Below are 55,822 nucleotides of genomic sequence, written 5' to 3'. Positions count from 1 at the left end.
TCGCGCTTCAGCTCGCGGCCGAACTTCCGCTGAAGGGCGGGCTCGGACAAATAGGTGATATGCGCGGCCATCCGCGCCACCGCCAGGCCCTTGCCGGGCTGCACGCCATGTTCGGCATAGGCGCCGCCGCGCCAGTCCGGATCGGCCATGATCGCCTGGCGGCCAACTTCGTGAAACGCGATGTTCTGGGCCGAGTGACGCGAGGCCGAGGCCAGCACCACGGCGCTGAACACCCGCTCGGGATAGTCCACGGCCCACTGCTGGGCCTGCATCCCGCCCATCGAGCCGCCGATCACCGCGAACAGGGTCTCGATGCCCAACGCGCTGACCAGCATCGCCTGGGCGCGGACCATGTCGGGAATGGTGATGACCGGGAACGCCAGGCCGTAGACCTTGCCGGTGGCCGGGTTGATCGAGGCCGGCCCCGTCGAGCCCATGCAGCCGCCGATCACGTTCGTGCAGATGATGAAGTGCCGTTCGGGGTCCAGCGGCTTGCCGGGGCCGATCATCCGCAGCCACCAGCCGGGCTTGCCCGTGGTCGGGTGCGGCGAGGCGACGTACTGGTCGCCGGTCAGGGCGTGGCAGATCAGGATGGCGTTGGACTTGTCGGCGTTGAGTTCGCCATAGGTCCGGTAGCCGATCTCCAGGCCCTCGAGCATGGCCCCGGAATCGAGCCGCAGGGGTTCGTTCGCGGGAAACCGCCAGGTTCCCCCGCCGGCATGTGTAACCAGATCGAGCGCAGCCATGGTCCGCCTTGGACCCCTTGGCGAAGAAGGTGTCAACCGCCGGCTTCCTGACAAGGCTGGGGACGGCTATGGAGGTCGCATGGAGCGACTGATCCTGATGCGCCACGGCAAGGCCGAGCGGCACGCCCAGAGCGGCGGTGATTTCGAACGCGCCCTGGCCGAAAGCGGCCGGGCCGATGCGGCCGTCATGGGCCAGGTGCTGGCCGGAGCGGGCGTCGCGCCCGACCTGCTGCTGGTCTCGTCGGCCCGCCGCACGCGCGAGACGGCCGAGCGCGTCGCGCCGAACTTTCCCAAGGCGCGGGTCGAGCAGCTCCGCGACCTCTATCACGCCGATCCGGAAGATGTCGTTCAGGTGATCGAGGCGCACGCCGAGGGCGCGGCCACGATCATGGTGGTCGGGCACAATCCGGGCCTGCACGAGCTGGCGCTGCGCCTGGCCCAGCAGGGCGAGGCCTCGCCGATCCAGACCAACAAGCTGCGCGGTCGCTTCCCGACCTCGACCACGGTGGTGTTCGGCTGGACCGACAGGGGTCCCGTGCTGGAGCACCTCCTTTACGCGCACGAAAACGGCGGAGCCGGCGGCGAATGACCCTGATCTACAAGATCCTGTTCCGCGCCGAGTGGGACGCCGCCAAGGCCGCCGGCCGCTTCGAAGGCTCGGCCGTCGATCTTCAGGACGGGTTCATCCACCTCTCCGCCGCCGACCAGGCCCAGGAGACCGCCGCCAGATACTTCAAGGATCAGCCGGACCTCGTCCTGCTGGGCGTCGAAGCCGAGGGCCTGGGTGCGGACCTGAAGTGGGAAACTTCGCGTGGTGGCGCGCTGTTCCCGCATCTCTATCGCCCGTTGCTGACCAGCGAAGTGGTCACCGAGGCCGATCTTGGTCTCGACGCCGATGGCGTTCCCCCGGCTGGGAGATCATCTCGCATGAGCCCGCATGACCTCGCCGCCCGCGCGCTGCGCGCCCTCGATCCCGAGGACGCCCACGGCTGGGCCATCCGGGGCCTCAAGATGGGGCTGGGCCCGCGCGAGACCGGCCCGGACGACCCGATCCTGGCGGTGAAGATCGCCGGCCTCGAACTACCCAACTGCGTGGGCCTGGCCGCCGGCTTCGACAAGAACGCCGAGGTTCCGGATCCCATGCTGGCCGCCGGCTTCGGTTTCGTGGAGGCCGGCACCGTCACGCCGCTGGCCCAGGCCGGCAATCCGCGTCCGCGGCTCTTCCGTCTCACGGAGGATCGAGCGGTCATCAATCGCATGGGCTTCAACAACGGCGGCCTCGACCCGTTCGTCCGACGCCTGAAGGCGCGCCAGGGCAAGGGCGGGATTGTTGGCGCGAACATCGGCGCCAACAAGGACGCCAGCGACCGCATCGAGGACTACGTCACCGGCCTGACCCGCCTCTGGGGCCTGTCGGACTATTTCACCGCCAACATCTCCTCGCCCAACACGCCGGGCCTGCGCGCCCTGCAGACCAAGGCGGCGCTGGAGGACCTGCTGGGCCGGGTCTCCGAGGCCCGCGAGGCGATGAAGGTCGCCTCGGGCGCGGACTATCCGATCTTCCTGAAGGTCGCGCCTGACCTTGAGGACGGCGAGGTCGAGGCCATCGTCGAGGCGGTGGTCGATGCGGGCCTGGACGCCATCATCGTCAGCAACACCACCATCGCTCGCCCCGCCAGCCTCAAGTCGGCCCACGCCAGGGAGAGTGGCGGCCTTTCCGGCGCGCCGCTGCTGGAGCCCTCGACCCAGGTGTTGAAGCGCTTCCACGCCGCCGCGGCTGGCCGTGTGGCCCTGATCGGCGCGGGCGGGATCGCCGACGGCGCCGGGGCCTACGCCAAGATCCGGGCCGGCGCGCGGGCCGTGCAGCTCTATTCGGCCCTCGTCTACGGCGGCCCGGGCCTGGTCACCCGCATCAAGCGCGAGCTCGCGGCCCGCCTACGGGCCGATGGCTTCGCCGCCGTCGAGGACGCGGTCGGCGCCGCATGACGCGAGACCGCGCTCTGATGCTGTTGCGCCGCTTTGGCCCGCTGGTGGTCATCGTGATCCTGTTCGTGGCCGCCTTCGCCAGCGGCGTCGCCGATCACATCTCGCTGGAGGAGCTGCGCGCGCGCGGCGCCGGGCTCCAGGCCTTCGCGCACGAAAAGCCGCTGCTGTGCGCGGCCATCTATCTGGCGATCTATATCGCCTCCGTCGCCGTATCCTTGCCCGGCGCCCTGATCCTGTCGCTGACGGGCGGCTTCCTGTTCGGACCCATAGGCGGCGGATTCGCGGCGGTGACCGGCGCCGACGGGCGGGTCGACCATCATCTATCTCGTGTTCCGCACCGCGTTCGGCGACATGCTGCGCCGCAGACCCGGCGCGTTCCTGGCGCGGGTCGAGGAGGGCTTCAGGCACGACGCCTTCAACTACCTGCTGACCCTGCGCCTGATCCCGGCCTTTCCGCTGCTGATCGTCAATGTCGCGGCCGGGCTGATGAACATTCCGGCCCGCACCTTCGTCCTGGCCTCGGTGCTGGGCATGATCCCGAGCTCCTTCGTCTATGCCGGCATCGGCGCGGGACTTGGCCATCTCTTCGCGCGGGGCGGCCCCGTGACGCTGGAGACCCTCTTCTCGCCACGGATTTATCTTCCCATTGTCGGCATGGGCGTTCTGGCCTTTCTGCCGCCGTTGTGGCGCCATTGGCGCAATCGGCGCGGAGCAGCGCCCCTGCCAAAGCCCTTGGACGAGAAGTAGCCGCCCCGGATGGTCGAAACGGTTTCGCCGTCAGAGACTGAGCCCGCCCCGCCCCGGAAGCGATTTCCGTGGCCCGGCGGCCTGTCGGCGCGCCTGCTGCTGTTCACCGCCATCGTCGTCACCTTCGGCGGCCTGCTGATCCTGCCGCCGACCTTGGCGGCCTACGAGGAGCAGTGGCTGCTGGATCGCGTGCGGGCCGGGGAACTGGCCTCGACCATCGCCGAGTCGGATCCGGACCTGCGGGTCAGCGACGCGGTCGCCAACCAGATGTTCGACCAGGCCGGGGCTGTTACCGTCGCCGTCCAGGCCGAGGGCGCCCGCCGCCTGGTCCTGCCGCCCAAGGAGCCGTTCAAGACGCCGTATCTGGTGGACCTGCGCCGCCAGAACCCCGGCTCATGGCTGGCCGCGCCGTTCTTCACCCTGACCAGCCCCAAGGGCAGCATGGTCCGCGTGATGGCCGAGCCGCGCTTCCGCAAGGCCGAGTTCGTCGAGGTCGTGGTTCCCGACGCCCCGCTGAAGGCGGCGCTGGTCGAGTATTTCTGGCGGCTGGCCGGCGTGACCATCTTCGTCGCCGCTCTGGCCGGTCTGTTCGTCTACGCCTTCCTGAATGTCTTCCTGGTCCGGCCCATGCAGCGGATCACCCGCGCCATGGAAGCCTTTCGCGTCGATCCCGGCGACCCGGAGGCGCGCATCGCCGTCTCCAAGCGCCGCGACGAGATCGGCCGCGCGGAGGCCGAGCTGGACCGCATGCAGGTCGACCTGCTGGCGGCGTTGGCCTCCAAGGCCCGCCTGGCCGCCCTGGGCGAGGCGGTGGCCAAGATCAATCACGACCTGCGCAACATGCTGACCAGCGCCCAGATGGCGTCCGATCGCCTGGCCGCCCTCGGCGATCCCAAGGTGGCTCAGGCCCTGCCCCGCCTGGAACGAGCCCTGGACCGCGCCATCACCCTGGCCTCCGACGTCATGGCCTATGGCAAGTCCAAGGAGCCCGAGCCGGTGACGCGGATCATCCCGCTGCGTCCGGCCTTGGACATGGCCGCCGAGGACGCCGGCCTGACCCCGCAGGGCGTCGCCCTGGAGACCGTCATCGGTCCGCGCGAACAGGTGGTCGCCGACCCGGACCAGCTGCACCGCATCCTCACCAACCTGTTCCGCAACGCCCGCGAGGCGATCGAGGGCGCGACCGACCGGGGCGGCAAGGGCAAGGTTTTCGTCGAGCTGCGCCGCGACGCCGGCCACAGCATCCTACGCCTGTCGGACGACGGCCCCGGCGTGCCCGAGCGCGCCCGCGCCAATCTCTTCCAGCCCTTCGTCGGCTCGGTGCGCCGCGGCGGCACCGGATTGGGCCTGGCCATCGCGCGCGAGCTGGCCCAGGGTCATGGCGGCGACCTGGCGCTGGTCGAGACCGGGCCCGGCGGCTCGGTGTTCGACCTTACCCTGGCGGGCGCGCCCGAACCGCTGCCAGAGCCGGACGACAAGGCTGACGCTTCAGCGTCCTAGAGCGTGGCAGCCGAAGTGTGAGCGGTTTCGGCGCCTGCCACGCTCTAAGTGTTTGAGATAGAGCCTGTCCGTTTCTGGTGTTTTGATCAGAACGGACAGGCTCTAGGAGAGTCCGATGACGACCACCTGGACCATCGCGGTGATGATCGGCGCCTCGGCGGACAGCGCGCCGATCCACGAGATCACCGTCGAGGCGCCCGACGTTCCGACCGCCCTGCGCCGCGTGGCGGCCATGGTGACGGTGCAGGAGGCGTCCGACACCGAACTGCTGCTGGACGGCCAGGAGGAGGTCTTCTCTCGCGCCGAGGTCGAGGCGGGCCTGGAGCCCTGATCGTTCGATCAGGGAAGAACACCAAGCTCACGCCTAGTCCTTGGGAAGAGGCTCAGAGCCCCTTGGCCACGCCCTCGCGACGCGGGTCCGCGCCGCCTTCCAGCACGTCGCCCGGCCGCACGATCACGCCGTGCAGGCCAGAGCCCTCGACCTGGCCGACCTTGATGTTGACGCCGCGCGCGTTCAGCGCCGACAGCATCGCGGGTCCGAACCACTGAGCGTCGCCGGAATAGGTGTCGCCCCGCGCCACGACGTTCGGCAGCGACACGGCCTCCTGCATGTTCAGGTTCCAGTAGAACAGCCCGACCATGGCCTTCAGGTTATAGGACAGGATGGCGTTGCCGCCCGGCGAGCCGACGGCCGCCAGGAACTTGCCCTTCTTGTCCAGCACGATGATCGGGGACATCGACGAGCGCGGGCGCTTGCCCGGCGCGATGGCGTTGGCGGCCGGCGCGCCGTCCTTCTCCTTCGGCGAGAACGAGAAGTCGGTCAGCTGGTTGTTGAGGAAGAAGCCGTTCACCATCCGGCCGTTGCCGAAGATGCTCTCGACCGTGGTGGTCATCGACACGACATTGCCGGCCGGGTCGACCACGACCAGATGGGTGGTGCCGCCCGGCTCCTTGGTCATGTCGATCCCGACCTTGGGCGCGCCCTTCGGCTTGCCGAACGGGGGGGGCGCGCCGGCCGTGTCGGTGATCAGCTTGGCGCGCTCGGCGACATATTTCGGATCCAGCAGACCGTCGACCGGCACGGTCACGAAGGCGGGGTCGCCGACATAGCGGTCGCGGTCGGCGTACATGACCCGCTCGGCCTGGGCCAGCTGGGTCCAGGCCACCGGATCCGTCGGGCCGCGCTTGCCGATGTCGGTGTGCTCCAGCATCCGCAGCGCCTGGATCACGGCCAGGCCCGACGACTGCGGGTTGGGCACGCAGACGGTGTAGACTTTCCACGGCCGGCACAGGGCAGGCGCCGCGCGCGGCTTGTAGGCCTTGAGGTCGGCCAGGGTGATGCTGCTGGGAAGGTCTCCCTCGTGCAGGCGGTCGACGATCGCCTGGGCGATCGGACCGTCCAGCAGGGCCGCGGGGCCCTCGGCGGCGATCTTGCGCACCGTCTCGGCATAGGCCGGGTTCTTCAGCAGGTCGCCGGCCTGGTAGCGGGTTCCGTCCGGCTTGGTGAAGTACTTCACCGCGTCCGGCTGCGAGGCTTGCGGCGCGCGGCTGACGATCATGCCAGCCAGGCGCGGGCTGACCACGAAGCCGTCGTCGGCCAGCTTTTCGGCGTCCTTGAACAGGGTGTTCCAGGCGACCTTGCCGTGTTCCTTCTGCGCGAGGGACAACATGGCCACCGCGCCGGGCACGCCCGACGAGCGGCCCGACAGCACCGCCGTGACGAAGGGCAGGGGCTTGCCGTCCGATCCCATGAACATGTCCGGCGAAGCGCCGGCGGGCGCGGTCTCGCGGCCGTCATAGGCCGTCACCTTGCCGGTCTTGGCGTCGTAGAAGACCATGAACGCCCCGCCGCCCAGGCCCGAGCTCTGTGGTTCGACCAGGCCCAGCACGGCCTGGATGGCCACGGCGGCGTCGACGGCCGAGCCGCCGTCGCGCAGCACCCGCAGGCCCGCCTCCACCGCCAGCGGATTGGCCGCGGCGACCATGCCCTTGGCGGGGGGTCGAGATGGAGGCCGGCTTCGCCGCTGGCATGCCCAGCGGGATCGACTCGGCGTGGGCGGCGGAGACCGGAGCCAGCGCCAGCTGGAGCGACGCGGCGAGGGCGAGCAGGGAAACGAAACGACGCATACGGATCCTCTATGGCGGACGAGGGGCGAACATTGGGGAGGGCCTGCCCGCCGTCCCGAGGCCACCCATGGACACCAATCAAGCGACGCTGTCACGTCCAGATAGTCTGCAAGCCGCTTCAATCCCCCGCCCTGAACCGTTGCGCGGCAAGGGTGTTCCGCTGAGCGAACACCGGCCTGCGAAACTTTTCGAATTTTCCTGCAAACCGGGCTTGCGTTCCCGAAAGGGACGGGGCTACTTCCCCCGCCTCGCCGAAAGGCAATGCGCGCCCGTAGCTCAGCTGGATAGAGCATCAGACTACGAATCTGAGGGTCGGACGTTCGAATCGTTCCGGGCGCGCCATCTTTCCAATCACTTAGCCGGATTCGGCTTCGTCGATTTCCGTTCTAGGACGGTGATTAGGACGGTGGTTGTGATTTGGTGCGGCGGTCGCTGCGCCTTCCTCGATCAGAAAAAATCGAATAGGCCCCGCTTTATTGCTGCGGGGCTAGATCCGGGCGCCGGCACTGGCGAGAGCGTTGGTTCGAATCGTGCCGGGCGCACCTACGCCCAAGTACGCCACGGCACCAGGAAGCTACCTTTTAGCCGCAGGCAGTACGCCGTGAGCGGCGCGTTTTCGGTCTGACGCCTACTCCGAAACCCACCCTTCACGACCTTTCGAAACTTCGGCTAGCCGATCCGTCGATCGGGACCCCTTCGCACAAAACTCCCGATCCCTATGCGTTTCAGCTTCACTCCGTACTGGGCAACGTGCGGGGAAAACTCTTCCATAAGCGCCCGCTCAAAATCCTCACGCATCGCCTTTGCCTCGGCGTAGGTATGGCGCTCCATCATCTGCGTCAGTCGGATGTGAACGTCGGGCGTCAGGCGGGTGAAAAACTCCTGCCAAGTTTTGAAGCGCGCCGCGAAGTCGAAAAATCGCTCAATCTCCGCCTCAATCGACAGCGCAACTTCCGCGACGACACCGTCGGCGAATTCCAATCGCGGAGCCTTGTCATACCCGCGCGGCAGGTGCGGGTGCTCAGATTTGCCGGCGCCAGTGAGGCGGTTTGCTTTGGTGGGCGTCGATGATCGGCGCTTGCGAATGAGCAAGATCACGCCACCGAACACAGCCGAAACGGCGGCTAGGCCTGCGCCGTCGAATAGCCATTCCTTATTGGCCCAGAGATAACTCCACAGAGCATTGATTTCTGACATTATGTCTCCGGGTGTCGAGCGGATAGATACGCGTGAACTGGGACAATCTGGAAACGACAGCCTCGGCGATCGCTGCAATCGGCAGCATTATCACTGCCGCGTGTCTGCTTGCCCTCTGGCTTCACAAGCAGCGCAAAGAAGCGACAAGCCGCCTTTCAGTGCGCTTGTTACGACCCGAGAACGAAATCTTTCAAGTCGAAGTTGCCTATGCACCCAAATCTTGGAACGAGGCCCTATTCGCCGAGCTAGGTTCCTTAGGCGACAACCCCATTCATCTGTTGCCCAAACTCCATTTAGGTCTACCCCAGAAAATGGAGGAGGAATGGGTTGCAGCGGTGAAGTGGCCCAAGGAGGAGGGTCAGTGGGAAAGTAGACGCATGTCACGCATCGAAAATAGCAATCTAGCGCTAGCCACGTTTCGGATCGTCCCGCAAACAACGGATGGCGGCGGTTGGCTGTATGTCAGAATCCACACTGGCACGCCACGAAGACACACGCTCGTGAGCTGCCGCGTCCCCGTGAGCGTACTCTAATGAGGTTAGGCGCTTAGGCGTCGCCATGGGCCTCTGGCGCTTGGTGCCCGGTCGGCTGAGCCTCTGGGCGGCTAAGGCGGCTCACCACCCTTCACGCACCTTCACGGTGTCCGCCCTGGGGTGCCGGCACCTAGAGAGCCATGGCGTCGGCATAGTTCTCAGTTCCGACCGCCTCTGCGCCGCAGTTTCTGGACGTCCCCAGAGTTTCCTAAGGATTCTCTTTGGTGCCCGCTGATGGTCGTCAACGGAGCCCGTGTTGCGGATCAGATCGCCAGCGTCAGCTTTCGACTCGTTCCTATGCCACTCGGCTGGCCATAGGCCGCCAACTCAAAAATGTCGCCTGCATGATTTTCCGATCTATTTTTACCGACGTATCCTCAACTGGGTATCGGCCCATAGGGCTTCCGCGTAGCTGTCAGCGATCTCCTTCGACATGCTGTACGCCGTCGATACGCTGTTGATCATTCCGTTCAGCAGATTGGCCATCCACCACGTCGTTCGCAGTAGTCGCGTTTCCTCGCCGTAACGCGGATTTTCGGCTCCCGGCGCCGGCGCCAAGTTGTGGGCGATGTGATTGTTCCGGTGGTTCCGCAGTTTCTTCAGCCGCTTTGATTTCTCGACTGCGGGTATGAGCCGGTCGGCTTCAGCCAACATAGAATCGAAGCGCTCTGCCATGTCGGCAATGTATTCCGCCGACTGGCCTTCCCATGACAACAGCCAGCGCCGCTTAAGTTCGGTTCGAACATCGGCCGGCTTTATCAGATTGTAGATGGCCAACAGGCTTGTCCGGTCGGGCTGACCATCATCCCAGAGAGCTGCTAGACGGATCAGCTCGAAGGCGTGACTCGCCCGCGCAAGACTGTTGTACGCGTTCGCCGCGTAAGACGTGCCGACCTGATCGACCAGCGTCCGGCGCCGGCTGATCCAATCGTTATTGGCGTGGGTCACCATAATCTCGGTGACGAGGTCAAACAGTTCGTGGGCCTTGGCGGAGGCGAGTTCAAGCGCCTCATCGACCGTGAAGACTTCTCGGCTTCTTCTTCGCCATAGCTACTTCGCAGCCGCTTCATCATCGAGCGCAAAAATCGTCTCGGGCACGCCGTCCAAGTTCGTCAGCTCAATCCGATTTTGCTTTTTCAGGTAGCGACCAGTTCCCTTGTGCAGGTCGATGATCGCCTTGTGCGCGATAGGCCGATCCCTTTCAGACGCCTCGATGATGCTGACGATAAGTCGGTCAAGAGCTTCGAATTTCGGGACATCCTGTTTGAATTCCGCTCTGTTCCAGTCGATTTGAAAGCCGCCTGCGATCGGCGTTCCAACCGCCGCGACCTTCTCGACCAGCGCCGTTCGCTCGCGCTCGTAACGCTCAAGCATACTGATCAAGCCATTGAAGTGTTCGTCCAGAAGGGTGACGCCGTTGATGAACGCAAGGTCGGCAATTCGCCCGGCCCGCCACAACTCGTCAGGCCCAAAATGAACCCGTTCGAATGAATTGGCCGCTGGCATCGCATTGATGAACACGTATGGCTGGCTTTCGGCCGCGCTCTTCATTGACGCGTCGACGAACGTCTCGTTGATGACGGTGAGACACGAATATATTCGGCCGATTTTCTGACCCATCACGAATGATGCGAAGGCAGCCTTGTCGCGCTCATCGCGCTCCCTCGCTGCGTCTTGGGTTTTCTTAGTGAGGTGATAGCCCAACACAGCACCGATGACGGCACCCATGAGACCGACGCCGCCGGAAACTGCCATGTTCAGGTAGTCAAACCCGTGGTCGTCAGCGGGCATTTGCTTATTGACGATTTCTACCGGCTTGCCGGGTGCCAGCGTAACGGGCGAAGCGACTGGCCTTGCGACAGGTAAATGTGTTTTCGGCTTGCAAAAATGACCCCCATCTCGGGGATATCGGCGTCCAAAAATGACCCCCTGTCCTTGAGGCTTTGATGGCCAGATCGGCGGCTTGTGTAGCCGCGGATCGAGACGGGGATGTTGGTAGTGGAGACGGTGGCGAAGATCCGGCGCGAGCACTTCGCGCGGGGCAAGGGCGTCAAGACGATCGCGCGGGAGATGGGCCTGGCGCGCAACACGGTGCGCAAGATCCTGCGGTCGGGTGATACGGCGCCGGAGTACGAGCGGCGCGAGCAGCCGCACCCGAAGCTAGGTCCGTTCATCGAGCGGCTGGAGGCGCTGCTGGAGGCCAATGCGTCAGGGGCGCGCAAGGATCGGCTGACGCTGATGCGGATCACCGATCTGCTCAGCCGGGAGGGCTATGACGGCGGTTACGACGCGGTGCGGCGCTATGCAGGACGCTGGTCGGTCCAACGCCGGGGCGTGAGCTCTCCGGTTGAGGCCTTCGTGCCGTTGAGCTTTGCGCCGGGCGACGCCTACCAGTTCGACTGGAGCCACGAGCAGGTCGAGATCGGCGGCACGCCGCTGACGGTGAAGGTGGCGCACGTGCGGCTCTGCCATAGCCGCCGGTTCTACATCCGAGCCTATCCGCGCGAGACCCAGGAGATGGTGTTCGATGCTCACGCCCGGGCCTTCCAGGCGTTCGGGGGCGTCACGCGGCGAGGCATCTACGACAACATGAAGACCGCCGTTGAAGCGGTGTTCACCGGCAAGACCCGCCGCTTCAACCGGCGCTTCGAGCAGATGTGCTCGCACTACCTGATCGAGCCGGTGGCCTGCACGCCGGCCTCGGGCTGGGAGAAGGGCCAGGTGGAGAACCAGGTCGGCTACGCCCGTGACAACATCTTCAAGCCGCGCCTGCGCTTCCATAGCCTGGAGGAGCTCAACGGCTGGCTGGAGGCCGAGTGCGTGCGCCGGGCGCGCAATGATCGCCATCCCGAGCACCGAGACCGCGTTGTCTGGGACGTCTACGAGGCTGAGCGGCCGTTCCTAGCGCCCTTCGCCGGCCCTTTTGACGGCTTCCACCAGATCGAGGCCGTCGCCCAGGCCACCTGCCTGATCACCTTCGACCGCAACCGCTACTCGGTGCAGGCCAAGGCCGCGCGTCGGGCCGTCCAGATCCGCGCCTACGCCGACCGGATCCTGGTGCTGTGCGACGGCGAGGTGGTGGCCGATCACCCGCGCGGCTTTGGCCGTGACCACACCGTCTATGATCCCTGGCACTATCTGCCCGTCCTGGCCCGCAAGCCCGGAGCGCTGCGCAACGGCGCGCCTTTCCAGGAATGGGCGCTGCCGCCCGCCTTCAATCGGCTGCGCAAGCGGCTGGGCTCGGGCGACGAGGCCGATCGGCGCTTCGTACGGGTGCTGGCGGCGGTGCTGGACGATGGGCTCGACGCTGTCGACCAGGCCGTCCAGGAGGCGCTCGACGCCGGCGTCGCCAGCGACGAGGTAATCCTCAACATCCTGGCCCGCCGGCGCGAACCGCCCCGCCCCGAGGCGATCACCACTTCCCAGGCTCTGGCCCTGAGCCATCCGCCCATCGCCGACTGCGCGCGCTACGACCTGCTGCGAGGCTCCCGTGCAGCGGCATGAGATGATCCAGGCCCTGGGCGAGCTGGGCCTCAAGGGCATGGCCGGCGCCTTCGACGACGCCGTCACCACGGGCCTGCAGCGCAAGCGCACCGCCATGGAGATCCTGGCCGATCTGGTGAAGGCCGAGGCTGCCCATCGTCAGGCCGCCTCCATCCGATATCGGATCACCGCCGCCAAGCTGCCGGCGATGAAGGACCTGGCGCGCTTCAACTTCGAGGGCTCGCCCATCAACGAGAGCCTCGTGCGCGCCCTGCATGGCGGCTCATTCCTGGCCGATCACCGCAACATCGTCCTGATCGGCGGAACGGGCACCGGCAAGACCCACCTGGCCATCGCCATCACCGCCAATGTGGTGCGGGCCGGGGCGCGCGGGCGCTACTTCAACACCGTCGATCTGGTGAACCGGCTCGAGGAGGAAGCCCGCCAGGGCCGCTCCGGCGCTCTGGCCGCCCAGCTCTCGCGCCTGGATCTCGTCGTCCTCGACGAGCTGGGCTATCTGCCCTTCGCCCAGTCCGGCGGCCAGCGCCTTTTCCATCTGATCAGCAAGCTCTACGAGCGCACCTCGGTGATCATCACCACCAACCTGACCTTCGGCGAATGGCCCACCGTCTTCGGCGACGCCAAGATGACCACGGCGCTCCTCGACCGCCTGACCCATCACTGCGACATCGTCGAGACCGGAAACGACAGCTGGCGTCTCAAGACCAGGGCTTGATCCACAATCTATTCAACCTCCCCCAGACCCCCTCCGGGCAGCTGAATCTCACGCGGCTCACCCGGCGGCGACGCGCTGCGCTAGCTGATGGCTACGCGCCTCGCCGCCAGCCCAGGACAACCAACAGAGGGGTCAATTTTGGACGCCGATAGGGGGTCAATTTTCAACGCCGTTTGACAGTCAAAAGGGACTGCGAAGCTAGTTTACGAAGCTCGTGGACGATCCGCTTCTGCGCGTAGGGCGGGATCGCCGTTTCGACCTCCTCCATCGCGAAAATAACGTTCTGCTTGTCCTCAGCGATTTGAGACAACATCGCGAGCACCAACATGTTGATCGTGCCCGTTCCCTGTCGGAAGAATGGTGCAGCGTGATCGCCATTACCTGTAGCGATAAAAGCGGTTACGACCTTGCGAAGATGCTCGCGGGTGAGCGTCGATACCTTGAGGTGCGGCTTAACTCCCCATTCGCGGGGAACGTATTTCTTCAGCGACTTGTCGATGCTGTCGAGAACGCCGGAGATGCCGATTGTGGGATCGCTTGCGACGTCGAATGCCGCCAGCGTGCCAATAGTCCCTTCCCACATTTGCGGCCGGATCTCTTTCAGACGCAAAATGATGTCGAGGAGGCTGCCATGTTCAAGACTGAGTGCGCGGGAACCAGTTCGAATAGACCGCAGGAAAAGAAAGCCGCAGTGCTGTTTGTCCTTCTTCGAAAACGGCACGGGCGTGTCGGCTTCACTTAAGCTACGCGAGAAGTAGGTATTGCCGGTGAAGTCGTCCTCATCGGGGTCATAGGCACCCACGAAAGTGACGCGGATTGCTGATTTGATATTCGCCGCGTCAACTCCGGTCGGTTGCGGTGCCTCGTAAAAATTTCCGGTGCTGATGTCCAACCACTCAACGCTTTCACCAAAGCGTGCTTCCTGCTCAGGTGATAGATCGCTGATCGTAACCTCGATCACGATCTTCGGCGCCTCAGGCAGCTCCTCGCCCTCGGCGAGGTCCGCGCCGGATGTTGATAAGTACAGGCCTTGGTAGAAGTCGTGCTCGTCAACGGGAGGTCGTCGGCTCAATCTGTCAGGTCCGAGTGCGAGATCGATCGCCTCCAAGACCGTCGATTTGCCGGTATTATTGTCGCCAGTGAGAACGGCGTGATCTGGCAGATATATCTTTGCTGAGCGGATGCCGCGAAAATTCTCGATGGCGACGGATGTTACTTTCACGGTGCCCCCCAGCGTAATGCGCGTATTTCTAGCAGAGAGCTAAGCGCACGACCACTGCTTGCATCGCCTCTGCTGCGTCGCCTGTCTTTGCGTCAGCCGATCGTCCTGCGGGTCGTCGTCAGTTCCAGGAGCCCGTCGGGCTCTGACGCAAACCAAGCGTAGCTGCCCCAGGCCAGCGTATTGACGTTCTTTTTAAAGGGTGCGGCGCTACGGTCGAGATAGGCCGTGATGAAGGCGACGTGTTCTTTCGGAAAGCCGGCGTCGTCGACCAGCTTAAGGAGATCGGCTTTTCGCCGCTCACTGACCGGGCCATCGCTCGCGACGACTTCGACGAAGATCAGCAGGGGGTGCGCCGGCCCGAGGTCCGCCAAAATGGCGTCCGGCAAATTCTTGTCGACCTGAATGTTGAGTCCGATCGACTTGGCTAGGGCATCGTCCCGCGCGATGACCTTGGTGGCGCTCTCGCTGATCGACAACACGGCGGGCTCAGCAAGGAAGCGCGGCGCGAAAACCTCCACGACGGCCTTTGTCAGCTCCGAGCTGGGGCCGGGCTTCAAAAGCCGTGTTTCGCCATTCGGGAACGTGACGATCACCTTGTCGCCGGACTTGCCGGCCCCTTGGAGGTTGATGGCCAGGCGCGCCAGAGCGCCTTTGCTGAGCGAGGCGGCCTGCCAGTCGGCGATTGCTTGCGAAAGAGCATCGCCGGCGAGGGCCGGATCGAAGAGCGCCGCAAAAGAGGCGGTCAGCGCGTAGCGAGGTTTGCTCGATGTGGTTGGGATGTCACCGCGGGCGACGACGGCGCCGATCGCAACCAGCCCCTCGCGCAGAGTGTCATCGCGGATGCCTTCGCGCGTATTGTCGGCATACCAGCGGGAGCCTTTGATTTCGCCCTTCGGACTACGGATCGCCGCGATGTAGGCCGTGCGCGCGTCCGGGTCGGTGAGCGCGGCCTGTTCCTCGGTCATGCGGTAGACGTGCTTAGGGCCGAGCAACTGATCCCCACCTTCGATCGCGCCGATGTAAAGCGCTACGAACACGGTCGAGGCCGCTGTCAGGTTGGTGGTGTCAATGCGATAGGCCGTGCCAACGGGGAAGATCTCCAGCAACCGCTCACGGACTTGGTCACGGTTCAGGAGTGCAGGCAGGTCAGTCACGTTCGGGCCTAACTGTAGAGGGCGGCGATAGCCGCATCGATCTTGGGTTTGGCCGCGCCCTGCACCACCAGCTTTTCAATCTCTCCCAGGGATGCAGCCGATGGCAACGGCAAAGCTTCGAGCTCGAAGGCCGAGACGGCGACACTTCCGCTGATGCAACGGAAGACTTGGTCAACGATCGGGCTGCTCAGCAAGGCTGCGATGACGCCCGCCGAAACGCGAGGGCGGCCTACGGGCAAGATCATATTGAGATGGTTCTCGACGACTACGCCGCCATGTTCGGCGATAAAGGCCGAAGGCAATTCAGCGCAGATCAGGCGACGCGACTGTTCCTTGGCGGTCGTGCGCTGGAGCAGGACGCAAGGCTTATCCACGCGCAGCCACCCGTCACGAGGCTCAAGCTTGAAGTAGGGCTCGTGATTGCGCCGATCTGCGCGGAAAACGAAGCGACCATCCGACGTCACCGCTTCAGCCCAAATAAGCGGAAGAGCGCCCTTGATCTTGTGGCGGCGCAACTGATCCTTGAAGCGGTTCCAGACCAGAGGACCGGTCGAGACCTGATAGCCGAGGTCGCTCAGGCGCGAGCTCATGGCTTCGACATGCGCAATCAACGCGCTGTGCTCAGGCTCGCGCGGCGCCATCCAAGGCGAGCGCGGATTTTTAGGAAGGCCCACGGTGCCGTTGCGGCGAACCTCGGCCTCGCGCTCGTTGGAGACAGTAAGATAGTGGACCTGTGCGCGGCCAGGTTCTGCCCCGCGCTGGTAGACCGCCAGTAGCGTCTCCTGCAGAACGTCCTCGAAGACACCGCTGCGGGCATGAACGAAATCGAAGGCGATAGGGGGAGCTTCATCCGCCAGCAGACCACGAAGCGCGGAGAAGTATTGGCCCGCTAGGAAGCTCGTCGGTGTCAGATAGGCGATCAATCCGCCGGGACGCGTCCACCGCAAGGCGATGTCGGTGAAGACGCCATAGAGATTGGCGTGACCATAGAGGCTGCGGGCGAAGCGCTGGCGTTGCTCGGGTGTCAGGCCGATACGACCATAAGGCGGATTGCCGATCACGAGATCGAACTTCGCTTTTGGTGGCTCCTCAAGTGTGTCGACGATGCGGACCAGCCTGGGGATTGGCTTGCCTGCGCGCTGGGCGAGGCCTGCGAGGAGGACTTCGAGCGCGGTTTGAGCAAGGTCGGCCGCATAGGGGTCAAGCTCAAGGCCCAGAAGCCGGGAGCCGATCTGCTTGAGGGCCAGGGCGGGCGCACAGTTGCCCAACGCATCGATGACGCGCTTGGCAGCCGGTAGAAGGAAGGCACCGCCGCCGCAGGCCGGATCGAGTATCTTGACGGTGCGCCAATCAACGCCCGCCTCGCTCGCCATATCGAGCAAACGCTCGGCCAAGGCCGGCGGTGTGTAGAACGCGCCCAACGCTCCACGCTGATGATCGGGGAGCAGGGTGGTGTAGAGGCCGGTTATCGAGTGCGCCCCTTCCAGCAGCGGCAAACTGGCGGCGAGTGCCCCGATGCTTACTGCTAGCCCCTTGGCGGCGGCATCCAGCGAGCCATGCGGCGTCGCCAGCGGGGCGCTGGGCTCAAGGCCGGGCTCGGTTTGGTTGGCGAAGGCGACCATCGCGGCGCGCGCGAAGAGCGCGGCGTGGTCGATGCGGCGGGCTTCCGGAACCGTTTTCGGCCCAGGCGCGTGCGAGCTGGCGAGCGCGTCCCAGCTCCAATCGCACAGCGTCAAGGTCGGCGAGGACGGGGCCTTCGCTAACGATCGCTATGGGTTTCGCACGCGCCAAAAGCACCCCTCACACTCCGTCGTAGCCGGCGAAACGATAACCCGTTCTCCGACCGTTCTTCGCTTGTTGCAAGATGCCGACGTCAAACACGGACGCGAGTAGGGAGGATGCCGCTAACAAGACGGATTTGGGATTGGGCAATCCTCAGTAAGCGTCCGGCCGCTGCACGTCGGTCAGGTGTTGACGTGATTTCCGCTCTTCCAGGCCCAGGGCAGCAGCTCGTCGAGGCGGTTGACGGGGTGGCCGTCGACCATGCGCTCGAGCACATCGCGCAGGTAGGCGAAGGGCTCGACGCCGTTCATCTTGGCGGTCTCGATCAGCGATCCGACCACGGCCCAGCGGTCGCCGCCGCCGTCCGAGCCGGCGAACAGGTGGTTCTTGCGGCCCAGGGCGATAGGCCGGATCGCGCGCTCGACGGGGTTGTTGTCGAGGTCGATGCGGCCATCGGTGAGGAACAGGCTGAGGGCGTCCCAGCGGCCCAGGGCGTAGCGAATGGCCTCGGCCAGGGCGCCGCGCGGCGGCACGCGGGTGAGCTGACGTTCGAACCAGGCGTGCAGGGCATCGACCAACGGACGGGAAGACTCCTGACGCGCCGCCCGTCGCAGCGCCGCCGACTGGCCGCGCACCTGGGCTTCGATGGCGTAGAGCTCGCCGATCCGGCGCAACGCCTCGACGGCCACGGGCGCCTTGGTGGACTCGGCGATCTCATAGAACTTGCGCCGAGTGTGCGCCCAACAGGCCGCCAGCTTGACGTCCCCGGACGCCGTCAGCGGTTCGAAGCCGGCATAGCCATCGACCTGGAGAACGCCCTTGAACCGGCCCAGATGGGCGGCCGGGCGCTCGCCCTTTCGGTCCGGCGCATAGACATAGACCGTGCCCGGCGGCTCGGGTCCGCCCCAGGGTCGATCATCACGGGTGTAGGCCCAGAGGCGCCCGGTTTTGGTCCGGCCCCGGCCAGGATCCAGCACCGGGATCGGCGTATCGTCGGCGAACAGATGGCCGCTGGCGAACAGGTTTTCGGCCAGCCTGTCGTGCAGGGCTTGCAGCCACCAACAGGCTCCGCCGACCCAGCCGGCCAGTGTCGAGCGTTCCAGATCCACGCCATGCCGAGCAAAGATCTTGGACTGCCGATAGAGCGGGGTGTGGTCGCAGTATTTGCTGACCAGCACCTGGGCCAGCAACGCTGGCGTGGCCAGGCCGCCGTCGATCGGTCGCTCCGGCGCCGGCGCCTGGACCACCGTGGCGCAGGCCCGGCAGGCATACTTGGGGCGCACGATCCGGATCACCCGCATCTGCGCGGGGACCCAGTCCAGCATCTCGCTGACGCTCTCGCCGATGCTGTGCAGCGCGCCACCGCAGGCGCAGACCGGGCTGGCGATATCGATCAACCGGTCTTCGCGCGGCAGGTGGTCGGGGAGCGATTTGCGCTTGGGCTGAGCCCTCGCGGGCGCCGGCAGGATGTCGGGCCGGCGCGCTTCGGCGGCGGCCAGATCGGTCTCGACATCCTCCAGGGCCAGCGCCAGTTGATCGGCGTCCAGGCGCTCGGACCGGCGGCCAAACTGGGCGCGCTGGAGCTGCTTGATGATGGCTTTGAGCCGCTCGATCTCGCCGTCCCGCTCACCGACGAAGCCAGCCATTTCGCGCACCAACTGATGCAGCAAGGCCGTGTCGGTAGGCAGGTTTTCGAGATCCAGCCGCATGCCCGATTCTACTATTTTCGGAGTCCGCGACCAAGCACTTTCCCCTTATTTGACAGGGGTTTTGGCGTGGTTTCAGCCGGCGATGGCGGGCCTCCAGGTGCGCTCTGGGAACCGCCAGTCGATGCCTTCGATCAGCATGGCCAGTTGTGCGGGCGTGAGCACGACGCAGCCGCCTGGCGTGGTGATATGGGGCCAGATGAAGCGCCCGCGTTGCAGTCGCTTGGTGAACAGGCACAGCCCCGTTCCGTCCCAGTAGAGCAGCTTGATGGTGTCGGCCTTTCGTCCCCGGAAGGCGAACAAGTGGCCCGAGAACGGGTCTTCCTTCAGCAGGTCTTGCACCAGCATCGACAGGCCGTCGAAGCCCTTGCGCATATCGGTTTGACCCAGCGCCAGATGCACCTTCACGCCGGAGGGGATGATCATCATCGCGCCGCCTCCCGCTGGGCCACGTACCGTCGGACCTCGTCCGGATCGCTCCCGGGCGGCGCGAAGACCCGGCGTCCGTCGCCAAGATCGACCGCCACCGCGCCTTCGGGAATGGGCAAGGGGATGCCCGCCGTGGGCGCCTGGCCCGCTGCCTTGAGGCCTTCGCCAACCAGGCGAACGCGAGCCAGCCGGGCGCGCTGGTCCTGGCCAAGGCCCATCTGGGCGCGCCACCGGAACACCATGCTGGTGACCACGCCGTGCTTCCTGGCCACCGCGCTGACCGTGGCGCCGGGCGCCTGTGTCTCGGCGACGATGGCGCGCCTTTGCTCGTCGTTGAACGTCCGGCGGCTACTCCGACCATCACCGTCGCGGACGGTCCTGGTCGCGCCCGTCAAGCCGGATTCCGGCGTCCGGGCCTTAGCACTAGTGCTTCGTCTGGGGCCCACATACGGGCGGGCGCTGGGATGAACGAGCTCTCGCCAATCGATCCCAAGGGGGTCTTCGTCCAGGCGTTGACGCCACTGACGCAGCGACGACGGTGTCAGTCGATGGGCGCTGGCGTACTCTGCGGCGCTCAGTCCGCTCCACAGTTGGGCCTCGACGTGCATGGCCCAGAACGCCTGCACGGCCCTGTTGCGGACCTCGCTGGCGGAGCGTCGCGGCGGAGGCTTTCGCTTGCTCGAAGGCTTGTGCTGCAAGGCGTCGGCGTCACCGATCTTCTTCAGCCAACTGCTGAAGACGCCGGGTTTGAGCTGGTGCTCGCCGCAGTACGCCGCGCGCGACAGACCGCTCAGCCGCCAGGCCTCGATGTGGACCGCCCAGTAGGTCCGCAGTCCTCGGTTTTGGTAGCGCTTCGACGCCACGGCCGACCTCCCTCGATCATCAGGAGCCCGACATGGTTCGTCTCATGGAAGGAGAACAAGAGTGCAACAACCGAACGCAAACAATCCTCAAAAACCTAGGGCTAGATAAAAGGACAGGGACCTGGCGGTCCCATGTCATTGATGGTGTTGGGCTTTTACAGGAACCTGCCTGAACCCCGAGGTTCCTCACCAACAGGCTTCGTCCATAATTTCAATGCCTTGACGGGGACCTTCGTCCTTTTTGGGCGTCTTCTCACTCGCCGGTTCCCGCCCTGGAGCGCTTGGCGGAGCAAGGGCCGGACGGGCTGATGAGCGTCAAGGGTGGCGCCTCCGGCGCCATCGCGGAGCGACGGCGAAGCCGCCCTTGACCCTCACCAGCCCGCCCGGCAAGAGGCTCTCCAAGCGCTCCAGGGCGAGCCCCGACCGTGTCCGGTCCTGGCTCCCGCCAGCCTCGGCTGGCCTCTACTTTCTGAGGCGTATACCTGGGCCTGCGGTGTCGTCGGCGTAGATGAAAATGATCCCGCTCTCCTCCAGCACCTTCTGAAGGCCGTCTAGCGTCCGGGTCTGCATTCCGCCTATGCCGGACTCAAAACGCTGTACCGTGGACGGCGAAATACCTGCCGCCGCCGCTAGTTCACGAACACCCAGACCGAGCGCCGTCCGAGCCAATCGGATCTGCATTGGCGTCAGCATTTGGGTCTCCGTAACAAGAATTTCATACGTGGTATTGACTCCGTGGAGTCTGTGTGCGAAGTATTGCGTACACTGTTCTCAAACTCCACCGATCTGCGTGCGGATCGGACCGAGCGCTTGCGCCGGGAGCCCCATCATGTCCGAAGACAAAGCCGATCCGACCGCCATTTCCCGCCGCACCCTGCTAGGCGCGACGTCAGCCGCTCCACTGGTCTGTACGGCGCTAGAGAGCGCGCCGCCGGCTAAGGACAGCCTGGTCGGCCGCTGCGCCCAATGGCTCGCCGCTGAGTTCGAGGCCGATGCGCTAGCGCGCCGCTGGGCCGCGTTGGAGATCGTGGCGGCCTCTGACTACGACTATTTCCGCTTGAGCGATCACCAGCGCCGAGGCCTGCCCATGGGGCCGGAGATGGCCGCCATTGAGGTGCAGCTCAACGACCTCTGGAACGACCAGAAGGGTCACTTCAACGCCGTCGCGAAGATGGCGCCCAAGAACATCCATGAGGTCGCCAGCCTCTTGGTCGTCGCGGCCACGATCGATGCACGCGACACCGGCCCCACAGGCCCGCTCTTGCGCCGGGTCATGAAGTTCTTCGACAAGGCGATCTGCCCAGGTTGCGGAGCGCCGTATGTGCCGCTCAGCCTCCCCGAAAAGCTGACGAAGTCACCCGGCGTCTACCGCCGGGTTCTTCTGACTTCGCGACCTTCCGGGCTTCTTGCCGTGCGCGGATCGCATCGCCAGGCTGGGCGGTCCCCCTCCACGCTGACGAAATCGCCGGCTTACCGCAAACCCGCCGCCGACAGTCGCCGCCGAATATCAATGTCCCAATCGTCCTCGAACGCGGAGCGCGGGCGAGGCGGGCGCCGGCGGGCGCGGACCTCCGCCGCCCTTTGGGCGACCGCCATAGCTTTTGCCAACACGCGGATCGGGCGGGGTGGGGTCAAGGACGGGATCGCCAATCTTTCGGCTAGGGAGAAGCGGCCAGGCCCGCTCGGGCGGCAGCTCGTTACGCCGACGCACTCGCCCCATGTCGATGATGAACCGTGAGAGGTTCTCCTGCGCGGTCAGCAGGTGGTCGCCCAGCAGCTTGGCGCGGGTGATGTAGCCGGCGTTCACGCCCGGGATCGAGTGGTTCATCATCAGGTGCATGTCGATCTCGGAGAGGCCGCAAGCCTGCCCGAGGGTCCGATAGCTCTGGCGCAGATCGTTTCCCCACTTGAAGAGGGTCTCGCGCTTCTCGTCGTGCTCGACCAGGTGGCCCACACCGCTGTTGGCCGCGAAGATCCAGGTCCGGGCTTCCTTGGGGTGCATCAGCCGGCTGGCGCGCATGGCCCGCACCAGGCACCGCATCATCGGACGAGACAGCGGAATGTCGAAGGCCCTGGAAGGCCCGCCCTTCGGGTTGGGAATCCGCAGCAGCCGCTTGCCGAAGTTCACGTGCTCGACCTTGGCTTCCAGCAGGGCGCCGGGCCGGCTTCCCGACAGCAACAGGAAGAGGTGGAACTCGCGGCGGATCGGGTGACGCAGCCGGCCGGCTTCCGTGAACCAGCGCGGCAGATCGCTGGCGCCGCATTGCGGTGTCGCGACGCCGCTCGACATTCCAGTCGACGCCGAAGGTCGGATTGTCGGCGGACAGGGCGCGGCAGGTTTTGCGGGCGTGGTTGTAAACCGCGCGCAAGGTCCGCATCGCGCCGTTGGCGGCGTAGGGGCCGTGCGCCTGGCTCATCTTGTCGTGCCGGTCGGCGACCATTCTGGGGTTCTCGCCCAGGGTCATCAACGGCAGGTCCAGCCAGTCGCGGAGCATCCGCTCCACGTGGTCCTTGTAGCTGGCGATGGTGGCCGCGCTCCGGCCGCGCCGTTCCATATGGACATCCCGATAGCGCGCCCAGGCTTCCCGGAGCGTCGGGCCGGTGTCGGGCTTGGGCGCGGCGACCGAGCCCTCGGGCGGCTTGCCCTTGGCGATGGCGGCCAGCTGGGCCTTGGCCTCGGCGCGGGCTTCGCGCGCGCTGATATCCTCGACGCCGCCGATGCGGACCTTGACGCTCCGGCGCCGGGAGCCCTGCCAGAGGTCGCCCTGGGCATAGTAGGTCTTGCTCCGCGCGCCCACCATGACGAAGAAGCCGGGAAGGCTCTCGTCTCGGGCGATGTACTGGCCGCCGCCCGAGAAGGGCAGGGCGGCGACGGAGCGATCCGTCAAAGCCAGGCGAAGGGGATCGGAACGGGAACGGCCCATGGAACGCATCCGGAACGCTAGGACGGTGGTTAGGACGGTGGTTGCACACGCGGCCAAAACCATCCGGGATGTTTCCAGAGTGGCCTTCGGTTTGATTTTATCAAGCTACGGCAATGGGTTAGGGAATCCGCGAGAAAGAAAAGCTATCAGCGGGAAACTGGCGGCATGTCCGACCCCGCCGGCTACGAATTCTGAGGGTCGGACGTTCGAATCGTTCCGGGCGCGCCATTTTCTTCAATCACTTAGGCCCGAGTGGGCTGTGATTGGTCCCTGAATTTACAGGCGATTTACACCGGGATTTACAATCCCGGTTTTGGCGCGTTTTCGCGGCCGTTCTCCCTTACGTCTTCGCCTTCCGGGCCTCCTGCTTCCGACGCGCCGCATCGATCTTGGTCTCGGGCGGAATCCGCCAGATTCCGGCGATTGGCCTGCCGGCGGTAGATCTCGGCGGCGCGCGTCGATGTGTGCTCGAGCTGGCTCATGATCTCGGAATCGCTGGCGCCGGCGATCGCCAGCTCGACGCCGCGCGTGTGCCGCAGGCCATGGAGGGTCAGGTTCGGCCTGACCTCGCCGGCCTCGGCCAGGCGCTCGATCAGTCGGTCGACGGCCTGGTTGAGGGCGCGCTCCTGGAACCGGTCGCCGCGCCGATTGTAGGCGAGGATCGGCCCGCGATCGGGCGTGGAGTTGAGAAGGGCGGTGAGGCGGGCGTCTTCCGGCTTGTCGCACTGGACGCGCCGCTTCTCGGTCAGCCAGTAGAGCCGCCGTTGCGGATGCCCATCGGCGTCGTGTCCCTGAACGCGCGCTGCAACGGGTAGGCGGCAAATCGTCCCGCGACGAAACCGCCCCACCGGCCGAGCGCCACGGCGCGGGCGAGGCCCGGCATCTTCCGCGCCAGCGCCAGCTCGATGACGGCGGCGACCTCGTGCTCCTCCCAGATCGGATTCTTCTCCGGCGCGCCGTGCGGACGCCGGACCTTCTTCACGTGGGTGAACGGGTCGGCCTTGAGACGCTCGTCGATGATCGCCGGCCGCAGCGCGTTCTTCAGGACCTGCATGTTGATGTTGGCCACGCGATGCCCGCGCTTGGCCCATGCGTCCTTGAGGCCGTTCACGAACGCCATGTCGATGTCGATCAGGAGGATGTCGCCCGCATCCTCGGTTATCTCGTCGATGCAGCGCTGGTAGCCGGACTGGGTGGACCGCGCCAAGCTCAGGAACTCTTGCGAGCGGTTGTAGGCGTGGAGGACGCCGCCGAGCGTGCCGGCCGACGGGATCTTGGCGCGCTCGATCTTGTCCAGTTCCGCCACGATGGCGGCGACCTCGTCGCGAAGGGCTTGCGAGTTGTCCGGGCTGTTCAACGGCCGCCGGAACGAGCCGCGCCGAAAGTAGAGCTTGATACCGGTCGCCGACCTGACCCGCTGCACGAAGGGTATGGGCGTGTCGTTCATCGCCGCGCGCCTCCGCGCTTGAGGGCGCGCTGGCTAGCGCGCGCCAAGGCGTCGTTCCGACGCTCCTCGCCAGCCAATTTGGTGGGCTGCGGAGCGATCGGGGCGGTGTCGTCCGAAGCGCCACGGCCGTGCCGCAGCAGGCGGCTCGGCAGGCCCTCGATCCAGGCGTCGATGTCCTTCCGGCGCGCAACGCAGAAGCTTCACGCCCAAGGCCACGGGAGCGACCGGGCAGGTGCGCGCCATGCTGTCGGCGGACATGCCGACGTAGGCGCAGACCTGCTCGCGCGTCAGCAGCGCGGGCCAGGCTTCGGGGATGCCGCCGATCAACGTGCGGGTATCGCCCGCAGCGTGATCCTCGGCGCGGTTGACGATGACGGAGTCGGGCCGCGCCGGCGGGCGGCTGCGCGATCGGGCCTTGGGCGGCGGTGTGTGTTCGGAGAGCGGCATGGCTCGGCCTTCGGGCGTCAGAATCGGCACCTGATGAGTGCGTTGAGAATCGCCGATAGGGTCGTCTCCGGATTTGGTAAAGTAAAAAATCCGAAAATCGCCTCATATGGCGTGGTTCGAAATCATCATCGCCAGATAAGTGAAAATAGTCGTGAATCACGACGTTCAGCTATTCTGGGCGAGATTTGACGAAGTTCCGATTTTTTGCTTTTGAAGCGGCGATGGAATTAGAAATCAATTTAATGAGCGGCGGATTCGTCCGCCTGGCTGTCGAGGCTGAGTGCCTCGAACACGTGGCCGAGCTGCTTCGGCGCGAGCGCGCCCTGATCGGGCGCTCTGAGGTTAGCGACCTTGCTAGTGGCGCGACGGGCGACTGCTCAGGACGGGTCCTGATCCCGGCTCAGCGGATTCAGATGATTAGAGAGGTGTAGGAATGGAGATTTCCGCGACGGGGAGGGAGTCCCTCAGCCGACGGCGGATCGGGACCGATCCTTCGAAGGTCTGATCGAAGCGCGGAGGCGTGCCGCCTCTGAGCTTGAACGCTCGGCTACGTTCAGCGAGACGGATCGTCTTGTGCTGCCGCTGGCGCTCTCGATCGCGCGGCTGTGCGCCCGTCTTGATGCGCAGGCCGTTTACGGCGGCGTCGATCGCGCTGGGAGACGGGGATGAACGCTCTTCCGCCCGCGGGCTCGAGCATCGCCATCTACGCCCGCTACTCGACCAATATGCAGACCTTCAAGTCGATCGAGGACCAGGTCGCCATTTGCCGCGCCTATGCGGAACGACACGAATGGGAGGTTGTCGCCGCCTATCACGATGCGGAACGTAGCGGCACAACGCTGGTCGGGCGTGACGGCTTCTTCGAGATGATGGCCGCGGCCGAGCGCGGCGAGTTCACCGTGGTGGTTGTCGAGGACGTCGACCGCCTTAGCCGTAACGCCGCCGATACCCACAGCCTGTTCCAGGAGCTGGACGATCTCGACATCACCGTGTGTACGGTGAGTTCGGGTCTGGTGTCCGAGATGGAACTGGCGTTCAAGGCTGTTCAGAACAGCCAATACGTCAAGCAGCTCGCTCAAAAAACGAGGCGGGGCCAGGAAGGGACCGTGAGGAGCGGACGTATCTCCGGCTCCGTCGCCTACGGTTACAAGAAGGCGTTCTTGCCCGACGGCAAGAATGGCCACCGCGTCATCGATGAGGCGGAGGCTCGGATCGTGCGGCGGATCTTCAAGAGTTACGCAGCCGGGATGAGCACCATCGACATCTGCAGGATTCTAAATGCCGAAGGCGTTCCTGGTCCGCGTAACGGTGTTCGGAACCCTGGCGCGCTGACCGGCACCAAGGCGATCGCCAGCGGCATCCTGCGGAACAAGACCTACGCTGGCGAATTCGAGTGGGGGCGTACGAGCCGCAAGCGCAATGCGCGGAGCGGCAAGGTTAAGGTCAAGGCGACCTCTGCGGCTGATCGGATCGTTTCCGAGCGGCCCGACCTCAGGATCATCGACGACGTCTTGTTCGAGCAGGTTCAGGCTCGGCTGGAGGAGCGGTCCAATGGCCACTTCGGCGAATACCGCGCGCCGGACTACCTCTTCACCCGCAAGACCGTCTGCGGCGTGTGCGGTGGTTCGAGCGTGCTGCTGAACAAGCGGATCGGCTGCTTGGGTCACGCCAAGCGTGGGACCTGCTCCAATAAACGCCGCGTAAAGCGCGAGGATCTCGAGCAGGCGGTGTTGAATGGTCTGCGGGACCATCTCCTCAAGCCCGAGATCATCGACGCTTGCATCGCCGACTATCGACCGGATAAGCGTCAGGAACGTCTCTTTGGCGCTCTGAAGCTGGCCCAAGTTGTCATTGTAATACTTTTCGAACGCGGTCTTCTCGCTATCGAAATCGAGCGACGCCATCCCTTGCCTCCCGACCAGACCTGACTCTCTTCATGTAAGCTTTGCCTCGCGCCGGGCGAGCGCCGCGCCAAACGCACGCCGACTAGTTGATCGCAGGGTTCTGCCATGTTGCCAAGGTCGAGCTTGGATGGGGTGCCAAGCCGCGGCCGACCTCGCGTCGCGCAGCCGTCGTCGTTAGGGGGCGATCCAACCTGTTCACCCAGAAGACGTCCGTAAAAGGGTCCTTCGTCGGCAGCCCCAGGGCGACCGAATGTCCGAAGTCTGGCGCGCGGTCCCGAGGGCGGCTCTTGGCGCCACCCTGCATTGGACGGGAGATCACTGGCGCGAGTTGCGCAGGTTGGCGAGCCCCGGACCGTGAGGGCGAGCATCCAGTCGCCACTCGCATCAGATCGGAACGAGCACTACGCCGCGTGTAGGCAGGTCAGGGTAGTGATAATTCAAGCTTGACTATCAATGGTCGCCCCCAATCACGTGCATGGCGCGCGATGCAACGCGCCCAGCAGCGAGGACGCGATGAGCATTGGCGGTGATATTCTTCTATCGACTAGGCGCGCCTGGAAGCCGTTCGAATTGCATTGGCGCTCCGTGGCCGTCTATGCGGCCATTCTCTGCCTCCTGTTTACGGTGCTCGTCCTAGTGCGCCTGTGGCTCGGGGGGGCGACAGAGTCGTTCCGGACATTTATTGTCAGCGTCATCGACAATCTGGCGGCAGCGGTGCTTGCGGCGCTGGTTGCCGCAGTGTTGCTATTCGTCTTCTTTCCAAAAACCAGCTTGCAGGAAGAACTCGCGGTTCTCGACTCCTTGATCTTCCCCCGAGAGAGTGGACGGGGTTAAGCCGCTCTACGTTCGGCCTCGGCGGGGCTGATATAGCCTAGAGCCGAGTGCAGGCGACGGGAATTGTAGAAGCCCTCGATATAGCCGAACAGATCGCGCCGGGCCTCGGCGCGGGTGGCGTAGATCCGATGATGGACGCGCTCGGTCTTGAGGGTGTGGAAGAAGCTCTCCATCGGGGCGTTATCCCAGCAGTCGCCCTTGCGGCTCATGGAGGGGGTGATGCCGGCTTGGGCCAGGGCCGAGCGATAGGCCTCGGCGGCATATTGAATGCCGCGATCCGAATGATGGATGAGGCCGGGCGCGGGCTTTTGGCGTGCGATGGCCATGGTCAGGGCTTCCAGGGCGATCTGGGTGTGCAGGGTGTCGCGCATCGACCAGCCGACGAGTTTGCGGGTGTGCATGTCGAGGACGCCGGCCAGGTAGAGCCAGCCTTCGCCAGTCGGGATGTAGGTGAGATCGGCCAGCCAGACCTGGCCTGGAGCCGCCGCCTGGAAGTTGCGGGCGAGCCTGTTGGGCGCGATCGGATAGCCATGGCGGCTGTCGGTGGTGCGGGTACGGCGAGGCAACGCGGCCAGGCCGCGCAAGCCCGCCCGGCGCATCAACCGCTCGACCCGCGAGCGCCCAACGCGGCGCCCATGACCGCGCAGGACGGCGTGGACGCGCGGCGAACCATAGGTCCCACAGCTCTCGGCATGGATCAGGCGGATGTCCTCGGTCAGCGCGCGATTGGCCGCCGCCCGCCGGCTCTCGGGCCTGACGCGCCAGGCATAGTAGCCGCTGGCCGACAGACCCAGGACCCGACACATCACCCGAACCGGCCAGGCGCCGCGGTGCTCATCGACGAACCCGAACTTCATCGGGAGGCCGCTCCGAAGATGAGCGCGGCTTTTTTTAGGATGTCGCGCTCCATCCGCAGATGGTCGTTCTCGCGACGCAGGCGGGCGTTCTCGGCGGCCAGATCAGACGGCGACGGGGCCGGCGCTTGCGTGTGGGCGCGCCGCGCCGGCCCCATCACCTGCGTCCCGTACTGCATCATCCATCGTCGCAGGACCGTCTCGTGCAGGCCCAACTCCCGGGCCACCATGCCGGCCGACAGGCCGCTGCTGGCGACACGGTCAACCGCTTCTCGTTTGAAGGTCTCCGGAAAGACCCGACGCTTCACGCTCATCAGACACTCCTCTCCAGCTCCGAAAAGCTAGCATGGGTGTCCACTCAAGCGAGGGAGGATCAACCGTGGTGAGGAAGGCCGGCATCGCTTCGGTGGTGGAGAGAGTCATGGCTGTGACCTGATAATGCTCGCGAACGAGCTGTCAGGGGCTCCTTGAAGTCGCAACCCATGCTCGGAGCCCCGGCGAGCACGGCAATTCGTGCTCTAGAGGGCGGCGGCGTAGGCGTAGCTCTCCTCGTCATTCGATTCTGCGCGCCATTTTCCCGCATTAAATCAAACGCTTGCGGTTTTCTCGCGAGCTCGGCCCGTTGTGGTCGGCCGTTTAGACCGGGGTCAGTGAATTCAAGCGATCTTTCGCAGCTTCCGGTCAGCTCAGTGGCGGAGCTTCGGCGCCTTTCTGGTCCGCGTGGCGGCGCGCCATTCGATGGCCCTTCGCTGAAGAGGCGAGGGGACGAGCGCTTTCCGTCCGGGCGGGACAGCCCTGACATTTGGACCAAATTGTCGCCACGCCGTTCAATCTCTCGGCTGCCGATATCGTGAAGCTCGCGTCGAACTTGAACGCTGGAGCCCCTCATGTCCGACGCCCGCTTCACCCGCGCCAACGGCGCGCCGGTCGCCGACAACGTCAATATCGAAACGGCAGGCCCGCGCGGACCTGCTCTGCTGCAGGACATCTGGCTGCTGGAAAAGCTGGCCCACTTCGACCGTGAGGTGATCCCCGAGCGGCGCATGCACGCCAAGGGCTCGGGCGCCTACGGTGTGTTCACCGTCACCGGCGACATCTCCGGCTTCACGAAGGCCAAGCTCTTCTCGGAGATCGGAAGAAGACGCCGGTGTTCGCCCGGTTCTCGACCGTGGCCGGCGAGCGCGGCGCGGCCGACGCCGAGCGCGACATTCGCGGCTTCGCCCTGAAGTTCTACACCGAGGAGGGCAACTGGGACCTGGTGGGCAACAACACGCCGGTGTTCTTCTTCCGCGATCCGCTTCGCTTTCCGGACCTCAACCATGCGGTCAAGCGCGATCCGCGCACCGGCATGCGCAGCGCCCAAAACAACTGGGACTTCTGGACGCTTCTTCCGGAGGCGCTGCATCAGGTCACCATCCTGATGAGCGAGCGCGGCCTTCCGCGCGGCTACCGTCACATGCACGGCTTCGGCAGCCACACCTACAGCTTCATCGACGAGCAGAACGAGCGCATCTGGGTCAAATTCCATTTCCGCTGCCGCCAGGGCATCGAAAACCTGACGGACCAGCAAGCCGAAATCCTGGTCGGCAAGGACCGTGAAAGCAGCCAGCGCGATCTCTTCGAGGCGATCGAGCGCGGCGACTATCCCCGCTGGACGATGTCGGTTCAGGTGATGACCGACGCACAGGCGCGGGCCTTTCGTTTCAATCCGTTCGACTTGACCAAGGTCTGGCCGAAGGGCGAGTTTCCGCTGATCGAGGTCGGCGAACTGGAGCTCAACCGCAATCCGGATAACGTCTTCGCCGAGGTCGAGCAGGCGGCGTTCACGCCGGCCAATATCGTGCCGGGCATAGGGTTTTCACCCGACAAGATGCTGCAGGCGCGGCTCTTCTCGTATGGAGACGCCCATCGCTATCGCCTGGGGGTCAACCACAACCTCATTCCGGTCAACGCGCCCAAGTGCCCGTTCCAGAGCTATCATCGCGATGGCGCGATGCGCACCGACGGCAACCTGGGGGCCACCCCGACCTACTGGCCCAACAGCCGCGGCGAGTGGATGGACCGCCCGGATCTGGCCGAGCCTCCCCTCCCTATCGACGGCGCCGCGGCGCACTGGGACCATCGTCTCGACGACGACCACTACCAGCAACCAGGCGATCTCTTCCGCCTGATGAGCGCGGACCAGCGCCAGGTTCTGTTCGACAACACCGCCCGCGCCATCGGCGGGGCTTCGACGGACATCCAGCGTCGCCACGTCGCCAACTGCCGCAAGGCCGACCCGGCCTATGGCGAGGGTGTGGCCGAAGCGCTGGCGCGCCTGTCGTCGCCGGCCGTGGCGGCCGAATAGCCGATCAATTCGGGTCCGGCCCACCGCAGCTTGCCGGACCCGCGGGCCGTCCTTCAACGCCCCCCGTCACGAAGGACGGCCCACTCCCTGCCGAGCATCGGCTCGCATGGCCCGCGACAACATCTTCAGCCTGGCTCGGCGCCCTGCCGACGAAAACGCGCCTTTAGGACCCCGTCATGTCCACCGACCCCGCACCGCCCCCCGCCAAGACCGGTCTCTCGGGCCTGATGGCCCTGTGCATGTCCGCCGCCGCCGGCGTCGCGGTGGCCAACATCTACTACAACCAGCCCATGCTCGGCTTGATCGAGCAGGACCTGCCCGGCCCGCTCGCGGGCCTGATCCCGACCGCCACTCAACTCGGCTATGCCGTGGGCCTCTTCCTGCTGGTTCCGCTGGGCGACATCATCGATCGCCGGCGGCAGATCGGGGTCCAGTTCATGGTCTTGGCCGTCGCGCTTGCTCTTGCGGCGATCTCCCCCAGCGCGGTTCTGGTCGTGATCGCCTCGCTCGCGGTGGGTTTGACCGCGACGGTGGCCCAGCAGATCGTGCCGCTGGCAGCCCACCTGTCTTCGCCCGACAGGCGCGGGGCCACCGTCGGGACCGTGCTCTCGGGCATACTGACGGGGATTTTGCTGAGCCGGACGCTCGCCGGCTTTGTGGCCACCCACGCCGGATGGCGCGAGATGTTCTGGCTTGGCGTACCGATGGCGATGATCGCCGGCGCGCTCATGTACGCCACCCTGCCGCGCGTGGCGCCCGACTCCAGGCTGAGCTATGGCGAACTGCTGCGTTCGATCATCGGCCTGTGGCGAGCGTTCCCCGCCCTGCGTCTGGCGGCGGTCACTCAAGGCCTGATCTTCGCAGCCTTTACCGCCTTCTGGACGATCCTGGCCTTTCGTCTGCAGTCGCCGGCCTACCGCCTGGGAGCGGACGTGGCGGGCCTGTTCGGCGTCGTCGGCGCGGTGGGCATCTTCGCCGCGCCTCTGGCCGGGCGGTTCGCCGACAAGCGTGGCCCCAAGCCGATCGTCATCCTGGCCGCCGGCCTGATCCTGGTCTCCTGGCTGATCTTCGGCCTTTGGACGTCGCTGGTGGGGCTGGTCGTTGGCGTCATCGTTCTGGACTTCGCCATGCAGTCGGCCCTGGTTTCCAACCAGCACATCGCCTTCACCCTGCAGCCCGAGGCGCGCGCGCGTCTCAACACCGTCTTGATGGGCTCCATGTTCCTTGGCGGCGCCTTCGGTTCGGCGGCCGCTTCGGCGGCTTGGAAATCAGGCGGCTGGTTGGCCGTGACGCTCCTGGGCCTTTCCTTGGGCGCTATCGCCACCGCCCTTCAGGGTCTCAACTTCTCCCGCACGACGCCCGCGGCCAAAGCCGTCTAGGGTGGCGACAGGCCGCCGGTACTTCCATCGGTCCGTCAAAGAGGCGCTGCGGCGTCGGCTCATCTGGCCGCCCGAGCGGTTGCTGCTGCGCGACGATCGCGGAGCGGACGAGCCGACAGGGTTGCTTGGGCCGTTTCCGGCGTCCGGACGCAGCAGCGGGCGCCCCTGCGGTGCAGGGGCGCCCGGCGGGGGGGCGGAACGGACTAGCCCTTGATGAAGGCCAGCAGGTCCGGATTGATGACGTCCGCGTGGGTGGTGGCCATGCCGTGCGGATAACCCGGATAGGTCTTCAGCGTGCCGTTCTTGACCAGCTTGGCCGAAAGCAGAGCGCTGTCGGCGATCGGCACGATCTGATCGTCCTCGCCGTGCAGGATCAGGACCGGCACGTCGATCTTCTTCAGATCTTCGGTGAAGTCGGTCTCCGAGAAGGCCTTGATGCAGTCGTAGTGAGCCTTGGCGCCGCCCATCATGCCCTGGCGCCACCAGTTCTCCACGACGGCGGGATAGACCTTCGCCCCTTCGCGATTGAAGCCGTAGAACGGGCCGGCCGCCACGTCGTGGAAGAACTGGGAGCGGTTGGCGGCCAGAGAGGCGCGGAAGCCGTCGAACACCTCGATCGGCAGGCCGCCGGGATTGGCCGGCGTCTTGACCATGATCGGCGGCACGGCCCCGATGAGAACCGCCTTGGCCACGCGGCCCGGCTTGGCGCGGGCGACATAGTGGGCGACCTCGCCGCCGCCGGTCGAGTGGCCGATGTGCACGGCGTTCTTCAGGTCCAGGTGATCGGTCAGGGCGATCACGTCGGCGGCGTAGGTGTCCATCTCGTTGCCGGTGTCGGTCTGGTCCGAACGGCCGTGGCCACGGCGGTCGTGGGCGATGACCCGATAGCCCTGCAGAGCGAAGAACATCATCTGGGCGTCCCAGTCGTCGGCGCTCAGCGGCCAGCCATGATGGAACACGATCGGCTGGGCGGTCTTGGGGCCCCAGTCCTTATAAAAGATCTTCACGCCGTCCTTGGTGGTGACATAGCCGCTGCTCATGTGCGGAATTCCTTTGGCTGTGGTGGATTGCGCGGCCATGGCCGACGCCGGGGAAAGCGACGGCATGGCCGTCAGGGCCGCGAGGCTCAGGCCTGCGGTGAGGACGGCGCGGCGCGGCGCGCCGGCGTCTTCGGGTTGGTCTTGGCTCATCTGAATCCCTTTGCGATCGCGCCCAGCTGCGGTGCATTCGATCCAAGGCCACTGTGGGGGGGCGGCCCGCCGAAGGCTTGAACCGCCGTGTCGCTAGTTTGGACCAACCGCTCCAATCACGCCGCCGACGCCGCGACAGGACTCCCGCGTCTGGCGGTGATCGCGCCGCCAGCTTGCCGGCGGCAGGCCTTCCTCGCGCTTGAAGACGCGCGTCAGGTGGCTCTGGTCGGAAAAGCCGCACAGGTCGGCGATCTGCGCCAGCGGCAGGGCGGTCTGGCGCATCATGGCCTTTGCCGCCGTGATGCGAGCGGTGGTCATCCACTGGTGCGGGGTGACCCCCGCCGATTCCTGGAAAGCGCGCGCGAAATGGCGCGTCGAGAGGCCGCAAGCCTTGGCGAGCGTCACGAGGGAGAGGCCCGATTGCAGGTTGCTTTGCAGGATCTGCTGGGCGCGGCGGAGGAGATGTGGCGCGAGACCGCCGCGCGCCAGCCGCTCGTGCGGGCGCGGCCGGCCGTAGGCGTGGGCGACGTGCGTGGCCAGGGCCAGCTTCAAGTGGGCCAGATAAGGCCGTGAGGAGAAGAAGCCTTCGCCCAGCGGCGCGAGCATCGCGCCGATCAGATGTTCGATGGTCGGGTCGGCCAGATCGACGCCCGAGGACGCCTCCAGGCCCTCGATCGGCGCGGCGTGGGCCTGGATGGCGATGATGTCCAGCACCGACCAGGGAATGACGACGTCGATGGCGTGGAAGGGCCGGGCCATCCGAAGGCGTGACCCAAGCTGGAGGTCCTCGATCAGCGTCGCGCCCGCGCGCAAGGCCAGGAGCCTGGACGCCCCCGGAGCGCCGACGTCGGCCTCGCCCAGATAAGGCCCCAGCATATGCCGCACGAGGATCGCTGGGCCGACGTCGGGAAGCCGGACGGGAGCCCGCTGACTGTCGACTTCGTGGATCTCGATGGCGTCGGCCGGGTTTGCGCTCGCCTCTCGCGTCTGCGTTCGATCCATCGATCGCGCGATGCAGGCCATGTCCGGACTCCGTCGGGAAAGCCGCCCAGCGTCGGCCAGCGCCGGTTCAAGGTAAATCTCGGGCGGGTGGCTTGGGCCCCACACTAAAGTGTCGTTCGATCCGCCCGTGTCGGCTCAACGGACGCAGCGTCATCGACCGTCCTTCGGTCACCGGGCGCGGTCCTCGCGTCCGGGCAGGGTGTGGGACTAGCTGGCGCGTCTCCATTTGGTTAGCTTCGAGGATGGGGGCAAACCGGCCCATATCCGCTTTTCGAACCCGGCCTTGGCCGGGGCTCGGTAAGCATCCCAAGGACGCTGCGCGCACAGATGGGTGACAAGATCTCCGTCCTGATCGTCGACGATCACCCGATGCTTCGCGAAGGCGTGGCCGCCGTGGTCGGCGCAGAAGCGGACATGATCATCGCCGGCGAAGCCGGGGACGGCGCCGAGGCGCTGGCCAAGTTCATCGCGCTCGCACCGGACGTCACCCTGATGGACCTGAAGATGCCGGGCGCGGATGGGGTCTCGGCGATCAGCGCGATTCGGGCCGAGTCGCCCGATGCGCGGATCGTGGTCCTGACCACCTACGCCGGAGACGCCCAGGCGCTTCGAGCCCTTCGCGCCGGGGCCAGCGGCTATCTCCTCAAGAGCAGCCTTCGGCGGGAGCTCATCGAAACCATCCGGGCCGTCCACGCGGGCCGGCGCCGATCTGCAGTCGGAAGTGGCCCACGAGATCGCCGTCAACGCGATCGGCGAGGCGCTGACCGATCGCGAGGTGGAGGTGCTGCGGCGGGTGGCCTCCGGCCGACCCAACAAGGAGATCGCCCGGGCGCTGTCCCTCTCCGAGGACACGATCAAGGGTCACCTGCGTAACATCTTCGCCAAGCTCGACGTGGACGATCGAACCCAGGCCGTGACCGTCGCCCATCGTCGGGGCATTATCCAGATCTAGCCTTGCCCCGGCAGCCGGATGTTCGACCGGCCAAACAGCAGGGCGTCGATCGAATAGGCGCCCGCGCCGGTGCAGGCCAGGGAGCCGATGTTCATGGCGCACAGAAGCAGCACCACGAGCGGCGCCTGGTGCAGGTTGGGCGCGGCGACAACGGTAAGCAGCGCGCCGAGCAGCGCGGCGATCCGGGTCAACATTCCGAGCACCAGGGCTATGGCCAGCAGGACGGCGGGCAACTCCATCCAATCGGGCCGTCCGGCGCTCACCGAGCCTAGGGCCAGCAGCAGGCCGCAGGCGGCTCGAGCGAGCGCTATCCCCACGCCGGTCGCGCCGACGGGAAAAATCGGAAAGGATCTGGCCATGATGGAAAGTCTAGGCCATCGGCTGCGCTCGCGTCAGCTCCGTCCAGGGGGGCTGGGGGCCACCCAAACGGTCTCCAGAGCGCTGGTCGGTTGGGCAGGCTTGAGTGTCGTCACCTCGTGAGGTTCATGTTGCGCAGAGCTTGGGCCAAATCGAAGGCTGTCGGCCAGGGGGGCACCAGGCTGGGCGCGCGCGCGCCTTGGCGGTCCTGCCTTGTTGGGGCGATACTCTTCTTGCTCGCAGGGTTGCAGCCCGCCCTGGCCTTGGATCCCGCCCGCAGCCTTGCGCAATATCACCACACGCGCTGGACCTCCGACGACGGGGCGCCCACCGAGGTGCGCGCCATCGTCCAGACGCCGGACGGATTTTTGTGGCTCGGCGCCGACGATGGACTTTACCGCTATGACGGCGCGCGGTTCGAACCGATCGCGACGCCCAATCCCAAGCATCGCCACGGCTCCGGCGTGAACGCCCTGCTGGTGACGCGGTCCGGCGCGCTGGTCGTAGGGTTCGATCTGGGCGGGGTCGGGGTCTATGAGCGGGGACGGTTCACCTACCTGGAACACAGGAGGGTTCGGGCTACGGTTCGCGCGATCGCCGAGGACAAGGACGGCGCGTTGTGGGTCGCGCTCGGGAGCAACAACAGCCAGCTTGCACGCTTCCACAACGGCGTCTGGCGGATCATGGGCGCCGACTGGGGCCTGCCGCCGGGCATGCTCACGACGATCCATCCGGCGCGTGACGGGACCTTGTGGTTCGGGAGAGACCACTGGCTGGGCTATCTCGCGCCGGGAACACAGACGATCCGCACCGTGCAGACGAGCGTTGGCGTCGGGCCGGGCCTGGCCGAAGACGGCGCCGGCCGGCTTTGGATCGGCGACTCCCTGGGCGTGCGGCGCTTCGCCGACCCGCGCAGCGGGCGGATCGCGCCCGGCAGCGCCGAGCTGGTCGCAACCGCCTCGCGCTGGAGCCATATCCTCGTCGATCACGACCAGAACCTGTGGGGCGGAGGGTTCGGGGCGGGCCTTTTCCGGGTCCGCGCCCAGGCGACCGCGACCCGCGGTCCCGCCCAATCCCGCAAGGTCGAAGGCTTCAACGTCAAGGACGGGCTGACCGGCGAGGTCGTCTGGGCGGTGTTCGAAGATCGCGAAGGAACGATCTGGGTCGGCACCAACGGCGGACTTGACCGGTTCCGCCATGCCAACGTCATGCGCCAGCCGATCATCGGCGCGGATTCGCCCTTCGGCTACAGCATTACCGCCACCCTGGCCGGCGCCGTGCTGGTGGGCGACCGCAAGGCCCTCTTCAAGGCCGAGCCTGGTCAGGGACTCAAGCCTTGGTTCAGCGACTTCAATCCCGGGGTCATTTGCGAAGGCCGCTCCGGCGTCCTCTGGATGTTCGCAGCGCAAGGCGCCGGGCGGCCCGATCGGGTCTTCCGCGTTCAGGATGGTCGCCGCACCGAGGTTCGCCTCCCGTCTGCGCCGTCCCGCACCAGGGCCTGCGCCGTCGACGACGCCGGCGGCCTGTGGGTGACCGCCGAGGACGCGCCCGCCCGGCGCTGGGACGGCGCGCGCTGGCGAGCCTACAGGGCCGAGGACATCCCGGACTTCTCATCGGTCGTGGCCAATGGGGCCGGGAGAGCGCTGCTGGTGCGAAACCGCCGCCTCTTCCAGGCGGACGCGGAAAGTCTGAAGCCGATCGACTATGGCGCCGAGCGCTTCTTCCCCGGCAACCTCGTCCAGATCCGGCGCGATCGCGGCGCGACCATCGTCGTGTCGAGCAATGGCCTGACGCGCCTCGACAAGGACCAGGCGCGATTCATCGGCGACGATCGTCTGTCCTGGCTGCAAGACATCAACGGCCTCGCCCGCGCGCCCGGCGACGCCACCTGGGTGCGGGCCAAGGGCGGGGTGACCCAGGTGCGAGCGTCGGACCTTGATCGCGCGTTCCACGATCAGGCCTTCACGCCGCCGAGCCGCACCTTTTCGCTCCTGGACGGCCTCGTCGGGTCGGGCACCGGAGCCCTCAGGGATGCGGTGGCCGTCGGCGGTGACGGTCGCGTGTGGCTGGCCACCACCTCGGGCGTCTTTGTCATCGATCCCCGCAACCTCTACCGAAATCGCATCGCGCCGCCTGTGTCCATCACCAGCATGACGGTCGATGGAAAGGCCACGCTCCAGCCGCAGGACGTCGTCTTGCCAAAGGGCGCCAGGAGCCTGCAGATCGACTACGCGGGCCTGAGCCTGTCGACCCCCGAACGCGTCAAATTCCGCTACAAGCTAGGAGGCGTCGATCGCGACTGGGTCGACCCGGGCGCCGCCGGCAAGCCTTCTACACCAACCTCAAACCCGGTCGGTACGTCTTCCAGGTTAAGGCGGCCAATGAAGACGGCGTCTGGAACGAGACCGGCGCAAGCCTGCGCTTTGAGCTGCCGCCGACCTTCGCGCAGAGCAAGCTTTTCGCCGCGCTGTGCATCCTGGCCGGCGCGCTCGCCGCCTGGCTGGCCTACGCCCTGCGTCTTCGGCAGGTCTCGCGGAGCATCCAGAGCCGAATGCAGGATCGCATCGCCGAGCGCGAACGCATCGCCCGCGACCTCCACGACACCCTCCTTCAGGGCATGCAGGGCCTGATGCTGAAGTTCCATGCCGCCACCCGGCATGTGCCTGAGGACCTTCCCGCCCACCGTCAGCTTGAGAGCGCGCTCGATCGCGCCGACGACGTCATGCGCGAGGCGCGCGAGCGGGTGCGCAGCTTGCGGACCGCCAGCGGGGAGGATCTCACGCTGACGCTCACCGAACTGGCCGCCCGCGCCGATCCGGACCGTAAGGTCGAGACCCGGCTGCTGACCGAGGGCGCCGTTCAATCGCTCGATCCGATCGTCGCCGACGAGATCGAGATGATCGTGGGGGAGGCGCTGTTCAACGCGTACCGCCACGCCAAGGCCAAGCTTGTGGTGATCGAAGTCACCTACGACCCGCGCCAGCTGGGCGTCAGGGTGCGCGACGATGGCGTGGGGATTGAACAGGCCGTGCTCGTGGCGGGGGGGCGTCAGGGGCACTTCGGATTGACGGGGATGCGCGAGCGCGCCGCGAGGATCGGAGGGGCGCTGGCGATCCGCAGCCGGCCTGCGGCCGGCGTGGAAGTCGAGCTGGTCGTCCCGTCGAGCTCGGCGTACAGAGCCGCGCCGCGGCGTTGGTGGGATCTGCGTCGGCCCGTCTGAAGCCGGCCCTAGCGCGCCGCCAGTTGAGGCGCGCCACCCAGGATGGCCGCGCTGGCGCGGATACTCGGCAGGCCAAGGCGTACCGCCCCGACGATCCGGCGGCGATTGAACGCTGCCGTCGCCGCCAGCAGAAAAGCGGCCGCCGAGAGGGCCAGGGCCTGCCAGCTCAGATGCGACAAGAGCGCCATGCCGCGAGCGCCCGCATAGCCTGGGCCCACGAAAGCGGCGACCCAAACAATCCCGGAGGCGAAATTGACCAGTTGGAAGCGTCGTTGCGGCATGCCCGCCATGCCCGCCATGACCGGGACCAGCGCGCGAAGCGGACCGGCGAAGCGGCCGATGAAGATCGTCAGGCCGCCGAAGCGACGGATCAGAAGCCTAGTGCGGGCGATGGCGCGGGCGTGAGGCTTCAAAAGCCGCCCCCGTAGAAGGCGGGGCCCCAACGTCCTGCCGATCGCGAACGACAAGCTGTCGCCCGCCACGGCCCCGACGGTCGCCCAAAGGAGCACCGAAGGCCCGTCCAGCAATCCCGCGGCGATCAGGCCCCCCGCGGCGATCAGCAGGACCGTGGCCGGCAGGAAGGCGCCCACCACCATCATCGACTCGCCGAAGGCGACGAGGCCGACGAGCGCCGCGCCCAGCGCGCGATGCTCGGCGATGAAGACGGATGCGGTCTGAGCAAGGTTGGCCACTGCGCATGCTTTCCTGGTGTTAGGCGTACGAAGATGCAGCCACGCGGTTCTGTACGAAATGGAAATGATGGAAAGTCATCGTTTCTAAAAATGCGCCATAACCTTGCCGCATGAGAGCGTCGCAAGGCCGCGCGTGACGCCGCGTCCGCCGCGCGCGAAGGCCGCTCAGCTCGGCGAGATGGGATCGCTGGCGGGAAAGGTTTCTTCGAGCGCTTCGTCGAGAAGCCGGTCCTGATCGGTCGGGGAGGAGGGCTCCCAAAGCGATGGCTGGGTGCGAAGGCGGTAGGTGTGGGAGCCCTCCAGCACGAGCGCGCCGTCCTGATTGTGGACGGTGACGGCCGTCGTCACCAGGCCGGTGTCGCCCTGCGGCGTCAGGGCGGTGATTTCCAAGGCCGGATAGAGGGTGTCGCCGGCATAGACCGGCTCCAGGAAGGCGCAGCTCTGTTCGACGAAGGCGACGAACACCGCGCCGAAGACATGCGGCAACAGCGTCGCGCCCGGCGCCGTGAACGCCAGGACCTGCAGCCCATGGACGACCGGGGCGCGATGACCGTGCGCACGCGCGTAGGTCTGGTCGTAGTGGATAGGATGGTTGTCGCACGAGACGGCCTGGAACGCCGTGGCGTGAGCGTCCGTCACCGTGCGACTCGGCGCCCGGAAGACCTCGCCGATTTTCAGGTCCTCGAACCGCCGCGGCGGCACGATCTGGAAGCGAGAAGGGTCGAAGCCTTGGCTCATGGTCTATCTCCGTCGAGGTCAAGGATGAAGCTCGCCTCATTCAACCCGGCGAGCATGGCGGCCGGCCCCGGGACGGTCTTGGCCCGACAGGCGATCGTTTGAACCGTCTGGATGCAAAGCGCCCGCGGCCACGTCACCGGCGTTCGAGGCAAAACGGCGACACCCCGTCCAAGCCCGCGGGGCGCACGTCGCGCTAGGACCAACAGGCTCAACCCCGGAGGCGTCCATGACCCGAACCCATCTGCTCGAACCGCAAGATTGCGCCCTGCTGCTGATCGACCAGCAGGCAGGCTTGGCCTTCGGTGTCGGCTCGATCGACCGCCAAGGCCTGCTCAACAACGTCGTGGCCCTCGCCAAGACGGCCGCCGCCTTCCGGATTCCGGTCATCGCCTCGACCTCGGCGACCAAGGTCTATAGCGGTCCGGTCATGCCCGCCGTTCGCTCGGTCATCCCCGACGTCGAGGTCTTCGAGCGCCGCAGCATGAACCTCTGGGAGGACGATGCGGCGAGGGCGGCAGTGGAAGCGTCGGGGCGACGGCGCCTGCTTGTCTCGGGCCTGCTCACCGAGGCCTGCGTGACCCAGCCGGTGCTTTCGGCTCTGGCGGCCGGATATGAGGTCTTCGTGGTCGGCGACGCCTGTGGCGGCCTCACGCCCGCCAGCCACGACCTGGCCCTTCGGCGTCTGGAGGCCGCCGGGGCCGCCATGACGTCATGGATCCAGGTTCTGCTGGAATTGCAGCGCGACTGGACCCGCAAGGCCACTTACGACGCCGCCCGCGCCATCGTCGAAGACCATGCGGGCGGTTACGGCATCGGCTTGGCCTACGCCAGGGACATGATCCGCCCGGCCTGACGCCAGTCCGGATCGGCGGCGACTTTTGTGCAAGTTCCGTCCCTTTTGTTCAAGCGCGGCTTCCAGCTGCGCCCTAAGGCTCGGATCTTGAGTCGTGTCCGCTGCGGGACCGCAACACCGCGCCGGCCGGACGAGGAGCTGTCTTGAGGCGAATTGACCTGGGGTCCCGAGGAGCCGCCGCGCTTTGCTAAATCGGCGCGATCTCGCGGGGGGCGCGGTTGACCGACCCCATCCAGAGGGATTGCGCCGACGCGCCATCGCTCATGACGAGGCCTGGGATCCAGATCAGCAGGCTGTCGGGCGAGGCCTTCTCGATCATGCGGATCTCTTCGCAGCGCCACGATCTTCCGCCCGGCGAGACCCTTCCGCTTTCGGACGGCTACAGCGTCATCGTCCAGCTTCGGGATTTTGCCGACCACCGGCTCTACCGCGGCGGCGGACTGATCCATGCGGGCGGTCACGCCGCCGGCAGCTTGGCGATCACGGACATGCGGGAGACCTGGCGATGCGACCATCGCTCGCCGTTCGACAACGTGCGTTTCCATCTGCCCAGAGCCGAGCTGGCCGCCTTCGCCGAGGGCGAGGGACGGCGAAAGCTCGTGGAACTGCGCAGTCCGCAGGGGGCGCGCGACGACGTGGTCTACCAGATCGCGCAGGCCATGGCGCCGGCCTTGGCCGACCCGGCCAGCGCCTCACGCCTCTTCGTGGATCAGATGACCTACGCCCTGGCCGCCCACCTGCTCCATGCTTATGGCCAGACCAGCGGGCATCCGCACCGCGGAGGCCTGTCCAATCGGCAGAAGGTCCGAGCGACGGATTTCATGGCCGCCCACAGCCGACGCGACGTTTCGATCGCCGAAATCGCCGAAGAATGCGGCCTGTCACGCGGGTATTTCATCAAGGCCTTCCGCGCCGCCACCGGCGTGACTCCCCATCGCTGGCTGATCGAGCACCGCGTGTCGGAGGCCAAGGCCCTGCTCTCGACAGATATGCCGATCGCTCAGATCGCGTCGATTTGCGGTTTCAGCGACCAGAGTCACCTGACCCGGGTCTTCACGCGGGTGACGGGGCAGACGCCCGGCGCCTGGCGCAGGCAGTTGCGGCCTTGACCAGCAAACGGCCTTCAGATCCCAAAAACGGACTTATCTACAAGATCGCCAGCCGCGACCGCGCCACCCGTCCTGTGATGCACGCCAATGATCTTTCTGGGCCGGCTGGATGACCCCTGCGCCTTTGTCTTTGTCAAGCCGCCGGCAGGGCCAGCGCCGGGTCGAGGGTGCGGAAGGTGCGCCGCCAATTGAACGGAGTCTGCCCGGTGTAGCGGCGGAACAGACGAGTCAGATGCGCCTGGTCGGCCAGACCGCAGGCGGCGGCGATCTGGCAAAGGCTCTCGGCCGTCCCGAGCATCAACGCCTGCGCTCGCTCGAGCCGACGGCGCATGATGTAGGTGTGGGCTGTCTCGCCGGTGCTGTTCTTGAAGGCTCGGCAGAAATGGCTGGTGCTCAATCGCGCCAGCGAGGCCAGGGTCTCGACGTGGAGGCGGTCGGCGAGATTCTCCTCGATATGGATCTTCACCTGGCGAAGCTGCCATGCGGCCAGACCGCCGCGCTGAGGGGAGGCGGGGACGACGGACGCGAAGCTCGGCCCTTCGCCGGCCAGCGCCGGAGCGAGCACGACGCTCAGCTCGTCAAGCATCAGACGCGCCGATTGCGGATCCTCGTCGATCGCTGCGCGCAGCCGCTCGACCAGATTCAAGGCTCGCGGCGCGTAGGTTCGGTTGAGCGGCGCAGCGCTGCGCAGTCCGCTGTGCTCGCAATTGATCTGCAACATCGTCCTGGTCTCCAGCCGCCCTCGGTGACCAGGAGACTAGGAGACCAAGTCGAGCCGGAACCATCGAACGGACGTTGGTTGAGCGTATCGACTAAGTTTGGTGACCCTATGCCTTGGTTTGGGGTGGCGGCGGAGACGCGCCGCCCTTGACCCCGCAGGTTCTAATTCTCAAGCCCCGCCCATCTGTCCGCGCCTCCCTGCAGGAGCGCTGGCCTCGGCTCGGCGTGGCTCTGGTCATCGGGGCGGCGATCTTCTGGATCGACACCTTCACGGCGCTGAGCAGCGCGGTGGCCGTGCTCTATGTCGTCGTCCTGATGCTGGCCGCGGACGTCATCTCCGGACGCGGCATCTGGATGCTATCCGTCGGATGCGCGGCGCTGGCGGTCGTCAGCTTTCTGGTGGCGCACGGTCACGCCCCGTCTCTCGCCGCCCTCCTACGCCTGGTGTTCAGTCTGGCGGCGATCTCCGCCGCGGCCTTGCTGATGCAGCGCAACCATGCGGCCCGACAGTTGCTGGTCACGCAGGCAAGGCTGCTGGACGTCACCTCCGACGCGCTCTTCACGCGCGATTGGCAAGGGCGCGTGTCGTTCTGGAACCGCGGCGCCGAGCGGCTCTACGGCTGGCCGTGCGCGGAGATGCTTGGACGTGCGGCGCACGAGGTCTTGGACACACGATTTCCCGAGCCGTTAGACGCGATCCTCGAACATCTCTCCCGCAAGGGGCGTTGGGAGGGGGAGATCGTCCAGCGGCGGCGCGACGGCGAGATCCGTACGGTCCTGAGCCAATGGACCCTCGAACTCGACGAGGGGCGGCAGGCGGTGATCCTCGAGACCAACACCGACGTCACCCAGCTTCATCAGGCCATTGAGGCGCTGAGGCGAAGCGAGGCGCGCTACCGCACGATCTTCGACACCTTGGCCGTTTCGATCTGGGAGCACGATTTCAGGCCGGTGAAGGCCGCGCTCGAAGCGTTACACGCGGCCGGGGTCACCGATCTGAGGGCCTATCTGGCCGAAAATCCGCAATTTGTCCGTGAGGCCCGGGCGATGGTCCGCATCACGGACGTAAACGCGACTGCGCTCAAGATGATGGGCGTGGCCGAGAAGACCGATTTCTTCGCCCACCTGCACGACTTTCTTCCGGAGACGGACCAGAGCTTCGAGCAATGCCTGATCGCCATCGACGAGGGCCATGAGAGGTTTGAATCCGAGACCGCCGTGCGCAGCCGCTCGGGCGAGCTGATTCCCGTCATCGTCGCCCTGTCCTTCCCCCCCGGCGGCGCCTGCCTGGACAGCATCCAGGCTTCGGTCTTCAACCTCACGGAACGCCGAAGGCTCCAGGCGCGCCTCGAACCAGGCGCGAGCCGAGCTCGACCATGCCCTCCGTGCAGCTTCGATCGGCGTTCTGACCGCCTCCATCGCCCATGAGGTCAATCAGCCGATCAGCGCGGCCTCCAACGCCGCTGGAGCGGCGCGGCGATGGCTGGCGCAGGATCCGCCCAACCTGGACGAGGCGCACCTGGCGCTGGCCGATGTGGCGCGCGCGAGCGATCGCGCCGGAGAGGTCGTCAAGAGCGTGCGCAACCTGCTCGCCCAGGCTCCGACCCGGCTGGCCAATCTGGCCGTGGACCCGCTCGTGGCCGAATCCGCCCGCTGGGTGAGCCGTGACCTGGAGGCCGCCTGCGTCGAGCTGATCCTGGAACTGGGTTGCGCCCAAGCCCAGGTCGCCGGCGAGCGCGTGCTCCTTCAACAGGTTCTCATCAACCTGATGCTCAACGCCGCACAGGCCATGTCCGAAACCCCTGCGCCTCGCATCCTGACCCTCCGGTCGCATCTCGAGGCCGGTCATGTCGTCCTGGATGTCCTGGACACCGGCCCGGGCTTCTCCGAAGAAGCGGCCGAGCGCGCCTGCCAGGCCTTCTACACCACCAAGGCCAGCGGCATGGGCCTTGGCCTGGCGATCTGCGCCTCCACCGTGGCGGCGCACGAAGGCTCCATGCATATCCTGGCGGCCGGCCCCCATCGCCCGGGCGGACAGGTGCGCATCCGGCTGCCCCTGGCCGACCGGCCCGACTAGCCAGGATCGATGGCGTCAGCCATGCGCACGAGGTCGGCGAGCGAGCGCGCCTGCATCTTCTTCATCAGGCTGGCGCGGTGCAGTTTGACGGTCATCTCCTGCAGCCCCAGCTCGCCGGCGACCTGCTTGTTCATCAGCCCTGATGCGACCAGCAGCATCACTTGGCGCTCGCGCGGGGTCAGCGCCTCGAACCGCGCCTGGACATCGAAGCTGTCGGACTCCTGACGACGGCGGGCGGCGTCCTTGCTGAGAGCGGCGGTGACCGCATCGATGATGTCCTGGTCCCTGAACGGCTTGGCCAGGAAGTCGATGGCGCCGGCCTTCATCGCCCGGACCGTCATGGGCACGTCCGCGTGCCCGGTCATGACGATGATCGGCGTGCGCACACGCCGGTTGACCAGCTCCATCTGAAGATCAAGTCCGCTCATCTTGGGCATGCGGACGTCCACGACGATGCAACTGGCCGTCTGCGGCATGGGCGCGTCGAGAAACTCCTGGGCCGACGCGTAGAGGGCCGTCTTCAAGCCTATGGACCGGAACAGGGTGTCCATCGACCCGCGGAAGAGTTCGTTGTCGTCTATGATCAGGACCGTCTGGGCGGCATCGTCCGCCCTGGACCGTCCGGCGGTCGTGGTCGTGGGCATGACTCGCACCTGAAAACTCAAACTCGCAACGCTCTTACGAAGACGCCGCCAGCGCCTCAAGGCGCGCCAAGACGCGCGCTGCGCTTCGACCGCCCTCTCGTTCCAAACCCAGCCCTTTTATCCAAGTCGCCGCCGGCTCCGGGCGGGCGGCGCCGCGCTTTGCAGCAACCCACACCCAAACGCGCCCAAGCGATACAAGCCCGGGCTGTTCGGGCGGGCCTAGGGTCGCGACGTTGCTGGCGGCCTCGAACGGCGCCGGCGGCTTCAACCGCGGACTGAAGGAGTCACCATGTCGAAGGTCACCACGCGCGACGGAGTCGAAATCTACTTCAACGACTGGGGGGCGGGTCCCGTCGTCTTCATGAGCGCCGGTTGGCCGATGAGCGCCGACATGTGGGAATACCAGATGATGTTCCTGGCCTCGAACGGCTATCGCGTCGTCGCCCACGACCGTCGCGGTTTCGGTCGCTCGAGCCAGCCCTGGACCGGCTACGACTACGATACCCTGGCCGACGACATCGCCGCCGTCCTCGACCATCTCGACGTCAAGGACGTGACGATCGTCGGCTTCTCCATGGGCGGCGGCGACGTGGCCCGTTACCTCACCCGCCACGGAACCGCGCGCGTGGCCAAGGCCGCGCTCGTCTCCTGCATCACGCCGATCTTCGGCAGGAGCGCCGACTATCCCGACGGCGTCGATCCCTCGGTGTTCGACTGGATCCGCTCGGGTCTGCTCAACGACCGCAGCGACTTCGTCAACGGCTTCGCCGACACCTATTTCGGCTCAAATCGGGAAGGCAAGGACGTCCCCTACGGCATCAAGGCCCAGACGCTGCAGATCGCCAACCAAGCGTCGATCAAGGCCATGTACGATACCGTCGGCTCGTTCTCCCAGACCGACTTCCGGCCCGACATGAAGGCCTTCACGGTGCCCACCCTCATCATCCACGGCGACGACGACCAGGTCGTGCCGATCAACACCACCTCTAAGCTCGCCCACGCCATGATCCCCGGCTCGCAGCTGAAGATCTATCCGGGCGCGCCACACGGTCTGGTCTATACCCACAAGGATCAGCTCAACGAGGATCTCCTGGCCTTCCTGAAAGGCTGAGACCCGCCCTGGCCCGCGCACGCCGCAGGTCTCTCCCGACACCCTCGCATAGGCGCGCCGCGTGGCGGCGCGGCCGGAGATCACTCATGAACACCCTCAAGAAATTGGCGGTCAGCGCCGCCGCCTCGGTCCTCCTGGCCGCCGCCGGCTTTTTCGCCGTCACCCCGGTCCATGCCGCCGAAACGCCGGCCTCTGGCCCGGTCACCGTCGTGCTTGTCCACGGCGCCTGGGCCGACGCCTCGAGCTGGAATAAGGTCATCCCGCTGCTGCAGGCCAAGGGCGTCACCGTGCTCAGCGTGCAAAACCCGCTGACGTCACTGGCCGACGACGTCATCGCCACCCGGCGCGTCCTGAACAACGCCAAGGGGCCGGTGGTCCTGGTCGGCCACAGCTGGGGCGGGACGGTGATCACCCAGGCCGGGACAGATCCGAAGGTCAAGGCGCTGGTCTATGTCGCCGCCTTCGCCAACAGCGATGGCCAGTCGGGCGGCGATCTCGTCGGCGCCTACGAAAAGCCCCCCGGCCCTGAGCACCGCGGTCGACGACGGCCAAGGTTTCCTGCGACAGAGCGAGGCGGGCGTCCTTGAGAACTTCGCGCCGGACATTCCCAAGGTCGAGGCCAGGACCCTGGCGGTGACGCAAGGGCCGCTGGCGGCCAGCACCTTCGGCGACAAGGTCACCGACGCGGCGTGGAAGACGCGACCCTCCTGGTACATCGTCTCGGCCAACGACCGGGTCATCAACCCGCAGATGGAGCGTGACCTGGCCAAGAAGATCAACGCCAAGACCACGGTCCTGGCCGCCAGCCACGTGTCGCTCCTGTCGCACCCGGCCGAAGTCGCCGCGGTGATCGAAGACGCCGTCAAGTCGGTGCAGGCCCAGGCCCGCTGACAACCGCGCCGGGCTCCTCGCCGAGCCCGGCGCTCGTCCCTGCGAAGGCGACCATGACCGCAAGTTCCCTGTTCCAGCCGATCCGCCTGGCCGACCTGGCCCTGGCCAATCGCATCGTGGTGGCGCCCATGTGCCAGTATTCCGCCAAGAGCGGCGAGGCTGGCGCGTGGCACCAGATGCACCTTGGCCAGATGGCCGTTTCCGGCGCGGGTCTGGTGATTCTCGAGGCCACCGCCGTGGCCCCGGAAGGTCGGATCAGCGCCGCCGACCTTGGCCTCTATTCGGACGAGACGGCCAAGGCCCTGGGCGATGTGCTCGCAGCCGTCCGCGCCTGGTCGCCCACGCCCCTTGGCGTGCAGCTCTCCCATGCCGGCCGCAAGGCTTCGGTTCATCCTCCCTGGACCGGCGGTGCGCAACTGCCTCTGGCCGAAGGCGGCTGGCGGACGCTCGCGCCGTCGCCGCTCGCGTTTCGTCACGATCGCACGACGCCCCTGTCGCTCGACGCAGACGGGCTCGCCCGGGTGCGCGCCCAGTTCGTGGCCGCCGCCCGGCGGGCGGCGATCCTGGGCCTGGACCTGATCGAAATCCATGCCGCCCACGGATATCTGCTCCACCAGTTCCTCTCGCCGCTGGCGAACCAGCGCGATGACGCCTACGGCGGCTCGCTCGAAAATCGCATGCGCCTGCCGCTGGAAGTCTTCGAGGCGGTTCGCGAGGCCTTCCCGGCCGGACGGCCCGTCGGGGTGCGCCTGTCGGCCACCGACTGGGTCGCCGGCGGCTGGGACCTAGAGCAGACGCTGGCGCTCGCTCAGGCGCTCGCCGCGCGCGGCGCGGACTACCTGCACATCTCCTCGGGCGGTCTTTCGCCCGATCAGGCGATCGCGCCCTATCCCGGTTATCAGGTCCCCTTCGCCCGGGCCGTGCGCCAGGTGGTCGACATTCCGGTCATCGCGGTGGGCTTGATCACCGAGCCCGAGCATGCGGACGCCATTATCGGCGTCGGTGACGCCGACCTCGTGGGCCTTGCCCGGGCCATGCTCTACGACCCACGCTGGCCGTGGCATGCGGCCGCCAGGCTTGGCGCCAGCGTGCACGTTCCCAGCCAATACCTTCGCTGCCAGCCCCGGCGCTTTCCCCACCTCTTCATCCCCTGACAAGGACGCCGCCATGCGCTCGTACTTCTTCGTGACCGCCGCCGCGGCGGTGTTGATGGCGATGGCCCCGCCCGCGGTGCAGCCCGCCCGGGCCGGCGCGCCCCAGGCCCACGCCCAGGCGCCGGGCTTCTATCGCTACAGTCTGGGCGACTACGAGGTCACCGCGCTGCTGGATGGCACCCATGGGGGTCGACGTCGACAAACTGGCGGTGGGCGCCAAACCGGGCGAGGTCGAGAGGCTGCTTGCGCGCTCACACATGACCTCTCCGGTCGAAGGCATGATCAACGCCTTCCTGATCAACACCGGCGACAAGCTCATCCTCATCGACACCGGCGCGGGCGAACTCTACGGCAAGGACGGCGGCCTGCTGCTGGCCAACCTGGTCGCCGCCGGCTACCGGCCCGACCAGATCGACGAGATCTACCTCACCCACCTGCACCGCGATCATGTGGGCGGGGTGATGCTGAAGGGCCAGGCCGTCTTCCCCAGGGCCGTGATCCACGCCTCCAAGCGCGACGCAGACTTCTGGCTGGACGACGGCAATCGTAGCAAAGCCGCCCCCTTCCTGGGGCCGATGTTCGACGGCGCCCAGCAGGTGCTGGCGCCCTATATCGCCCAAGGCCGCTTCAGGACCTTTTCCGAGAACGAGGAGGTCGCTCCAGGCATTCGCACCATCCTCTCTCCAGGCCATACGCCGGGTCACGCCTACTACGCGGTCGAAAGCAAGGGGCAGAAACTCCTGATCTGGGGCGACACGGTTCATTTCGCGCCGGTCCAGTTCGAGGATCCCGCCGTGGCGATCCGCTATGACAGCGACGACAAGGCGGCGATCGCCGCACGCCAGAGTGTCTTCGCCGACGCGGCCGCCAAGGGTTACCTTATAGCAGCCGCCCATATCTCGTTCCCAGGCCTTGGCTATGTGCGCGACGCCGGGGCGGGACGCTTCATCTGGACGCCGGTCAACTATAGCCTGAACCGGTAGCGCGGCCCGTTAGGACCGGCATAGGCCGAAGACTGGCGAGGCGACGGCGGGTCCGGCGCATCCTGACCCTGCGTCGCCTTCGATGCGCCGGCCGTCCAGTGCCGCCTCGGCGACCACCTGCTGACCAGGTCGAATCCTCAGCTGTGGACGGCGCCCTCATTCACGCGGATCTGGCGTTCCCGCGACGGCGCGGCCAAAGGCGTCCGCGGCCTTGGCCAAGTGCGCTGGGCTGGCGGCGAACCGCCAGCAGACCAGGGGACTGGGTGGGGAAAACCCCAGCGCCGCCAGCCGCCGAGCGGCTCGCGCGCTCTGGGCGATGCCGGTCACCATGGCTTGGCTCAGGTTCTCGTCGCCGTCGGGAACCAGGCCGCCGTCCAGGATGCTGGGCGCGAAGGCGATCGATTGAGCCCCTAGCAGCATGGCGGTGTCGAAGGTGCGGCGGGTGGCGTTCGCCAACACTTCCGGTGCGAACTCGCTTGGCTCGCCTAGGCCGACGACCAGGATCGCGCCGGACATGATCGGCGCGGGCGGGTGGCGAATGAGGATCGAGCTCGAGGCCGCGCCCGTGAAGACGCCCTCGTCCCGCAGGCGGGTCGGAACCCTTTGCAGGGCGCGGTCCAGATGCTCCATGCCCCCGGCCAGGCGCGACACCTCTCGCGTGAAGAGGCCCGCAACCGCCAGGTCGACGGCCGCGGTGACGGCGTCGACGGCGGCCACCTCGATGTCGATGCCCGCCACGCGTCCAACCCAACGGCGCTCTGGTCCCGTCATGTCCGGGGCGCGATCCGGCAGGAGGAGCTTGCGGTCGACAGGGCCGAGCGTCGGCGCACCAAAGCCTAGCCTTCCCAGGGGGCGAGGAAGTCGAGCAACAGGCGATTGACCTCCTCGGGACGCTCTTCCTGCGGGAGGTGTCCGCAGCGCTGGATCGCCGCCGTCCGCAGGTCAGAGGCCATTTCCGCCCAGATCGCGGCCATGTCGAACATCTCGCCCACCGCGTAGAAATTGGCGCCCCACAGCGACAGCGTCGGCGCGGAGATCTTCACGTCGGCGTCCACTTGGTCCTGGGCCAGATCCTCGGCGTTGGCGCGATAGTCCAGCATGGCGCCATGCACCGCGCCGGGGCGCCGATAGGCCGCCACGTAGGTGTCGAAGGCCTCGCCCGAGATCGCGTGGGGATCGTAGCACCAGTCGGAGAAGAAGTGACGAAGCCACAGATCCTCACGCCCGGCGATCAGCGCCTCGGGGAGATCGGGAACTAGGTGGAAGAGGAAGAACCAGTAGGCCTTGGCCACGGCGGGCTTCATCTCGCGCGCGACAATTCGCGTGGGCACATTGTCCATCACCACCAGGCGATCGATCAGGCCAGGATGGTCCTTGGCGAACCGGGTGGCGACGCGGGCGCCGCGATCGTGGCCGACAATGGCGGCCTTCTCGATGCCGAGCTCGGCCATCAGCGCGCGAACGTCATTGGCCATGGTGCGCTTGTCGTAACCGGTCGAGGGTCTGTCGGTCTCGCCGTAGCCACGAAGATCGGGCGCTATGACGCGATATTTCGCGGCCAGAACCGGGATCTGGTAGCGCCAGGCGTAGGAGGTCTCGGGAAAGCCGTGCAACAGGATCACCGGCGGGCCCTCGCCCGCCGCCAGATAGTGCTGGCGAATGCCGTTGGCGCGTACGGTATGGCTTTCGGCTTGAATCATCGTGTTCATCCAGGGCGGCGTGGAGGTCACGCCTTGGGAAAGTAGAAGCGGCCCGACGCCGTCGAAATCTTGGCCGCCGGGTGGCGGCCAGGGCTTGCTTCAATCTCTGCAAATTTGCTCCGGGCGCCGGTAAACGACCTCAGTGGCCGTCAAAGCGCCGCCGCTGGCGCCCTGAATCATCGCCGCGCTGAACGCGCCGGTGACGTGCGCCGTGAAAAGACCCTGCAGCGCCAGAAACCCCGCCGTGTCGACAGAGCCGCCGTTGAAGCTCATCACCAGCGGCAGGCTGAGGGATCGGGCCATGGTCACCATCCAAACTTAAGTTCGACGCCGAGGTAGTCGCTGTCACGGCCGCCGACATCGCGGATGGACCGGCCGACCTCGTAGTGGACCGCCTCGATCAGGCCGGTCAGATGCGCGTTGAAGACATAGTCGGCGTGGACCTGGCCGTAGGCGCCCGTCCAGCGTCCGCCGACCCCCGCCGAACCGGGGAGGGCGATGTTGGGCGCCGTGTAGATCGCGTCTCGGGTCGTCTGGCGCCATTGACCCGCCACGGCCATCTGCACCGAGAGCCTGGCGTTGGGCTTGACCGTCACCGACGGGCGAACGTGCGTCAGGTTGACGTAACCGGTGTAGGCGGCCTTGGTGAAATAGACGCCGTTGGGGAAGAGCGGGTTGAAGGTCTCGACCTTGCCGTCGCCCTTGTGGCGATCGCCGCTGGCCGCGTCGATCTGAAGGCCCAGGCGCGGCGTCCAGGTCACGTTCTCGAGCGTGTATCCGCCGATGGCGCCCAGCGCCCAGGCGCGGACCTGGCTTGGCCCCACCGAGCCGCGCTGGGCCATGCCCTCCACGTCCCAGTCCAGCGCCCCGACCGTGCCGGCGTAGCGCGCGTCGAAGACATCGCGGTCCTCTTCGCCCGCGGCGTCGCCATAGCGGGCCGAGGAGCGCGCATAGCGCGCGTAGTAGGCCGACAGCTCGTTGGTCCCCAGGACATGGCGCTCGACGCGCAGCATGTCGAAGCGGAAGTGGCCGCTGGAGGTGTCATCGAAGGCCTTGTTGTCGGCGTACTGCACCGGCTGGCTCAGAAAGCCGAGGATCCGCCACGGACCGGTCTCCCAATCGGCCCACACCGCGTCGAACGATTGCCGCACGGCGGGTCCGTCCCGCGAGGAGATGAACCGCTGCTTGTCGAACGCCATGTCCTGGCGCCCGACCCTGGCCTTGAACGTCCCTTGGGCGGTGGTGTTCTCATAGGCGACGAAGGCCAGGCGCAGGTCGAGCCGGTTCTGGTCGGCGCCGCCGCGCTGGCGCTTTCCGAATGCGCGCACGTCTTCGAGCTGGGTGAAGACCTCCCAGTTCTCGCCCAGCCGGGCGTCAGCATGCGCCTGGAGGCGCTGAAGCACGTAGGTGTCGTCGGATCCGGTGACGCCGAACGCCGCGGCGTTGTTGGTCTCGACGCGTTCACGCAGGGTCGCGCCCAGGGTGAGATATCCGGCGTCGCCCAGCGGCAGATACTTCAGGCGGTCGAGCGGCTCGGTGCGAAGGGCGGGATCGGCCAGGGCCGACCAGTCCTCCTGCCAGCGGTTGGTCTTGATCGCCGGACGGGCAGGCGACTTCACGGCGCTGTCGGCCGTGCTCTCCGACGCGGCCGTCTGCGCATGCGCGCCGCTGGCCAGAGACATGCCGGCGGCGAGCAGAAGTCCCGCGAAGTGATGTCGGGCTGGCGACATGATCAACGCCGCCCGGCGTGGATCTCGGCGATGTAGCCGCCGGGGAAGCTCACCATCGCGCTGCGGCGATCCTGGAGGTCCTGTGGTTCGACCAGCACCTGGACGCCGAGGCTGCGGGCCTTGGCGAGCGTAGCGTTCGAGGTCGGCGACCTCGTAGCCGGTCATCTCGCGACCGTACGGGAACGGCAAGTGGCCGTCGGTGACCATGACGGTCAGCTTGCCGAAATTGGAGCTCACCCGAACCCGGCGGAAGGTCTCCGCGGGACGGCCGATCTCCCGGGCCGAAGCCTTGGCGTCGTCGTAGACGATCCGTCCATGGGAGAAGGCGACGAAGCTCTTGAGAAAGGCGTCCGCGCGGTCCCTCGACACATAGACCCGGTTCTCCGGAAGGGTCTCGAACGCCGGATAGTCCGGCGTCTTCGTGTGCCAGTAGAGCTGGGTGTTGACGCCGCCTGGCCATTGGATCACGGCGTCGCGTCCGATGGGGTCGGGAAAGGGCTCGACGATCACGTCCGCGCCGGTGGCGCGGGCGGCCTTGACCGCCACGTCCATGTCTTCGACCAGATAGCCGGTCCGTTCGGCGCCGAACGGATAGGGCGCGGGCGTCTTGAAGCCGAACAGGGACACGGTCCCGACGGGCGTCTGCAGGAGCTGGGACGTGGTGCTGCTGGGCGTGGGCGTCACCGTGGCGACCACTTGCCGGGTGCTCCTGCCGCCGAAGACGCCGATAAACGCCGCCACGAAGGCGTCGACGTCCTGGGGCGCGACGTAGACATGGGTCGTGTCGTATTGCGGCGCGACGGCGACCATCGGCGTAGCGGCGGGCCGGGCGCTTGCCGCCATGGGCGCGTTGAGCGCCAGAGCGGCGGCCAGAACGAGGGAAGAAAGACGCATGGGAAATCCTGTCGTCAGGCGCGCGCGCCGGCGTCGCGGCCTTTGAGGTCGTGCCAGGCGACGAGCAGAAACCCGCCGACCAGACCCAGATGTTCGAAGAAGCCGTTGGTCGCGGCGAAGCGTTCTGGCGGGGCCATCTCCCAGAACCGGTTGACCAGGAAGGTCGCCATGATGGTGAAACCCGCGAGGCCCAGCGCGCCGAGCCAACGCAGTCGTCCCGCCAGAATGAGCGCCGAGGCGCCGATCTCCAGGACGATGACCGCCGCGGCTAGAGGCGCGGCCGGCGCGAGGCCGAAATGCTCCATCTCGACCAGGGCGCTCGGGAAGTCGAAGGCCTTGGTCAGCCCGCCCTGCAGATACGCCGCGCAGAGGCCGAGCAAGGCGATCCATCGCACCCAAGGCGCGAGGTAGGCGTCCCGCGCTCGGCCAAGAAGGGCGGGGGTGTCCATGGTCATACCGCCCAGCAGCCGCAGCCCATGGCGCCCCAGAAGGAGCGCGCGTCGCTGGTCGGCGCCGCGCGGGTATAGGCCGAAGCGTGGTCGTGTCCGTGGACGTTGCAGCGGCTGGCGCAGCCGCAGGCGCTGGCGAGAGCCCGGGCGTGGCCGCGCGAGCGGTCCTGATAGCCGCCGAAGGTCCGCACCGGCGACCAGTCGGGCATCGGCGGGGGGAGAACCGGCGCGAGCTTGGTGAAGTCGCCTTCGCCGTGGACGATCTTGCCGCCCAGCAGGGTCAGCACCGACGACAGGTGCGGGATCTCGTCTTCCGGCACGGTCATGTAGTCGTCGCTGAGCACGGCCAGGTCCGCCAGCTGGCCGACGGCGATCTGGCCCTTCTTGCCTTCCTCGTTCGAGAACCAGGTGTTGGCGGTGGTCCACAGACGCAGGGCCTCCTCGCGGTCGACGCGGTTGGCCGGCGGGTAGAGGCGCGCGCCGCCCACCGTCTTGCCGGTGACCAGCCAGTTCAGCGAGACCCAAGGGTTATAGCTGGCGACGCGGGTGGCGTCGGTGCCGGCGCCGACCGGGATGCCGGCCTTCAGCATCTTGCCGATCGGGGGCGTGGCCTCGGCGGCCTTGGCCCCGTAGCGCTCCATGAAGTACTCGCCCTGGAACGCCATGCGGTGCTGCACGGCGATGCCGCCGCCCAGGGCCGCGATGCGGTCGATGTTGCGATCGCTGATCGTCTCGGCGTGGTCGAAGAACCAGTGCAGGCCGTCGAACGGCATGTCGCGATTGACCTTCTCGTAGACGTCCAGGGCCCGCGAGATGGTCTCGTCATAGGTGGCGTGCAGCCGCCAGGGCCAGCGGTTCTCGACCAGGTGACGGATCACCGGCTCCAGGTCGGTCTCCATGCTTGGTGGCATTTCCGGCCGCTCGACGCGGAAGTCCTCGAAGTCGGCGGCGCTGTAGACCAGCATCTCGCCCGCGCCGTTGTGGCGGTACGTGTCGTCGCCCTGGCCCG

General features: G+C 66.6%; 48 protein-coding genes, 1 tRNA gene and 9 pseudogenes (2 of these 58 cut by a window edge). 27 read left to right on the top strand and 31 right to left on the bottom strand.

All coding sequences use genetic code 11. The features are described from left to right. Positions 1-746 carry the 5' portion of a homoserine O-acetyltransferase gene (locus ACHMW8_RS04905; protein ID WP_395444921.1) on the bottom strand. Its footprint begins 397 nt before the window's first position, so the window shows 746 of its 1,143 coding nt (coding positions 1-746); its start codon is at positions 744-746; its stop codon lies off the left edge, out of view. Positions 747-825: 79 nt separating this feature from the next. Here ACHMW8_RS04905 and ACHMW8_RS04900 point away from each other — a divergent pair, with 79 nt between their 5' ends. From ACHMW8_RS04900 to ACHMW8_RS04875, 6 genes and pseudogenes are all read left to right on the top strand, one after another. Beyond that, on the top strand, positions 826-1,335 hold the full coding sequence (locus ACHMW8_RS04900; RefSeq protein WP_125155140.1) for a histidine phosphatase family protein: 510 nt from the start codon (positions 826-828) through the stop codon (positions 1,333-1,335). Continuing rightward, a pseudogene (locus ACHMW8_RS04895) lies at positions 1,332-1,677 on the top strand (DUF952 domain-containing protein). The gene ACHMW8_RS04900 and the pseudogene ACHMW8_RS04895 overlap by 4 nt, the downstream one beginning before the upstream one ends. Continuing rightward, entirely contained in the window at positions 1,674-2,732 is a 1,059-nt protein-coding gene (locus tag ACHMW8_RS04890) for a quinone-dependent dihydroorotate dehydrogenase (protein ID WP_395444920.1), read from the top strand. Before ACHMW8_RS04895 ends, ACHMW8_RS04890 begins: the two are co-directional and overlap by 4 nt. Then, positions 2,729-3,479, top strand: a pseudogene (locus tag ACHMW8_RS04885) (TVP38/TMEM64 family protein). Before ACHMW8_RS04890 ends, ACHMW8_RS04885 begins: the two are co-directional and overlap by 4 nt. A gap of 9 nt (positions 3,480-3,488) precedes the next feature. Next, a complete protein-coding gene (locus ACHMW8_RS04880) occupies positions 3,489-4,979 on the top strand; it encodes a sensor histidine kinase (RefSeq protein ID WP_395444919.1) in 1,491 nt (496 codons plus the stop codon). 115 nt (positions 4,980-5,094) lie between these two features. Then, on the top strand, positions 5,095-5,310 hold the full coding sequence (locus ACHMW8_RS04875) for a hypothetical protein (protein ID WP_125155145.1): 216 nt from the start codon (positions 5,095-5,097) through the stop codon (positions 5,308-5,310). A gap of 52 nt (positions 5,311-5,362) precedes the next feature. On the opposite strand, the pseudogene ggt reads toward ACHMW8_RS04875, so the two are convergent. Further along, positions 5,363-7,106 (bottom strand): annotated as a pseudogene (ggt, locus tag ACHMW8_RS04870) (gamma-glutamyltransferase). 265 nt (positions 7,107-7,371) lie between these two features. Between ggt and ACHMW8_RS04865 the strand changes: the two are divergent. Continuing rightward, a tRNA-Arg gene (locus tag ACHMW8_RS04865) sits at positions 7,372-7,448 on the top strand. 327 nt (positions 7,449-7,775) lie between these two features. Here the strand turns inward: ACHMW8_RS04865 and ACHMW8_RS04860 are convergent. Next, complete coding sequence (locus tag ACHMW8_RS04860; protein WP_395444918.1) at positions 7,776-8,303, bottom strand: hypothetical protein; 528 nt, start codon at positions 8,301-8,303, stop codon at positions 7,776-7,778. A gap of 32 nt (positions 8,304-8,335) precedes the next feature. On the opposite strand from ACHMW8_RS04860, the gene ACHMW8_RS04855 reads away from it, so the two are divergent. Further along, the gene (locus ACHMW8_RS04855) at positions 8,336-8,836 is read left to right on the top strand and encodes a hypothetical protein (RefSeq protein ID WP_395444917.1); all 501 of its coding nucleotides are present in this window, start codon (positions 8,336-8,338) and stop codon (positions 8,834-8,836) included. A gap of 363 nt (positions 8,837-9,199) precedes the next feature. Here ACHMW8_RS04855 and ACHMW8_RS04850 read toward each other — a convergent pair whose 3' ends face one another. Together ACHMW8_RS04850 and ACHMW8_RS04845 are read right to left on the bottom strand one after the other, a co-directional pair. Beyond that, on the bottom strand, positions 9,200-9,811 hold the full coding sequence (locus tag ACHMW8_RS04850; RefSeq protein WP_395445897.1) for a hypothetical protein: 612 nt from the start codon (positions 9,809-9,811) through the stop codon (positions 9,200-9,202). A 75-nt stretch (positions 9,812-9,886) separates the two neighbouring features. Further along, complete coding sequence (locus ACHMW8_RS04845; protein WP_395444916.1) at positions 9,887-10,627, bottom strand: hypothetical protein; 741 nt, start codon at positions 10,625-10,627, stop codon at positions 9,887-9,889. A 198-nt stretch (positions 10,628-10,825) separates the two neighbouring features. On the opposite strand from ACHMW8_RS04845, the gene istA reads away from it, so the two are divergent. Together istA and istB are read left to right on the top strand one after the other, a co-directional pair. After that, the gene (istA, locus tag ACHMW8_RS04840) at positions 10,826-12,340 is read left to right on the top strand and encodes an IS21 family transposase (RefSeq protein WP_395444915.1); all 1,515 of its coding nucleotides are present in this window, start codon (positions 10,826-10,828) and stop codon (positions 12,338-12,340) included. Next, a complete protein-coding gene (gene istB, locus ACHMW8_RS04835; protein ID WP_395444914.1) occupies positions 12,327-13,055 on the top strand; it encodes an IS21-like element helper ATPase IstB in 729 nt (242 codons plus the stop codon). The genes istA and istB overlap by 14 nt, the downstream gene beginning before the upstream one ends. A gap of 163 nt (positions 13,056-13,218) precedes the next feature. Here the strand turns inward: istB and ACHMW8_RS04830 are convergent, their stop codons facing one another. From ACHMW8_RS04830 to ACHMW8_RS04800, 7 genes are all read right to left on the bottom strand, one after another. Beyond that, positions 13,219-14,277, bottom strand: coding sequence for an ATP-dependent nuclease (locus tag ACHMW8_RS04830; protein ID WP_395444913.1), 1,059 nt, complete (start codon positions 14,275-14,277; stop codon positions 13,219-13,221). A 92-nt stretch (positions 14,278-14,369) separates the two neighbouring features. Continuing rightward, positions 14,370-15,431 (bottom strand): BsuBI/PstI family type II restriction endonuclease, encoded by a 1,062-nt coding sequence (locus ACHMW8_RS04825; protein WP_395444912.1) that lies wholly within the window; start codon positions 15,429-15,431, stop codon positions 14,370-14,372. A gap of 8 nt (positions 15,432-15,439) precedes the next feature. Beyond that, entirely contained in the window at positions 15,440-17,167 is a 1,728-nt protein-coding gene (locus tag ACHMW8_RS04820) for a class I SAM-dependent DNA methyltransferase (protein WP_395444911.1), read from the bottom strand. A 228-nt stretch (positions 17,168-17,395) separates the two neighbouring features. Then, a complete protein-coding gene (gene tnpC / locus ACHMW8_RS04815; RefSeq protein WP_062095310.1) occupies positions 17,396-18,922 on the bottom strand; it encodes an IS66 family transposase in 1,527 nt (508 codons plus the stop codon). 72 nt (positions 18,923-18,994) lie between these two features. Further along, positions 18,995-19,348 (bottom strand): IS66 family insertion sequence element accessory protein TnpB, encoded by a 354-nt coding sequence (gene tnpB, locus ACHMW8_RS04810; RefSeq protein ID WP_062095312.1) that lies wholly within the window; start codon positions 19,346-19,348, stop codon positions 18,995-18,997. Further along, positions 19,345-20,211: an IS66 family insertion sequence element accessory protein TnpA gene (gene tnpA, locus ACHMW8_RS04805; RefSeq protein ID WP_062095314.1), complete on the bottom strand. Its 867-nt coding sequence runs from the start codon at positions 20,209-20,211 to the stop codon at positions 19,345-19,347. The genes tnpB and tnpA overlap by 4 nt, the downstream gene beginning before the upstream one ends. Before the next feature lie 462 nt (positions 20,212-20,673). After that, on the bottom strand, positions 20,674-20,904 hold the full coding sequence (locus ACHMW8_RS04800) for a helix-turn-helix domain-containing protein (protein WP_395444910.1): 231 nt from the start codon (positions 20,902-20,904) through the stop codon (positions 20,674-20,676). 97 nt (positions 20,905-21,001) lie between these two features. Here ACHMW8_RS04800 and ACHMW8_RS04795 point away from each other — a divergent pair, with 97 nt between their 5' ends. Further along, positions 21,002-21,949: a hypothetical protein gene (locus tag ACHMW8_RS04795; RefSeq protein WP_395444909.1), complete on the top strand. Its 948-nt coding sequence runs from the start codon at positions 21,002-21,004 to the stop codon at positions 21,947-21,949. A 955-nt stretch (positions 21,950-22,904) separates the two neighbouring features. Here ACHMW8_RS04795 and ACHMW8_RS04790 read toward each other — a convergent pair. From ACHMW8_RS04790 to ACHMW8_RS04775, 4 genes and pseudogenes are all read right to left on the bottom strand, one after another. Next, a pseudogene (locus ACHMW8_RS04790) lies at positions 22,905-23,135 on the bottom strand (integrase); the annotation flags it as partial. Between the two features lie 299 nt (positions 23,136-23,434). Beyond that, the gene (locus tag ACHMW8_RS04785; RefSeq protein WP_395444908.1) at positions 23,435-23,983 is read right to left on the bottom strand and encodes a site-specific integrase; all 549 of its coding nucleotides are present in this window, start codon (positions 23,981-23,983) and stop codon (positions 23,435-23,437) included. Then, positions 23,881-24,441 carry a hypothetical protein gene (locus tag ACHMW8_RS04780; protein ID WP_395444907.1) on the bottom strand — a complete coding sequence of 187 codons (561 nt, stop codon included), beginning with the start codon at positions 24,439-24,441 and terminating at the stop codon, positions 23,881-23,883. The genes ACHMW8_RS04785 and ACHMW8_RS04780 overlap by 103 nt, the downstream gene beginning before the upstream one ends. A 174-nt stretch (positions 24,442-24,615) precedes the next feature. After that, positions 24,616-25,029, bottom strand: coding sequence for a hypothetical protein (locus tag ACHMW8_RS04775; RefSeq protein ID WP_395444906.1), 414 nt, complete (start codon positions 25,027-25,029; stop codon positions 24,616-24,618). A gap of 665 nt (positions 25,030-25,694) precedes the next feature. Here ACHMW8_RS04775 and ACHMW8_RS04770 point away from each other — a divergent pair. Together ACHMW8_RS04770 and ACHMW8_RS04765 are read left to right on the top strand one after the other, a co-directional pair. Continuing rightward, positions 25,695-26,957, top strand: a complete 1,263-nt coding sequence (locus ACHMW8_RS04770) for a recombinase family protein (RefSeq protein ID WP_395444905.1) — start codon at positions 25,695-25,697, stop codon at positions 26,955-26,957. A gap of 489 nt (positions 26,958-27,446) precedes the next feature. Further along, a complete protein-coding gene (locus ACHMW8_RS04765; protein WP_395444904.1) occupies positions 27,447-27,767 on the top strand; it encodes a hypothetical protein in 321 nt (106 codons plus the stop codon). Here the strand turns inward: ACHMW8_RS04765 and ACHMW8_RS04760 are convergent. Then, a protein-coding gene (locus tag ACHMW8_RS04760; RefSeq protein ID WP_395443854.1) for an IS3 family transposase occupies positions 27,764-28,935 on the bottom strand; the annotation gives its coding sequence in 2 pieces (ribosomal slippage) (positions 27,764-28,662 and positions 28,662-28,935; 1,173 coding nt in all). The genes ACHMW8_RS04765 and ACHMW8_RS04760 overlap by 4 nt on opposite strands. Before the next feature lie 573 nt (positions 28,936-29,508). Here ACHMW8_RS04760 and ACHMW8_RS04755 point away from each other — a divergent pair. Together ACHMW8_RS04755 and ACHMW8_RS04750 are read left to right on the top strand one after the other, a co-directional pair. Continuing rightward, a pseudogene (locus tag ACHMW8_RS04755) lies at positions 29,509-30,968 on the top strand (catalase). A 176-nt stretch (positions 30,969-31,144) separates the two neighbouring features. Further along, the gene (locus tag ACHMW8_RS04750) at positions 31,145-32,347 is read left to right on the top strand and encodes an MFS transporter (protein WP_395444903.1); all 1,203 of its coding nucleotides are present in this window, start codon (positions 31,145-31,147) and stop codon (positions 32,345-32,347) included. A 203-nt stretch (positions 32,348-32,550) separates the two neighbouring features. Here the strand turns inward: ACHMW8_RS04750 and ACHMW8_RS04745 are convergent, their stop codons facing one another. Then, complete coding sequence (locus tag ACHMW8_RS04745) at positions 32,551-33,387, bottom strand: alpha/beta fold hydrolase (RefSeq protein WP_199743378.1); 837 nt, start codon at positions 33,385-33,387, stop codon at positions 32,551-32,553. Between the two features lie 243 nt (positions 33,388-33,630). Further along, positions 33,631-34,560 (bottom strand): helix-turn-helix domain-containing protein, encoded by a 930-nt coding sequence (locus tag ACHMW8_RS04740; RefSeq protein WP_395444902.1) that lies wholly within the window; start codon positions 34,558-34,560, stop codon positions 33,631-33,633. 306 nt (positions 34,561-34,866) lie between these two features. On the opposite strand from ACHMW8_RS04740, the pseudogene ACHMW8_RS04735 reads away from it, so the two are divergent. Beyond that, a pseudogene (locus ACHMW8_RS04735) lies at positions 34,867-35,491 on the top strand (response regulator). Here ACHMW8_RS04735 and ACHMW8_RS04730 read toward each other — a convergent pair. Continuing rightward, positions 35,488-35,850, bottom strand: a complete 363-nt coding sequence (locus ACHMW8_RS04730; RefSeq protein WP_125155152.1) for a hypothetical protein — start codon at positions 35,848-35,850, stop codon at positions 35,488-35,490. The pseudogene ACHMW8_RS04735 and the gene ACHMW8_RS04730 overlap by 4 nt on opposite strands. A 126-nt stretch (positions 35,851-35,976) precedes the next feature. On the opposite strand from ACHMW8_RS04730, the pseudogene ACHMW8_RS04725 reads away from it, so the two are divergent. The 3 genes and pseudogenes from ACHMW8_RS04725 to ACHMW8_RS04715 all read left to right on the top strand — a co-directional run. After that, positions 35,977-37,017: pseudogene (locus tag ACHMW8_RS04725) on the top strand (two-component regulator propeller domain-containing protein); the annotation flags it as partial. A gap of 893 nt (positions 37,018-37,910) precedes the next feature. Continuing rightward, a pseudogene (locus ACHMW8_RS04720) lies at positions 37,911-38,225 on the top strand (hypothetical protein); the annotation flags it as partial. 174 nt (positions 38,226-38,399) lie between these two features. Further along, entirely contained in the window at positions 38,400-39,068 is a 669-nt protein-coding gene (locus ACHMW8_RS04715; protein WP_395445896.1) for a sensor histidine kinase, read from the top strand. Between the two features lie 8 nt (positions 39,069-39,076). On the opposite strand, the gene ACHMW8_RS04710 is transcribed toward ACHMW8_RS04715, so the two are convergent. Together ACHMW8_RS04710 and ACHMW8_RS04705 are read right to left on the bottom strand one after the other, a co-directional pair. Beyond that, positions 39,077-39,760 carry a DedA family protein gene (locus ACHMW8_RS04710; protein WP_395444901.1) on the bottom strand — a complete coding sequence of 228 codons (684 nt, stop codon included), beginning with the start codon at positions 39,758-39,760 and terminating at the stop codon, positions 39,077-39,079. 165 nt (positions 39,761-39,925) lie between these two features. Continuing rightward, complete coding sequence (locus ACHMW8_RS04705; RefSeq protein ID WP_125155154.1) at positions 39,926-40,498, bottom strand: MaoC family dehydratase; 573 nt, start codon at positions 40,496-40,498, stop codon at positions 39,926-39,928. Positions 40,499-40,724: 226 nt separating this feature from the next. On the opposite strand from ACHMW8_RS04705, the gene ACHMW8_RS04700 reads away from it, so the two are divergent. Then, a complete protein-coding gene (locus ACHMW8_RS04700) occupies positions 40,725-41,351 on the top strand; it encodes a hydrolase (protein WP_125155155.1) in 627 nt (208 codons plus the stop codon). A gap of 187 nt (positions 41,352-41,538) precedes the next feature. On the opposite strand, the gene ACHMW8_RS04695 is transcribed toward ACHMW8_RS04700, so the two are convergent. Beyond that, positions 41,539-41,670: a hypothetical protein gene (locus tag ACHMW8_RS04695; protein ID WP_395444900.1), complete on the bottom strand. Its 132-nt coding sequence runs from the start codon at positions 41,668-41,670 to the stop codon at positions 41,539-41,541. On the opposite strand from ACHMW8_RS04695, the gene ACHMW8_RS04690 reads away from it, so the two are divergent. After that, a complete protein-coding gene (locus ACHMW8_RS04690; protein ID WP_395444899.1) occupies positions 41,669-42,460 on the top strand; it encodes a helix-turn-helix domain-containing protein in 792 nt (263 codons plus the stop codon). The genes ACHMW8_RS04695 and ACHMW8_RS04690 overlap by 2 nt on opposite strands. 133 nt (positions 42,461-42,593) lie before the next feature. Here the strand turns inward: ACHMW8_RS04690 and ACHMW8_RS04685 are convergent, their stop codons facing one another. Beyond that, positions 42,594-43,181, bottom strand: a complete 588-nt coding sequence (locus ACHMW8_RS04685; protein WP_395444898.1) for a helix-turn-helix domain-containing protein — start codon at positions 43,179-43,181, stop codon at positions 42,594-42,596. A 224-nt stretch (positions 43,182-43,405) separates the two neighbouring features. Here ACHMW8_RS04685 and ACHMW8_RS04680 point away from each other — a divergent pair, with 224 nt between their 5' ends. Both ACHMW8_RS04680 and ACHMW8_RS04675 read left to right on the top strand, forming a co-directional pair. Further along, complete coding sequence (locus ACHMW8_RS04680) at positions 43,406-44,608, top strand: PAS domain-containing protein (protein WP_395444897.1); 1,203 nt, start codon at positions 43,406-43,408, stop codon at positions 44,606-44,608. Positions 44,609-44,714: 106 nt separating this feature from the next. Continuing rightward, positions 44,715-45,257: a sensor histidine kinase gene (locus ACHMW8_RS04675; protein WP_395444896.1), complete on the top strand. Its 543-nt coding sequence runs from the start codon at positions 44,715-44,717 to the stop codon at positions 45,255-45,257. Here ACHMW8_RS04675 and ACHMW8_RS04670 read toward each other — a convergent pair. Further along, positions 45,254-45,901: a response regulator transcription factor gene (locus ACHMW8_RS04670; RefSeq protein ID WP_125155159.1), complete on the bottom strand. Its 648-nt coding sequence runs from the start codon at positions 45,899-45,901 to the stop codon at positions 45,254-45,256. The genes ACHMW8_RS04675 and ACHMW8_RS04670 overlap by 4 nt on opposite strands. A gap of 289 nt (positions 45,902-46,190) precedes the next feature. On the opposite strand from ACHMW8_RS04670, the gene ACHMW8_RS04665 reads away from it, so the two are divergent. The 4 genes and pseudogenes from ACHMW8_RS04665 (at position 46,191) to ACHMW8_RS04650 (ending at position 50,040) form a co-directional block, all read left to right on the top strand. After that, positions 46,191-47,012 (top strand): alpha/beta fold hydrolase, encoded by an 822-nt coding sequence (locus ACHMW8_RS04665; protein WP_125155160.1) that lies wholly within the window; start codon positions 46,191-46,193, stop codon positions 47,010-47,012. An 86-nt stretch (positions 47,013-47,098) separates the two neighbouring features. After that, positions 47,099-47,903, top strand: a pseudogene (locus ACHMW8_RS04660) (alpha/beta fold hydrolase). A gap of 53 nt (positions 47,904-47,956) precedes the next feature. After that, entirely contained in the window at positions 47,957-49,057 is a 1,101-nt protein-coding gene (locus ACHMW8_RS04655) for an NADH:flavin oxidoreductase/NADH oxidase (RefSeq protein ID WP_395444895.1), read from the top strand. Between the two features lie 182 nt (positions 49,058-49,239). After that, positions 49,240-50,040: an MBL fold metallo-hydrolase gene (locus ACHMW8_RS04650; RefSeq protein WP_395444894.1), complete on the top strand. Its 801-nt coding sequence runs from the start codon at positions 49,240-49,242 to the stop codon at positions 50,038-50,040. 156 nt (positions 50,041-50,196) lie between these two features. Here the strand turns inward: ACHMW8_RS04650 and ACHMW8_RS04645 are convergent, their stop codons facing one another. The 6 genes from ACHMW8_RS04645 to ACHMW8_RS04620 form a co-directional block, all read right to left on the bottom strand. After that, on the bottom strand, positions 50,197-50,778 hold the full coding sequence (locus ACHMW8_RS04645) for a M17 family peptidase N-terminal domain-containing protein (RefSeq protein WP_395444893.1): 582 nt from the start codon (positions 50,776-50,778) through the stop codon (positions 50,197-50,199). Between the two features lie 98 nt (positions 50,779-50,876). Continuing rightward, positions 50,877-51,740: an alpha/beta fold hydrolase gene (locus ACHMW8_RS04640; protein WP_125155165.1), complete on the bottom strand. Its 864-nt coding sequence runs from the start codon at positions 51,738-51,740 to the stop codon at positions 50,877-50,879. 99 nt (positions 51,741-51,839) lie between these two features. Next, positions 51,840-52,043 (bottom strand): DUF1275 family protein, encoded by a 204-nt coding sequence (locus ACHMW8_RS04635; RefSeq protein WP_395444892.1) that lies wholly within the window; start codon positions 52,041-52,043, stop codon positions 51,840-51,842. A 2-nt stretch (positions 52,044-52,045) separates the two neighbouring features. Then, a complete protein-coding gene (locus tag ACHMW8_RS04630; protein WP_395444891.1) occupies positions 52,046-54,364 on the bottom strand; it encodes an alginate export family protein in 2,319 nt (772 codons plus the stop codon). A 14-nt stretch (positions 54,365-54,378) separates the two neighbouring features. Further along, positions 54,379-54,813 carry a DoxX family protein gene (locus ACHMW8_RS04625; protein ID WP_395444890.1) on the bottom strand — a complete coding sequence of 145 codons (435 nt, stop codon included), beginning with the start codon at positions 54,811-54,813 and terminating at the stop codon, positions 54,379-54,381. Between the two features lie 2 nt (positions 54,814-54,815). Continuing rightward, a protein-coding gene (locus tag ACHMW8_RS04620) for an amidohydrolase (RefSeq protein WP_395444889.1) crosses the window boundary here: on the bottom strand, positions 54,816-55,822 show its 3' portion. The gene runs 850 nt beyond the window's last position; the window shows 1,007 of its 1,857 coding nt (coding positions 851-1,857); its start codon lies off the right edge, out of view; the stop codon is at positions 54,816-54,818.

It is taken from the genome of Caulobacter sp. UC70_42 (assembly GCF_044056025.1).
GTDB lineage: Bacteria > Pseudomonadota > Alphaproteobacteria > Caulobacterales > Caulobacteraceae > Caulobacter.
Note: the sequence above shows the minus strand (reverse complement) of the source record. Positions and strands in the feature narration are given on the sequence as shown.

Excerpts from the sequence above, each read along its gene's own strand:
- ACHMW8_RS04900 (WP_125155140.1), top strand. The coding sequence starts at position 826 with ATGGAGCGACTGATCCTGATGCGCCACGGCAAGGCCGAGCGGCACGCC.
- ACHMW8_RS04890 (WP_395444920.1), top strand. The coding sequence starts at position 1,674 with ATGAGCCCGCATGACCTCGCCGCCCGCGCGCTGCGCGCCCTCGATCCC.
- ACHMW8_RS04880 (WP_395444919.1), top strand. The coding sequence starts at position 3,489 with ATGGTCGAAACGGTTTCGCCGTCAGAGACTGAGCCCGCCCCGCCCCGG.
- ACHMW8_RS04875 (WP_125155145.1), top strand. The coding sequence starts at position 5,095 with ATGACGACCACCTGGACCATCGCGGTGATGATCGGCGCCTCGGCGGAC.
- ACHMW8_RS04860 (WP_395444918.1), bottom strand. The coding sequence starts at position 8,303 with ATGTCAGAAATCAATGCTCTGTGGAGTTATCTCTGGGCCAATAAGGAA.
- ACHMW8_RS04845 (WP_395444916.1), bottom strand. The coding sequence starts at position 10,627 with ATGCCCGCTGACGACCACGGGTTTGACTACCTGAACATGGCAGTTTCC.
- istA (WP_395444915.1), top strand. The coding sequence starts at position 10,826 with ATGTTGGTAGTGGAGACGGTGGCGAAGATCCGGCGCGAGCACTTCGCG.
- tnpC (WP_062095310.1), bottom strand. The coding sequence starts at position 18,922 with ATGCGGCTGGATCTCGAAAACCTGCCTACCGACACGGCCTTGCTGCAT.
- tnpB (WP_062095312.1), bottom strand. The coding sequence starts at position 19,348 with ATGATGATCATCCCCTCCGGCGTGAAGGTGCATCTGGCGCTGGGTCAA.
- ACHMW8_RS04800 (WP_395444910.1), bottom strand. The coding sequence starts at position 20,904 with ATGCTGACGCCAATGCAGATCCGATTGGCTCGGACGGCGCTCGGTCTG.
- ACHMW8_RS04775 (WP_395444906.1), bottom strand. The coding sequence starts at position 25,029 with ATGCCGCTCTCCGAACACACACCGCCGCCCAAGGCCCGATCGCGCAGC.
- ACHMW8_RS04770 (WP_395444905.1), top strand. The coding sequence starts at position 25,695 with ATGAACGCTCTTCCGCCCGCGGGCTCGAGCATCGCCATCTACGCCCGC.
- ACHMW8_RS04765 (WP_395444904.1), top strand. The coding sequence starts at position 27,447 with ATGAGCATTGGCGGTGATATTCTTCTATCGACTAGGCGCGCCTGGAAG.
- ACHMW8_RS04750 (WP_395444903.1), top strand. The coding sequence starts at position 31,145 with ATGTCCACCGACCCCGCACCGCCCCCCGCCAAGACCGGTCTCTCGGGC.
- ACHMW8_RS04745 (WP_199743378.1), bottom strand. The coding sequence starts at position 33,387 with ATGAGCAGCGGCTATGTCACCACCAAGGACGGCGTGAAGATCTTTTAT.
- ACHMW8_RS04740 (WP_395444902.1), bottom strand. The coding sequence starts at position 34,560 with ATGGCCTGCATCGCGCGATCGATGGATCGAACGCAGACGCGAGAGGCG.
- ACHMW8_RS04730 (WP_125155152.1), bottom strand. The coding sequence starts at position 35,850 with ATGGCCAGATCCTTTCCGATTTTTCCCGTCGGCGCGACCGGCGTGGGG.
- ACHMW8_RS04715 (WP_395445896.1), top strand. The coding sequence starts at position 38,400 with ATGCAGGATCGCATCGCCGAGCGCGAACGCATCGCCCGCGACCTCCAC.
- ACHMW8_RS04705 (WP_125155154.1), bottom strand. The coding sequence starts at position 40,498 with ATGAGCCAAGGCTTCGACCCTTCTCGCTTCCAGATCGTGCCGCCGCGG.
- ACHMW8_RS04700 (WP_125155155.1), top strand. The coding sequence starts at position 40,725 with ATGACCCGAACCCATCTGCTCGAACCGCAAGATTGCGCCCTGCTGCTG.
- ACHMW8_RS04690 (WP_395444899.1), top strand. The coding sequence starts at position 41,669 with ATGCGGATCTCTTCGCAGCGCCACGATCTTCCGCCCGGCGAGACCCTT.
- ACHMW8_RS04695 (WP_395444900.1), bottom strand. The coding sequence starts at position 41,670 with ATGATCGAGAAGGCCTCGCCCGACAGCCTGCTGATCTGGATCCCAGGC.
- ACHMW8_RS04685 (WP_395444898.1), bottom strand. The coding sequence starts at position 43,181 with ATGTTGCAGATCAATTGCGAGCACAGCGGACTGCGCAGCGCTGCGCCG.
- ACHMW8_RS04670 (WP_125155159.1), bottom strand. The coding sequence starts at position 45,901 with ATGCCCACGACCACGACCGCCGGACGGTCCAGGGCGGACGATGCCGCC.
- ACHMW8_RS04665 (WP_125155160.1), top strand. The coding sequence starts at position 46,191 with ATGTCGAAGGTCACCACGCGCGACGGAGTCGAAATCTACTTCAACGAC.
- ACHMW8_RS04655 (WP_395444895.1), top strand. The coding sequence starts at position 47,957 with ATGACCGCAAGTTCCCTGTTCCAGCCGATCCGCCTGGCCGACCTGGCC.
- ACHMW8_RS04650 (WP_395444894.1), top strand. The coding sequence starts at position 49,240 with ATGGGGGTCGACGTCGACAAACTGGCGGTGGGCGCCAAACCGGGCGAG.
- ACHMW8_RS04640 (WP_125155165.1), bottom strand. The coding sequence starts at position 51,740 with ATGATTCAAGCCGAAAGCCATACCGTACGCGCCAACGGCATTCGCCAG.
- ACHMW8_RS04635 (WP_395444892.1), bottom strand. The coding sequence starts at position 52,043 with ATGGCCCGATCCCTCAGCCTGCCGCTGGTGATGAGCTTCAACGGCGGC.
- ACHMW8_RS04630 (WP_395444891.1), bottom strand. The coding sequence starts at position 54,364 with ATGCGTCTTTCTTCCCTCGTTCTGGCCGCCGCTCTGGCGCTCAACGCG.
- ACHMW8_RS04625 (WP_395444890.1), bottom strand. The coding sequence starts at position 54,813 with ATGGACACCCCCGCCCTTCTTGGCCGAGCGCGGGACGCCTACCTCGCG.